At 54.3% G+C, this 49,376-nt stretch carries 47 protein-coding genes and 1 tRNA gene; 23 read left to right on the top strand and 25 right to left on the bottom strand.

The features are described 5' to 3' along the window. Positions 1-367: 367 nt before the first annotated feature. Positions 368-1,099: a SagB/ThcOx family dehydrogenase gene (locus VMW85_04765; GenBank protein ID HUT27339.1), complete on the top strand. Its 732-nt coding sequence runs from the start codon at positions 368-370 to the stop codon at positions 1,097-1,099. A gap of 253 nt (positions 1,100-1,352) precedes the next feature. Next, a complete protein-coding gene (locus tag VMW85_04760) occupies positions 1,353-2,216 on the top strand; it encodes a hypothetical protein (protein ID HUT27338.1) in 864 nt (287 codons plus the stop codon). Positions 2,217-2,218: 2 nt separating this feature from the next. Here the strand turns inward: VMW85_04760 and VMW85_04755 are convergent, their stop codons facing one another. From VMW85_04755 to VMW85_04745, 3 genes are read right to left on the bottom strand one after another with little or no spacing between them, the layout of a single operon-like run. Continuing rightward, positions 2,219-3,034 carry a pyrroline-5-carboxylate reductase dimerization domain-containing protein gene (locus VMW85_04755; protein HUT27337.1) on the bottom strand — a complete coding sequence of 272 codons (816 nt, stop codon included), beginning with the start codon at positions 3,032-3,034 and terminating at the stop codon, positions 2,219-2,221. Positions 3,035-3,088: 54 nt separating this feature from the next. Continuing rightward, the gene (locus VMW85_04750; GenBank protein ID HUT27336.1) at positions 3,089-3,637 is read right to left on the bottom strand and encodes an HD domain-containing protein; all 549 of its coding nucleotides are present in this window, start codon (positions 3,635-3,637) and stop codon (positions 3,089-3,091) included. Between the two features lie 51 nt (positions 3,638-3,688). Beyond that, positions 3,689-4,093: a pyridoxamine 5'-phosphate oxidase family protein gene (locus tag VMW85_04745; protein ID HUT27335.1), complete on the bottom strand. Its 405-nt coding sequence runs from the start codon at positions 4,091-4,093 to the stop codon at positions 3,689-3,691. Positions 4,094-4,210: 117 nt separating this feature from the next. On the opposite strand from VMW85_04745, the gene VMW85_04740 reads away from it, so the two are divergent. Continuing rightward, positions 4,211-4,741: a DUF2148 domain-containing protein gene (locus VMW85_04740; GenBank protein HUT27334.1), complete on the top strand. Its 531-nt coding sequence runs from the start codon at positions 4,211-4,213 to the stop codon at positions 4,739-4,741. Position 4,742: 1 nt separating this feature from the next. Here VMW85_04740 and VMW85_04735 read toward each other — a convergent pair whose 3' ends face one another. Next, complete coding sequence (locus VMW85_04735) at positions 4,743-5,309, bottom strand: flavin reductase family protein (protein ID HUT27333.1); 567 nt, start codon at positions 5,307-5,309, stop codon at positions 4,743-4,745. A gap of 169 nt (positions 5,310-5,478) precedes the next feature. On the opposite strand from VMW85_04735, the gene VMW85_04730 reads away from it, so the two are divergent. Then, positions 5,479-6,138 (top strand): hypothetical protein, encoded by a 660-nt coding sequence (locus VMW85_04730; protein ID HUT27332.1) that lies wholly within the window; start codon positions 5,479-5,481, stop codon positions 6,136-6,138. Between the two features lie 115 nt (positions 6,139-6,253). On the opposite strand, the gene VMW85_04725 is transcribed toward VMW85_04730, so the two are convergent. Beyond that, positions 6,254-7,027, bottom strand: coding sequence for an endonuclease/exonuclease/phosphatase family protein (locus tag VMW85_04725; protein ID HUT27331.1), 774 nt, complete (start codon positions 7,025-7,027; stop codon positions 6,254-6,256). 160 nt (positions 7,028-7,187) lie between these two features. Here VMW85_04725 and VMW85_04720 point away from each other — a divergent pair, with 160 nt between their 5' ends. Then, on the top strand, positions 7,188-8,030 hold the full coding sequence (locus tag VMW85_04720) for an aldo/keto reductase (GenBank protein ID HUT27330.1): 843 nt from the start codon (positions 7,188-7,190) through the stop codon (positions 8,028-8,030). A gap of 49 nt (positions 8,031-8,079) precedes the next feature. After that, positions 8,080-9,267: an NYN domain-containing protein gene (locus tag VMW85_04715; protein HUT27329.1), complete on the top strand. Its 1,188-nt coding sequence runs from the start codon at positions 8,080-8,082 to the stop codon at positions 9,265-9,267. 99 nt (positions 9,268-9,366) lie between these two features. On the opposite strand, the gene VMW85_04710 is transcribed toward VMW85_04715, so the two are convergent. Beyond that, positions 9,367-9,861: a GNAT family N-acetyltransferase gene (locus VMW85_04710; protein HUT27328.1), complete on the bottom strand. Its 495-nt coding sequence runs from the start codon at positions 9,859-9,861 to the stop codon at positions 9,367-9,369. 106 nt (positions 9,862-9,967) lie between these two features. On the opposite strand from VMW85_04710, the gene VMW85_04705 reads away from it, so the two are divergent. Genes VMW85_04705 through hgcB form a run of 3 tightly spaced genes read left to right on the top strand, consistent with a single transcriptional unit; the run spans position 9,968 to position 11,539 of the window. Further along, entirely contained in the window at positions 9,968-10,240 is a 273-nt protein-coding gene (locus VMW85_04705) for an HgcAB-associated protein (GenBank protein HUT27327.1), read from the top strand. A 4-nt stretch (positions 10,241-10,244) separates the two neighbouring features. Next, positions 10,245-11,228, top strand: a complete 984-nt coding sequence (gene hgcA, locus VMW85_04700; GenBank protein ID HUT27326.1) for a mercury methylation corrinoid protein HgcA — start codon at positions 10,245-10,247, stop codon at positions 11,226-11,228. Further along, on the top strand, positions 11,225-11,539 hold the full coding sequence (gene hgcB, locus VMW85_04695; GenBank protein ID HUT27325.1) for a mercury methylation ferredoxin HgcB: 315 nt from the start codon (positions 11,225-11,227) through the stop codon (positions 11,537-11,539). The genes hgcA and hgcB overlap by 4 nt, the downstream gene beginning before the upstream one ends. A gap of 10 nt (positions 11,540-11,549) precedes the next feature. On the opposite strand, the gene VMW85_04690 is transcribed toward hgcB, so the two are convergent. The 3 genes from VMW85_04690 to VMW85_04680 form a co-directional block, all read right to left on the bottom strand. Beyond that, the gene (locus VMW85_04690) at positions 11,550-13,226 is read right to left on the bottom strand and encodes a histidine kinase N-terminal 7TM domain-containing protein (protein ID HUT27324.1); all 1,677 of its coding nucleotides are present in this window, start codon (positions 13,224-13,226) and stop codon (positions 11,550-11,552) included. A 148-nt stretch (positions 13,227-13,374) separates the two neighbouring features. Further along, positions 13,375-14,637 (bottom strand): MFS transporter, encoded by a 1,263-nt coding sequence (locus VMW85_04685; protein HUT27323.1) that lies wholly within the window; start codon positions 14,635-14,637, stop codon positions 13,375-13,377. A 170-nt stretch (positions 14,638-14,807) separates the two neighbouring features. Next, positions 14,808-15,230, bottom strand: a complete 423-nt coding sequence (locus VMW85_04680) for a universal stress protein (GenBank protein HUT27322.1) — start codon at positions 15,228-15,230, stop codon at positions 14,808-14,810. A 93-nt stretch (positions 15,231-15,323) separates the two neighbouring features. On the opposite strand from VMW85_04680, the gene xth reads away from it, so the two are divergent. Genes xth through VMW85_04665 form a run of 3 tightly spaced genes read left to right on the top strand, consistent with a single transcriptional unit; the run spans position 15,324 to position 17,037 of the window. After that, complete coding sequence (xth, locus tag VMW85_04675; GenBank protein HUT27321.1) at positions 15,324-16,115, top strand: exodeoxyribonuclease III; 792 nt, start codon at positions 15,324-15,326, stop codon at positions 16,113-16,115. Next, a complete protein-coding gene (locus tag VMW85_04670; protein ID HUT27320.1) occupies positions 16,099-16,587 on the top strand; it encodes a GNAT family N-acetyltransferase in 489 nt (162 codons plus the stop codon). The genes xth and VMW85_04670 overlap by 17 nt, the downstream gene beginning before the upstream one ends. Before the next feature lie 60 nt (positions 16,588-16,647). Next, positions 16,648-17,037, top strand: a complete 390-nt coding sequence (locus tag VMW85_04665) for a universal stress protein (GenBank protein ID HUT27319.1) — start codon at positions 16,648-16,650, stop codon at positions 17,035-17,037. Position 17,038: 1 nt separating this feature from the next. On the opposite strand, the gene nuoB is transcribed toward VMW85_04665, so the two are convergent. The 6 genes from nuoB to hyfB are packed head-to-tail and all read right to left on the bottom strand — an operon-like array spanning position 17,039 to position 24,423. Continuing rightward, complete coding sequence (nuoB, locus tag VMW85_04660; GenBank protein ID HUT27318.1) at positions 17,039-17,767, bottom strand: NADH-quinone oxidoreductase subunit NuoB; 729 nt, start codon at positions 17,765-17,767, stop codon at positions 17,039-17,041. 11 nt (positions 17,768-17,778) lie between these two features. Then, a complete protein-coding gene (locus VMW85_04655) occupies positions 17,779-19,347 on the bottom strand; it encodes an NADH-quinone oxidoreductase subunit C (GenBank protein HUT27317.1) in 1,569 nt (522 codons plus the stop codon). Then, entirely contained in the window at positions 19,344-20,807 is a 1,464-nt protein-coding gene (locus VMW85_04650) for a hydrogenase 4 subunit F (protein ID HUT27316.1), read from the bottom strand. Before VMW85_04650 ends, VMW85_04655 begins: the two co-directional genes overlap by 4 nt. Then, positions 20,804-21,463, bottom strand: coding sequence for a hydrogenase (locus VMW85_04645; protein ID HUT27315.1), 660 nt, complete (start codon positions 21,461-21,463; stop codon positions 20,804-20,806). The genes VMW85_04650 and VMW85_04645 overlap by 4 nt, the downstream gene beginning before the upstream one ends. Before the next feature lie 10 nt (positions 21,464-21,473). Then, positions 21,474-22,403: an NADH-quinone oxidoreductase subunit H gene (locus tag VMW85_04640; protein HUT27314.1), complete on the bottom strand. Its 930-nt coding sequence runs from the start codon at positions 22,401-22,403 to the stop codon at positions 21,474-21,476. 1 nt (position 22,404) lies between these two features. Next, positions 22,405-24,423: a hydrogenase 4 subunit B gene (hyfB, locus tag VMW85_04635; GenBank protein ID HUT27313.1), complete on the bottom strand. Its 2,019-nt coding sequence runs from the start codon at positions 24,421-24,423 to the stop codon at positions 22,405-22,407. 292 nt (positions 24,424-24,715) lie between these two features. Here hyfB and VMW85_04630 point away from each other — a divergent pair, with 292 nt between their 5' ends. The 4 genes from VMW85_04630 (at position 24,716) to VMW85_04615 (ending at position 31,155) form a co-directional block, all read left to right on the top strand. Next, a complete protein-coding gene (locus VMW85_04630) occupies positions 24,716-25,240 on the top strand; it encodes a ferritin family protein (protein HUT27312.1) in 525 nt (174 codons plus the stop codon). A 196-nt stretch (positions 25,241-25,436) separates the two neighbouring features. Continuing rightward, on the top strand, positions 25,437-26,621 hold the full coding sequence (locus tag VMW85_04625) for a (Fe-S)-binding protein (GenBank protein HUT27311.1): 1,185 nt from the start codon (positions 25,437-25,439) through the stop codon (positions 26,619-26,621). 67 nt (positions 26,622-26,688) lie between these two features. After that, positions 26,689-28,401, top strand: coding sequence for a chloride channel protein (locus VMW85_04620; GenBank protein ID HUT27310.1), 1,713 nt, complete (start codon positions 26,689-26,691; stop codon positions 28,399-28,401). Between the two features lie 12 nt (positions 28,402-28,413). After that, on the top strand, positions 28,414-31,155 hold the full coding sequence (locus VMW85_04615; protein HUT27309.1) for a DEAD/DEAH box helicase: 2,742 nt from the start codon (positions 28,414-28,416) through the stop codon (positions 31,153-31,155). Here the strand turns inward: VMW85_04615 and VMW85_04610 are convergent. From VMW85_04610 to VMW85_04600, 3 genes are read right to left on the bottom strand one after another with little or no spacing between them, the layout of a single operon-like run. Then, complete coding sequence (locus VMW85_04610; GenBank protein HUT27308.1) at positions 31,152-31,778, bottom strand: fumarylacetoacetate hydrolase family protein; 627 nt, start codon at positions 31,776-31,778, stop codon at positions 31,152-31,154. The two genes, VMW85_04615 and VMW85_04610, sit on opposite strands and share 4 nt — an antisense overlap. Positions 31,779-31,787: 9 nt before the next feature. Beyond that, positions 31,788-32,033, bottom strand: a complete 246-nt coding sequence (locus tag VMW85_04605; GenBank protein HUT27307.1) for a hypothetical protein — start codon at positions 32,031-32,033, stop codon at positions 31,788-31,790. 32 nt (positions 32,034-32,065) lie between these two features. After that, positions 32,066-32,689: an RlmE family RNA methyltransferase gene (locus tag VMW85_04600; GenBank protein HUT27306.1), complete on the bottom strand. Its 624-nt coding sequence runs from the start codon at positions 32,687-32,689 to the stop codon at positions 32,066-32,068. 90 nt (positions 32,690-32,779) lie between these two features. Here VMW85_04600 and purM point away from each other — a divergent pair, with 90 nt between their 5' ends. Continuing rightward, a complete protein-coding gene (purM, locus tag VMW85_04595; protein ID HUT27305.1) occupies positions 32,780-33,805 on the top strand; it encodes a phosphoribosylformylglycinamidine cyclo-ligase in 1,026 nt (341 codons plus the stop codon). A gap of 1 nt (position 33,806) precedes the next feature. On the opposite strand, the gene VMW85_04590 is transcribed toward purM, so the two are convergent. From VMW85_04590 to VMW85_04575, 4 genes are read right to left on the bottom strand one after another with little or no spacing between them, the layout of a single operon-like run. Further along, the gene (locus tag VMW85_04590; protein HUT27304.1) at positions 33,807-34,475 is read right to left on the bottom strand and encodes a hypothetical protein; all 669 of its coding nucleotides are present in this window, start codon (positions 34,473-34,475) and stop codon (positions 33,807-33,809) included. A gap of 39 nt (positions 34,476-34,514) precedes the next feature. Next, positions 34,515-35,066 (bottom strand): DUF531 family protein, encoded by a 552-nt coding sequence (locus tag VMW85_04585; GenBank protein ID HUT27303.1) that lies wholly within the window; start codon positions 35,064-35,066, stop codon positions 34,515-34,517. Between the two features lie 6 nt (positions 35,067-35,072). Then, the gene (locus VMW85_04580; protein ID HUT27302.1) at positions 35,073-36,131 is read right to left on the bottom strand and encodes a deoxyhypusine synthase family protein; all 1,059 of its coding nucleotides are present in this window, start codon (positions 36,129-36,131) and stop codon (positions 35,073-35,075) included. A gap of 48 nt (positions 36,132-36,179) precedes the next feature. Further along, entirely contained in the window at positions 36,180-36,350 is a 171-nt protein-coding gene (locus VMW85_04575) for a hypothetical protein (protein HUT27301.1), read from the bottom strand. A gap of 381 nt (positions 36,351-36,731) precedes the next feature. Here VMW85_04575 and VMW85_04570 point away from each other — a divergent pair, with 381 nt between their 5' ends. Then, a complete protein-coding gene (locus VMW85_04570) occupies positions 36,732-38,459 on the top strand; it encodes an ATPase domain-containing protein (protein ID HUT27300.1) in 1,728 nt (575 codons plus the stop codon). On the opposite strand, the gene VMW85_04565 is transcribed toward VMW85_04570, so the two are convergent. Both VMW85_04565 and VMW85_04560 read right to left on the bottom strand, forming a co-directional pair. Beyond that, on the bottom strand, positions 38,456-38,899 hold the full coding sequence (locus VMW85_04565) for a hypothetical protein (protein ID HUT27299.1): 444 nt from the start codon (positions 38,897-38,899) through the stop codon (positions 38,456-38,458). The genes VMW85_04570 and VMW85_04565 overlap by 4 nt on opposite strands. A 52-nt stretch (positions 38,900-38,951) precedes the next feature. Then, positions 38,952-39,057 (bottom strand) — tRNA-Phe (locus tag VMW85_04560). A gap of 215 nt (positions 39,058-39,272) precedes the next feature. Here VMW85_04560 and VMW85_04555 point away from each other — a divergent pair. From VMW85_04555 to VMW85_04535, 5 genes are all read left to right on the top strand, one after another. Then, complete coding sequence (locus VMW85_04555) at positions 39,273-40,238, top strand: hypothetical protein (protein ID HUT27298.1); 966 nt, start codon at positions 39,273-39,275, stop codon at positions 40,236-40,238. Positions 40,239-40,243: 5 nt separating this feature from the next. Then, complete coding sequence (locus tag VMW85_04550) at positions 40,244-41,992, top strand: type II/IV secretion system ATPase subunit (GenBank protein ID HUT27297.1); 1,749 nt, start codon at positions 40,244-40,246, stop codon at positions 41,990-41,992. Then, complete coding sequence (locus VMW85_04545) at positions 41,992-43,032, top strand: type II secretion system F family protein (GenBank protein ID HUT27296.1); 1,041 nt, start codon at positions 41,992-41,994, stop codon at positions 43,030-43,032. Before VMW85_04550 ends, VMW85_04545 begins: the two co-directional genes overlap by 1 nt. Before the next feature lie 99 nt (positions 43,033-43,131). After that, positions 43,132-43,941 (top strand): type II secretion system F family protein, encoded by an 810-nt coding sequence (locus tag VMW85_04540; protein HUT27295.1) that lies wholly within the window; start codon positions 43,132-43,134, stop codon positions 43,939-43,941. Positions 43,942-43,947: 6 nt separating this feature from the next. Continuing rightward, positions 43,948-45,654, top strand: coding sequence for a type II/IV secretion system ATPase subunit (locus VMW85_04535; GenBank protein HUT27294.1), 1,707 nt, complete (start codon positions 43,948-43,950; stop codon positions 45,652-45,654). Positions 45,655-45,737: 83 nt separating this feature from the next. On the opposite strand, the gene VMW85_04530 is transcribed toward VMW85_04535, so the two are convergent. Further along, positions 45,738-49,037, bottom strand: coding sequence for a CARDB domain-containing protein (locus VMW85_04530; protein ID HUT27293.1), 3,300 nt, complete (start codon positions 49,035-49,037; stop codon positions 45,738-45,740). Between the last annotated feature and the right edge of the window lie 339 nt (positions 49,038-49,376).

Below are 49,376 nucleotides of genomic sequence, written 5' to 3'. Positions count from 1 at the left end.
GCCGTGATAAGGTATCCGTAACCTATGGAACTGAACGAGGCGAGAAGGATCAGCCATTTGACCTGCGAGGGCACCTTGAGGCTGGCCGCCTTCTTTTCATTTTTAGTCACTTGCCTGTTCATGATCATTAACCTGTGCCCTTCGATGGTTTGAATTCGCTAAGATGACCTTGTAAATTCAAATGTCAGCTATTTACTGCCTACTGTTTAACATGGAGAGGTCGGTGATGGGGGAGTTCCACATCTGAGCTACATACTGTGTCAGCCATCCTTGAACGCGGGTAATGACCTGCAGCTAAAGTCGAAATCGTCTGTGTACCTTCCCTCGCTCTCAAACTTTATGTCCGGGCGGGTCCAATCATTAACTAATGACCGAGGCAAGCGTTGGGGAGACGTTTCAAAAGGAGACCAAGCATCGCCGGGACCGATTGGTCGGTAGGAGGATGGACTGGGACAAGAGGCCAGATACCTACAAGACCTATCCAGACCGGGCCAGGATTAAACTCCCTGAACGGAGACACCCGATCGCTCCATTGGACCAGACCTTGAGGTCCAGAAAGAGCGTGCGCGACTTTGAGACGGGACCCTTGGCATTGGAGGACCTTTCATATCTTCTCTGGGCCTCCACAGGCATCACCAGGCGTGAACGAGGCTTTGAGTTTCGCACCGCACCGTCCGCTGGTGCGCTATACCCCATCGAGACCTATGTGGCCGTCAATAACGTTCAGGGTGTGTCTCCAGGCATATATCATTACTCCATCACCGAGCATTCCTTGGAACTGGTGAGAAAAGGTGTTCTGGGAAGTGAGGTGGCACGAGCGGCGTTGGACCAGGGCATGTGCGCCAAGGCGCCGGTCGTCTTCATTTGGACGGCGGTCTTTGAGCGCTGCCGTTGGAAGTATGGTGAACGCGCCTATCGCTACGTATATTTGGACGCGGGACACGTGGCCCAGAACCTGGCCCTGGTGGCAGTATCCCTTGAACTTGGAAGCTGCCAGATGGCCGCTGCCTACGACGACGAGGTGAATGAGCTGTTGGGCGTGGATGGGGAGGAGGAGAGCGCGCTCTACATGAGCGTGGTGGGAAGGCCACGGAATTAAATAAAAAGCTGATGGTCGGCATGAACTATCGATCATCACTGGGCGAGAGATCGTAATTCATCTCATGATCAGCCCCAAGTGCAGCTCCCTTCTTTCTGAGAATGATAATATTGGCGTAAACGATTAATCGTCCCTAGGTAATTGTTCGTAGATCATCATGATCTGCCCCACGTGTAAGTCCCGCCCCACTGAGACCGATAATTATTGTATGGAGTGCGGTACGCCGAAGTCTAATTTCTTGATGGGTGCAGCAATGCCCGCGCCCATTGTCCCCTCTCCGCCGGTGCAGCCGGTACAGCAGTCCCAACCTTATTCTCAACCGATACCTCGACCGGGCTATGTCCCACCCCCATCGGCATATCAGCAACCGCACGACCAACCCGCTCCCTGGCTAGCGCAGCCTTTCCCGCAACGAACCTACCCCTCGGTGCAGGCGCCGCAATCTCAACCACCATTACCTTATTCACCTCCTGCTCCGCAGCAGACACCTGCTCAAATGCCACCGACCTATCAGTCCCAGCCGGTATCGGCACTCCCGCGGCCTGTCCCACCGGTCCAACCACCTGTACAGTATTCACCACCTGCTCCGCAGCAGGCGTACCCTTCGGTGCAGACACCGCAATCCCAACCACCTCAGACCTCCCCGGTCATTTCCAATGTTGGACCGTCGAGAGCCCCGCTTGGTCTGCCTGCCTTGTTACCGCAGATCGTCATGGCCACAGCCCTCCGTCCGAACGAGAGACCGATGCAAATATGGAGGGCGGGGCTGGAAATGCCGAACCCCAATTTCAACGACGATCAACGCACCCCCATGATGAACGGATTGCTCCTTGCTACCGATCAACGTCTGGCGTTCGTTGAGGAAAAAGGAATTTTCAGTAAGACCTACATGGTCAGGGAGAACATTGAGTTCGGTCAGATATACCATTGGCAACTGCATCGGTTCATGCGCATGAAAACGTTACAGGTGGACCTAATGGGAGGGCACGGTGGAAGAAAGATCTTCCAGAACATATACGAGGTGGACCCGATGACCATGAGGGCTTTGAACCCCCTGCCCGCGGAACAGGTACAGGGATTGCTTGAGACCCTGATTCGCAACCCGGTTCGTGTGTAAGGTCAATCGTCGAACTGCTCGGCCATGCTCTTCCTGACCATTGAATACTTGGTCAGGGTAGCTTCTATCATCTGGTCGAACACCCCGGGCAATTCCCTTTCCAGGACCTTGAGCCCCTGCTCGGTGATACCGCCCTTGGTGGCCACCTTGCTCTTCAACTCCTCCACGCCGATACCGTTTTGGAGAGCGAGCGCGACTCCGACCAAGGTCTCCAGGACCATGCCCCATGCCTCTTCGGGAACGATCTGCCCATGGCGAACGCCGGCAGATGAGAACTGTCCCATCATCTCGGCGATCAGGGCGGGGCCGCAGCTGGTGAGATCGGCGGCCACATCGAGCTTTTCCTCAGGAACGATCTTGACCATGGACGCCTTGCGCAGCATGTTCTCCAGTATGTCCCTTTGTTCAGATGTGACCCGGGAGCCGTAGCAGACCAGCGAAACCCCGCGGCCGACCTCCATTGTTATCGAGGGTATCAGTTTGCTCACCGCCCCTGGACATATCTTTTCTATCTGATCCAGGGTGAAGCCCCCGTTGGTGATGACCAGATGAGAGCCCTGGCGCTGAGACGAGATCTCTTTCAGCACATCGAGGACCTGGTCCGATCGTACGCTGACGAAAATGATACCACATTGTTCAGCCAGCCGATCGTTCCCTTTCACCACCTCGGCGCCAGGGAACCTCAGGCTGAGATCCTGCGCCTTTCCGGGGGAGCGGTTGGCCAACTTTACCTGCCCGGGCTCCAACCCTCCGTTGCCCAGCAACCCGATCGCTATTGCCGAGCCCATGTTTCCTAGACCGATGAAACCGACATTCAAGTGATGACCTTCGCAGTCGCAGAGGCGCCGCTCTGATTAAAGAGTACCGTTTTATCAGAGGCCGAGCTCGTCAGCAGCATTGACCATGCCGTCCAATGCCACCTGAAAGAACTCGTCCCGAGGGATGCCCAGCTGTTCACAATAGACGATACGACCGCGGTCCACGCCCTTGGCGAAGTCCTTGTTCCCGAACTTCTTGATGATGGACCTGACCTTGACGTCCACCAGCTTTTTAGAGGGGATGACGAGAGTGCAGGCGATGATCAGCCCGGACACGGCATCCGCCGCTATCAGTGCCTGCTTGAGATCGTTATCCACCGGTACCCCGGTGGCCTCGTAGTTGTGGGCAAGAATAGCCTGGATGATCTCCTCGGGCACCTTCCCCGATAGTATATCTTTGGCGATCAGGCCGTGGTCCTCCATTCCGTGGCATTCCTCGAAATCGATGTCGTGCAGTATCCCTGTGATCTCCCAGATATCCTGGTCCTGGCTCAGTCTTTGGGCCGTCTGCCTCATGACCGCCCCTACCGCTATCATGTGCTTCAGATTGCCCTCCTTTGAAACATGCCCTTTGACCAGATCTAGCGCTTCCGCTCCATTCATATGATGATCTCCCTGTGATAACATCCCTGATCGGTCATAGGTCTTTGCAGATCAGACTATCAACTTTCCGGCGGATGGTCCCCACATGGCATCGTAGATCGCCTCGATCTTGACAACCACGGCGGCCTTGGCAGGAAGCTTGGAGTTGACACCGTGTACCCATTTCCTCATCTCGTCGAACTGTGGGCCAGCCTTGTACACCTTGGCTGAGCCCTTCAGCTGATAGGACTTTTTAGTATCCGAATCGTAGCACAGCAAAGATATGCGTGGGTTCTCCGATAGGTTGGCCGCCGTCTTCAAGAAGAAGTTGTCGGCAAGTAATAGAGTCTCATCGTCCAGGATCTTCATCAGGCCGAGGAAGATGACGTTGGGCGTGCCGTCCTTGGTGGCGGTGGCGATCGGAATGGGCTTCTGTTTTGATAATGCTTCTTTGATCTCGGGCGGCATCTTAACCATTTATATCACAACGATAAGAAAGATTTAGTGGCCTATTAAAAGTAAGCTTTGTTTTTTCGCGATCGACCATGAAAGAACAGTGAAAAGGTCATAAAGTCGTCAGCCCATTGATTTCCCATGAGCAATAAAGACACTGTGTTGATGGTGGGGCGGCTCATGGAACTGGCCGCCAGGACCGCACCCAAGGCAACCGGTAAGGACTTCATCGAGACCGTTCTGTTAAGCGACGAGCAGAGGATCAAGCTAGGGGAAGAGATGGTCGATTACGGGAAGAGGCAAAATATATCTCACCATGAGAGGGACGGATACAATGTGCTTGCTTCCGATGCCGTGGTTCTGATAGGGCTACTTCCTCACCCAGGTGTAGGATTGAACTGCGGGGCCTGCGGTCTGAAAAAATGTGCTGAATTGAACACCGTGTCGGTCACCCAGGAATTCAAGGGACCGAGCTGCGCCCTGCGCCTGCTGGACCTGGGCATCGCCCTGGGATCGGCGGCCAAGGTGGCCATGGACATGAACGTGGATAATCGCATAATGTATAACGCCGGCGTGTCGGCCATCAAACTCGGTTATTCCCGAGCCAACATATGCCACGGAATTCCCCTTTCAGCGACCGGCAAGAACATCTTCTTCGATCGTAAGGGATGAATCACAAGGGACTGTGGTCCATCCCCACCTTGAAGGCATCGGCCACCGTCCTCCCTTTTGTGAAGTAGGGACCGCCAGGGCTCAGATACATGAGCATATCCAGCTTCTCCATGTCTGGGCGACCGTCGCTCAGGCAGTCCTCGTTCACATAGACCTCCTCCACCTCACCGACCACCATGTCCGTCCCCTGGAACTCCACGATGTCTTCCAGGATGAGCTCTATGTTCACCGGACACTCCCTCGCCATTGGTGCGGTGAGCGTCTTTCCAAAGAAGACGTCGAAGACCGCTGTCTTGTCCACCCGGTATCCGGAATGGGTGCCGCAGTAGTCGGTGGCTGTGACCGCGCTCACCCCTGGCAGATTGATGCTGAACGTCCCGTTCTCTTTGATCCCGTCCTTGGTCCGGCGTTCCTTACCCATCACCACCGCCATCTTTGGCGGCTCATCATCGATCATGGTGGCCCAGGCCACGGTGCAAAAATTGACCTTGCCTTGGACCTTGGCCCCCACTAGGACCACTGGGAGCCCCATCATTGGTACCTTTTTGCCGAGGGTCGTCTTTGCCATATGGATCATCTGAACTATGTCCCTGTTAGAATATCTATAGGGTCCTAAGAGAATTGGATCGTTCTCTGTATCCGGTTTCATGATGAGGGTCGGGGAAAACGCATAAATACTTTCATGCTATGCTATGACATAGCACGGTAACAGTGTTTATAATTTGGGAGGTAATGAGATGGCCGAAGCGAAGTCTGATATGCTGCCGTTCGCGGCAGACGCCTTGCACACCAACGCTCTGGCAGCGCCGAACGACGCTGCATTGAAAGAGGGTGGGGCGGATTATTACGGACTTCATCAGGTCATTTTGGGAATAGGACGCTCGATCCTTACTCCCGGTTCCCGGGTCTTGGACCTGCATTGCGACCTGCGAACACTGATGCCGCTGGTCATGGAGCACGAGGACCTGTGCAAGTTCGTTGTTCTGTCCCCTACCGAGGAGATGAACTGGACATGCTTCGACCGGCTGCGCACCCGGGTGAAACTGGGATTCGTGGACGCGGCTCATCTTTCCCTTCAGGACGGTTTTCCAGAGATATCCGCCCGGCTGATGCTCTCCTTGAACGCCCTAGGTGATCTGACGATGTCACGGCGTGTCGAGGTACTTGAATCGATGCACCGGCACCTGGAAAGAGGGGGTGCGGCAGTGGTCATGGAGATGGTGGAGACCGACGGAGACCGTGTGCAGAGCCATAGGGCGTTCGGGCACCCAGTGTTCAGGAAGCGCGGCTCCTGGTCGGTGGCGGAGTGGGAATCAGCTCTCATCGCGGCGGGATTCGGCAATGTCACCAAGATATGGTCGGATGAACGCAGAGTGGCCTGGCTGGTAAGGAAATAGATTCAACGGACATGCCAGCGACTCCCACCTCCTCATTAGGAATTGGGTTCCTGCTCCCGATCTTCTTGAACATCCCCATTTAATGGATCGTTCTGAACGGTTCTGAGTTGAGAGCTCAGCCAATGGAGCAACCTCTGTCATCGTCGGTTCGGAACAGGGGGGGACTTCGAGAGCCGGACTCGTTCATGCGGTGCATGATGTCCAATATGAGTATGGAATGGTCCGATAGCCCGTTCTCCCTCTCCCAATGAGAATACTTAGCCCATAAGGGATGCCGGATGTGCGGGGAGGCCAGGACGTGATCGGTCCTCATGCCCTTCCCGGACGAGGAATACCAGGAGTACTCCTTGGCCACCTGGTGATATTCCCGCCATACGTCCCGCCACCCAGTATCGAGCAGGGAGGAAAGGTGCTCCTGGCCCATGAAGCTGAGGCCTTCGGTATCCTGTTCCAGACCGGTGTTCAGGTCGCCGACTATGATCACCCGTCCCTGCTCATCAATGGTCTCCCGGGCGAAATTCAACAATGCCTGCCAATGCTCCAGTTTGATCGCCAGATCTGAGGCTCCGGGAATGTGCAGCGCCAACAATCTAAGGTCGGAACTTTCCAAGGATATCTCCATCCAGCGGTATCTGTGGCTATGAACCCGCTCCCCCGCCTCGGCCCGAATGGGCAACTTGGATGCCACCAATATCCCATTGGTGCGCGGCGGTGGTTGGGAGTTGAGGATATACGAGTAACCAAGCGCGGCCAGGGAAAGGGACACTTCGATCACCTTCTCTGGACGGAACTCCAACAGGACCAATAGGTCCGGGTCGTGTCGGCGAACAGCCTCTATCATACCCGGAAGGCGCTCATGGTCGCCACCGTATTGTAAGTTCCATTCCATTATTCGCATGGCCAGAACATCATCTGTTGCAATCCTATCTTAAATTATCCTTGAGAACGGGAGAACGATGGTCGGACCAAATGACGACCGTGCTTCTACAAGTGAGCACATACTAGTACGATGGGTGGCAAGATATGATTAATTAGGACCCTGTGGAATTATGAAGCTCGTGAACCTGGGCAACGATGTTTCTAGCTACCGCCTCCGACTCAATAACGGAGCGAGCGTCCCAGCCCTGGGCCTGGGCACCTATAAGCTTGTGGGCCGGCAGGTCTATAATCCAGTGAGGTCCGCTTTGGCCGTCGGATACCGTCACATTGATACCGCCTCTTTCTACGAGAACGAGGAGGAGGTGGGAAGGGCGGTCCGCGACAGCGGCGTCGTGCGGGAGGAGGTGTTCATCACCAGCAAGGTCTGGAACACCGATCAGGGTTACAAAGAGACGCTTGCGGCCTTCGACCGTTCCCTGAAAAGGCTGAAAACAGACTACCTGGACCTCTACTTGGTGCATTGGCCGGTCACCGGGAAACGATTGGACACCTACCGGGCCTTGGAAAAGCTGTATCGGGAGGGACTCGTACGGGCCATTGGAGTGAGCAATTTCACCGTCCGTCATCTCCATGAACTGTATGCCGCCTGCCAGGTGATGCCATCGGTGGACCAGGTAGAAATGAGCCCCTTCCTTTACCAGAAGGAGCTGATGCAGCACTGCCAGACGCGTGACGTACTTGTGACCGCCTATTCCCCTTTCGCCCGAGGAAAGGTGCTGGAGAACCCCACCTTGACCGATGTGGGGAGGAAGTACGACAAGAGCCCGGCTCAGGTCATAGTCCGCTGGTGTCTTCAGAAAGGCATGGCGGTCGTTCCCCGTTCCTCGAACGAAGGAAGGATAAGGGAGAACGCCCAGGTATTCGATTTCTCCTTGGACCGAGAGGAGATGTTGCGGTTGGATTTTCTAAACGCCGACCTGCGCACCACCACTGACCCGGACACCTACCAATGATGGAGCGCCGGGAAAGCATTAAGTCATCGCACCGTTGATGGAGTGCTGTATGATAGAGCAGGTGCCGAAGATCGCCATCTACCTGGATTTTGAGAACTTGGCCATTTCGGCCAAGGAGGTTTATCCCTTGACCCCCAGGCCACTGAGGATAGATGATATCCTGGACTACGCCAAGGGATACGGGGATGTGCTGATCAAGAAGGCGTTCGCAGATTGGAACAAACCGCCTTGCAACCAATATGTGGAGGACCTTAGGCTTAGGGCGTTCGACCTGGTGTTCTTGCCGCAGACCTCGCTCTCGGGCAAGAACGGGGCTGACCTACGCATGACCATCGATGCCTTGGAGGACATGTACGACAAGACCCTGCTGGACGTTTTCTTCCTGGGAACGGGGGATACCGACTTCATACATCTCATCCGAAAAATAAAGGAGCGGGGAAAGGAGGTGGTGGTGCTGGGTTTCGAGCACTCCGTTGGCCGCACCATCCGTCTCAATTGCGATCGCTTCGAATCGTTGGAGGACCTGCTGGGCAAGGCGCCTGCGCCCGCGGTCAAGGAGAAGAAGGAAGAGGAGGAGCTTGAGGATGATGCGCGGGAGCTCTTTATCCGGTACATCAAGAACCGCTCCACCGACGAGCCGGCCATTCTCTCACAGATCAAGAACGACCTCATGCGCCTGGACCCTTCGTTCTCGGAGAAGAAGTACGGCTTCAAGCATTTCAAGGACTTCCTTGACTCCTTCAAAGGGGACCTTTTCACCAGCATCAAGATGGATGACAAGGCCGGGCACCACCTGGTGTTCTTCAAATCCTATTCCGAGCTGACCTCGGACATCAACGAGACGCAGGTCAAGGAGTTCATCGAGAAGGACATGCGATATCTGAAGGACCAGGTACTGCGAAAAGCGCTTTACAAAGAGATCGTCAACCTCTTCCACGCCGATGGGGAGACGACCATCAACCAGATGATCGATGATCTGTGGTCCATCTTCGATAAGAAGATACCGAAGGCCACCTTGAAGCGTTTCTTGCGAACTATGGCCGAAGGCCGAATGTTCAAGTTCGCCAGCGTCAAGTACACCGGCAATATCTACACCATGCCCCAGATTCTCAAGGTGGACCTTCCATCGATAGATAAGCTGGATGACATCTACTTGCAGCGCATCATAGATCTGACGCTGAAGAAGTATTCTGGCGTACCGCAGGAAACGGTGACCAAGATCATGGGGCTCAGCTGAGCTCGTGCCTTTGTGAAGCGATGGCGGTCATTGGGTCGGACGTTCCTCTACCTGTCCCATGTTTCCATATCCATTATGACCCCTGGTACCAATTGAAGGTCATTCCTGAACTTGGCCCATAGACCGCGCCATGTTCTCTCGGTCCATGCGAAAGAAGGTCCAATCCAACTTCTGTCCCCCTTGTGCCACATAGAAAGCGATGGCCTTGACGTTCCAGTCGAGAGCGCACCATTCCAAGCGGCCGCAGCCCTTGTCCAGTGCCTCTTGTATGCAATGACGGAAAAGCGCCCGACCCACCCCGGAGCGGCGGTGCGTCTCCTGCACGAAAATGTCCTCAAGGAACAGTGTGGGAGCGGCCAGGAAAGTGGAGTAGGTGAAATAGTATGTGATGTAGCCTACCGGCTCGCCACCCATATTGGCCAGGAAAGAGTGGAACAATGGCGGGGAGGCGGTGATATGCGTAAATAGGCGTTCCCTGGCCTCCGGCGTTGGCGGCTCCAATTTTTCGAACTCGGCCAGCTCCACTATCAATGAAATTAGGGCGCCAGCGTTCTTTGGCGTCACCTGAACTATGGAAATTTCCTCTTCGACCATGCCCATGGCACCGATAATGCGTCACCAACATATTTGATCTCTCGATGCTTTTCATTATTCTGATTTTTCAGAATATTCAAATATGTAAGAGAGAGATACTGCCCATATGTCCCGGAAGAAGGAGAAGCATGAGGCGGACTGCTGTCAGCCGAAGGGGTCTGTGGACAGCAGATACGAGGTCGAGGCCGTGGCCACGGTGGACGAGAGGGGGCAGATGGTCCTGCCCAAGGCCATAAGGGATAAGGCCGGGATCAAGGCGGGGGATAAACTGGCCATTGTGACCTTGGTCCGTGATGGCAAGGTCTGCTGCATACATCTATTCCGGTCAGAGGACCTGGCCAACGGAGCCAGGGACATTTTAGAACCACAAGAGGGATGAGAGCGTGCCCTCAGACTACGCGTCAGATCCAATACCAACGGTAGCCCGACTTGGCAGGGAGGAACGATGGGACCATGCCAAAGCACGTTTGGGCTTCGACCGCATGGGCCACCACGTGAGACCGGGACTCTACACCCTTGGTTCAACGAACAGCGAAAGCAAGGTCCTTGTCACCGCTAACTACACCATGAGCTTCGACGCCCTTAGATCGGCGCTGGAGGGAAGGGATGCCTTCCTATTGGTGCTCGATACGCAGGGCATCAACGTATGGTGTGCCGCGGGTAAAGGCATCTTCGGGACGGATGAGCTGCTTAGGGCCATCGCGGCCACCCGGTTGGCGGAGAGGGTGGAGCACCGTGACCTGATCCTCCCCCAATTAAGCGCACCTGGAGTATCGGCGAAGGCGGTCAAAGAAAGGAGCGGGTTCACAGTGAAGTACGGACCGGTACGGGCCGAGGACCTGCCGGGATACCTGGACACAGGAGAGTGCACAGAGGACATGCGCAGAGTGCGTTTTGACCTGAGAGACCGCCTGGTGTTGGCCCCGGTGGAGCTGCGTAATTATCGATGGGGACTGATCCTGCTGATCCTGGCGGCCGTTCTGGTCCCGTTCTACGGGCTCATGGCGATAATATTGACACTGGGCGGCCTGTTCCTTTTCCCGGCTTTGCTACCCTACCTGCCAGGAAAGGCCCTTTCCTTCAAAGGCATGGTTCTGGGAGCGTTGCTGGTCACTCCTTTCGCCCTGTTTCAAACGTTTCCAACGGCGGACCTGGTGACCGTCATTGCCGTGGTAGCGGAATATCTTCTTCTGGTACCTTGGGTCGGATACCTGGCCTTGAATTTCACTGGCTCTACGCCCTTCGCCTCTCGGACCGGTGTCAAGAAAGAGATCTTCACCTACATTCCGATAATGGCCATCATGTCCGTTTCTGGCGCCTTCCTTTCCGCCTTTGGAGCGTTGGGTGTCGTGGGGGGATGGTTATGATTGAGATAGAAGTGCTTGATCTGGAACAAGGGTCGACGATCAAGCCCATCAATACATTGGTCTTCCATCCGGATCGCTGCGTCAACTGCGGCATATGCCTCCAGGTGTGCCCTCACCGTGTCTTCGCCCCGGGAGAACGCCGGGTCATGATGGTGAACGGCGCCGACTGTATGGAATGCGGCGCCTGCCAGAAGAACTGTCCCGCCAATGCCATCAAGGTCGACAGTGGGGTGGGATGCGCCTCGGCCATGATCATGGCGGCTTTGAAAGGTCGAGATGAGGTCAACTGTGGAGAGGATTGTTGCCGCTGACGTTCCGTTATCACGGCTCAAGCGGGGGCGTCCAGGTATATCTTCCTGATGGAAATTGGATCATGAATTTGGCACCCTTGTCAGGTTCCCCGCCCTCGCTGATGCTACCATCGGTCATCGATAGGATCTCGCAAACGAGGAAAAGGCCCTCTCCGGTATTTTGACCAAAGCCCCTATTGAATATCTTCTCCTTATGTTCGAACGGCACGCCCACCCCGTCATCTTCCCAAATGATCGAGAGACCATCCTTTGTCTCATTCGCGTGGATCGATATCCGCGTTGCTCCGTTCCCGTGGCGAACGGTGTTATCAGCTAGGCAATGGAACACGTTCGAGATCAGGGGATCGGCTTGGATCCGGATCCCTTGGAGGCATGTCTCTATCTCCATATCCCCCAGGCTCATCTTTGATAGTACCCCTTCGATCAGTTCCTGTATGTCATACCAGGCGGTTCCGGCGGACCCTATGGCCTGCTGCTCGTTGGCGAAACTCAGGTGCCCATCAGCGCTTCGAGCCCTATCGACCATTTTTTGTACCAGCTCTTTTTGTCTCGCATTAAGCTCCGTCATCTCCAGAAGCTGCAGGTAACCCCAGAGGGCGGTGAGGTCGTTCCTCATGTCGTGACGAATTATCTGGTTCAGGGTTTTCAAGCCCCGGTTGGCCCTTTGGATGTTCTCCTCCATCATCATACGATTGCTAATGTCGTGGAAGACCAGAACGGCCCCTATTGCTTTACCGTCACGCACGATGTCCGATGAGGATAGGCTGTAGTGTCGGGGAGCGCCATTCTGCTTCAGGGCTATCTCAAATTTTTGGGAACCGCAGGGGATGCTAAATCCTCGGGCCGCGGCCCTTTCCTTCAGGAACTCGATGTTCTCGTCCAGTATCCTCTGCCCGTGCTCGTTTGCGAACGTCGTCCGCATGGAGGAATTGAGTATCAGGATGGCGTCTTCTATTCCGACCATGGCCTCCCGAAACCTGATGATCTCCAGATCGACGAACTCGGACCTGCGCTCGCCTATGAATATCCACACGGCGGTCAAGGTCAGACCGATGGACATGATGTCCACCACGGGGTCGTCCCTTGCGCTGAACACATAGAACACTCCGAACACCATGATGATGATCATCCCCCCCATGAGGGTCCATAGGGCCTTCCTCCGATACAGGGGAGTGTCCACCATGGCCTTTGCCATGAGGGCAGTTGTCGTACCGATCACCACCAGGAAATAGGCCATCCAAAAGAGGAATAGGGGGCCGTAGTCCGCATTTAACAGATAGAAACCGTGGCTATGCACGATGTCCATGGAAACATAGAATAGATTGTGCCATTGATTGGTGCCGTTGAAGATCAGGGTGAGTATGCCAGGAATGCCGAAGATGAGGACGTTCTTGGGGGTCACCCACCTACCCATCCCCACATATTGTATCACGAATATCAACAAGGTCAGCAGGATTATGGACTCCGAGAGGTACTCCAGGAAGACCATCAGGAGGACCGCATCGATGTTGGGGGATAATTTCTCCCCCAGCAGTACCAGCGCGTTAATGCCTATGAAAGCGAAACAGATGGACATGGCAAGCCGGTGCTCGGTGCTCTTGCCGGTGTAGACCTTGTACGCCACCCAGAACGAGACGGCAAAGGCCACCAGACTGGGAATGATGATCAAAGCACTGTAGTAATCCATAGATCGACCCTGGGACGGCCGAACATCAATGCTGCATTTATAAGAAGTGTATCACCTGCTTATCATTCACGATCACTGAGATAGAATTCGGATCAGATCATATCCATATAATGCTCGGGATCGGTCTCGCGCATTTGTATCCTTGTTCTCATCGATCCAGATCAGCGTCCTCGATGGCCCGTCCATCATTGCGGAACCTCTTTTCCATACCCATGACCGAAGGCATGAAGAGGAAGATTACGGAGATAATGGCCATTGGTATTCCTGCAACGATATACCAGGCCTGCACGCCAAAGACATCGGCCAACGGTCCTGCGAGCAATAATCCGGCGGGCATCATTGCCGTAACACCGCTGCTGATCAAGGCGAACACCCGACCCTGCATCGCGAAGGGAACGCTGGCCTGCATCATGGCCATCATGGAACCGTTCAGCATGGACAGGGTGACGCCGATGATCAGAGCGGCAACATAGGCCACCAACAGCATGTCGGCCGAAAGCAGACCCAAGGTGATGATGCCCAGACTGAGGACCACGGTGGATATCAACATGGTGGACACCTTGCGGCGGAACCCTCCCCATATCCCGAGGACGATCCCTCCCATCAGCATGCCGATCCCAGCCAATACCTCCATGGCCGCGTACTCCCCCGCCCCGCCCCCGAAGTGGTTGATCACCAAAAGCGGCAACAGGGAGAAGGCCGGACTGAGCAGCATGTTGCCGATCATGAAAAGCATGATGATGGGCATGGCCCCCCTCCAGCTTTTAAGGAATGACAGCCCCTCCCTCATCTCCTTCATCAACGACGCCTTGATCTCCTTCCTCCTCTCCGGACTGGGCACCGGAATAAAGAGCAACGGTATGATGGCCACGGCCGCGGTCATCAGGTCCACGGAAAGCACTGCCCACATGGGCATCAGAGCGATGAGGACCGCCCCTGCCGGAGCGGCGATGACGTTGGCCAGTCCGTACATGGCCTGGTTGACGCCACCGATCCGAGCAAGGTGCTCTTCGGGCACCATCATTGATGTGGCCGCCTGCATGGCCGGCCAATGGAAACCGGAGAAGGTGGAGCGAGCGAACATGGTCAACAGAACCATCCACACCTGCGCTGAGCCAGCCGCGTAGGCCAGCATAAGGAGGAAAGCGCAGATGGCGACCAGTGAATCGGCCACTATCATGGTGCGTCGGCGGTCCCATCGGTCTACGTAGGCCCCCGCCCATGGGGTGATGAGGATCTGGGGCAGGACCCCCATCAAAGTGCCTAATGCCAGGACCGTGGCGGACCCGGTCTCCACTGTCAACCACCAGACCAGGGCGAACTGCACCAGACTGCTACCTATCAGGGAGAAGGCTTGGCCACCCCAGATTGTGAAGAAATCCCTTTTCCATGAACGACCTGTATCCTTCATTTACACCATGCCTAACTTATGAGTGGACACCGGTCATCAATCAGGTGGACAGATGTGACCGACCTTCCCTGTTCTTCCGGTCATTGAATCTCTTAGGCCAATATAAGGGTTGACGAATAGTTATTAAAAAATAGAAAAATGGCTGGAAGATGCCAGCCGTCACGGAAGTTTCAGGGGACGATGACGACCGGGACCTTGCTCAGCTGCGCCAGCCCGTGGGAGGTACTGCCGATCAGTGCCTCTTTGAACGGGGTGAGACCGCGAGTGCCCACCACCACAAGGTCGTGCCCCTTGGCCACCAGGAGCAGTTGTTCTATCGGATTCCCGAACTCCACTGAGGAGTGGAAGGGTACCTTCTCCATGGTCAGCGATCGTTCCGCGGCCTTCAGACTCTGCCCCCCGACCAAGGTGTCCTCCTCCATGTAGGTGGCCTTCCCACTGATCACGGCATGATCGGAAGGGGGGATGATGTGGACCAACGATATTTCGGATTCGAACTTTTTAGCCAGGACAGCCGCGAACTGCACCGCTCTAAGAGAGTTCTCAGAACCGTCCACTCCTACCAATATACGCTTTATCTGTGTTATGACCATCACCGTTCATTAATAGCATATAGGAACCCTAAAAGACTTCCCCCGTTCCCTTTATCATCGTTGAATCGCCATCATCTGGTGCGAGGAAACTGCATGAGAATGATCTGTTGGAACGTTAACGGCATCCGGGCGCTGTACAAGAAGGGGCTGGTGGACTTTCTATTGAAGGATGGTGCTGACATCATCTGCCTTCAGGAGACCAAGGCCACTGAGGCCCAGCTTCCACCGGAATTGCTGGACCTTCCCGGATATCATTCCTATTTCGTGTCCCCGGAGGAGAAGAAGGGGTACAGCGGGGTGTGCCTGTATTCCAAACAAGAACCGTTCAAGGTCATACCCGGACTGGGCAGACAGCGTTTCGATGCCGAGGGGAGGACGTTGGTAGCTTATTTTCGGGACTTCGTGCTCTTCAACATATACTTCCCCAACGGGAAGGCCTCACCGGAACGCCTGCGATACAAGATGGAGTTCTACGAGGAACTGTTGGAGGTGGCCAAGCGCACCGTGGACGCGGGAAAGAACGTGGTGGTATGCGGTGACGTCAACACCGCCCACCGAGAGATCGACCTGGCCCGACCCAAGGAGAACGAGAAGGTATCGGGATTCCTGCCCGAGGAAAGGCAATGGATCGACCGCTTCCTGGCCAGCGGGTTCGTGGATACCTTTCGACTGTTCGATGGGTCCCCTGACCGATACTCGTGGTGGGACATGAAGACCAGGGCGAGGGAGAGGAACGTCGGCTGGCGTATCGACTATTTCTTCGTCGATCAAGGGCTGAAGGACCGCTGCCGCAACGCCTTCATCATGCCGGAGGTCCCGGGCTCGGACCATTGCCCGGTGGGGTTGGAGCTGGACCTGGAGGAATGGGATGATGGTAATCAATGAGATGGCCCCCTCGGAGGACCCACCGAACAAAGCGGAAGCACCGTTCAGCATTCGACGTATGCGCCCAGAGGACTATGGAACGGTGGCCGCGATCTGGAAGGCGGCAGACCTCCCACATCAGCCGCAAGGTAGGGACTCGGAGATGAGGGTGAGGGAACAGCTCGAAAAGGATATCTCATTGTACCTGGTCGCCGAGTCAGATGGAGAGGTCATCGGATCGTTGCTGGTCACCCACGACTTCCGCAAAGGATGGTTGAACCGTTTGGCGGTAAGACCGGATCGGCAGGGGCGTGGCGTCGCCTCCAGCCTGGTGCGGAGAGCGGAGAAGGACCTGCTTGCTCGGGGTGTTGGGATCTTCGCCGTACAGATACACGGACACAACCTTACGTCCCGCAGACTGTTCAAAAAGCTAGGGTATGATGAGCATGAGGACATCGTATACTGCTCCCGAAGGATAAGCCCGGACGAGTGAGATGGTGGCATTGACAATTTTATATCCTGGCAGGACCTATTCCTGGAAGGAGGGAACAAAATGAGCGTGGTTCTAGCTACCGACGGGAGACCGCACACCTCAAAGGCGGTGGATTATGCCCTGGAGTACGCGAGGTTGCACCGGGAGGCTTTGTACGTAGTGTACGTCATAAGCCCCAGGCACGAGGAGAACCGGGAAGGGGCCTTGAGCGACGCCAAGCACCACATGGAGGAGATCAAGGTGCGAGCTATAGAGCAGGGAGTGGATGTCACCGTTCTGCTAGAATCCGGTCCCCCGGCGGAATCGATCGTTGCCGTGGCAGAGCGGGTCGGGGCCTCGGCTATCATAGTTGGTACGTCCGGCAAGACCGTTCTGGACAGGGTTCTTATCGGTAGCGTCTCGGAGCACGTGGTTCGCAACTCCCCCTATACCGTCATCGTAGTGAAATGATCTAGAGCCGGCCCAGGGCCTCCAAGAGACCCATGATGACCGTCCTAGGATGCGGGGGACAGCCCGGGATATATATGTCCACATGCAGAAATTTGTCCACCCCCGAACCGCAGGCGTAGTTTTCCCCGAACATCCCTCCGGATATGGCGCAGGTGCCCATAGCCGCCACCAGTTTAGGCTCTGGCGTAGCGTTGTACGTTTTCATCAACGCCTCCTCCATGCCCCTGTTGACCGGCCCGGTGATCAACAGCATATCAGCATGACGCGGGGAGGCCACGATCTTGACCCCGAACCTCTCGAAATCGTAATAGGGATTGGAGAGGGAGTTAACCTCGACCTCGCACCCATTGCATGAGCCAGCATCCACCTCTCGTATGGCCAATGATCTTCCTAGGACCCTACGGGCCTCCTCCTTGAGCAGCAGACCTGCCCGCTCAACGCCCCCTGCATCACAGATCAGGTCCCCTCTCGCCCCGACCGCGCGGCAGGTGCCAGTCATGGTGATCGCGTCCCGGGGACAGCTTTGTATGCAATCTCCGCACCAAAGACAGCGCCCGAGGTCCACCGACCATTTATCACCGACGGATATGGCCTGGGCGGTGCAGGAATCGGAGCATATGCCGCAGAGATCGCACAGGACAGCATCGGCTTTCGGGCTGCCGACGTTCTGATCCAGCAGTTCCTGGAGGGGAATGACCCTCTTTTTATTGAGCAGCATACTCCGAACCATTTTTTCAACTCCTAAAGATCGTTCCCCGCATATGATAGACTGAAGCTCTTGTTGATCAGAGGGAAATCAGGGACGATGTTCTCCAATACAGCCAGTTCGATTGCTGGCCAATTGCAGAACGAGGGATCGCGCACCTTGTGGCGCGTGACCCTTCCATCGTGGACGTGCAGTACGTGCATCAGCTCCCCTCGAGGCGCTTCCACCAGACCCACGTACATGCCATCGTCGAGATCGTTGAGCTTGAGAGAAGATTCCCCCATGGGCATTCTGTCCAGAGCCTCCATTACAAGGCTGATCGATTCCTTGACCTCCTCGAACTTGACGTTCATTCTGGCAAGCACGTCCCCGTCCTTTTCCACCGGGACCTTGAAATTGAGCTTGCCATACATTTCGTAAGAATGGTCCCGGCGCACGTCGACGTTCAGTCCGCTGGCCCTGGCCAACGGTCCAACCAGTCTCAGTTCCCTGGCAGCCTTTTCTTTGACAATCCCAGTGGTCTCAACCCGGTCCATGAAGGAAGGGGTGCCAATCATCCTTTGCACGGTCGTGTGGAGCATGTTGCCGACCTCCATCAGGGTGCTTTGCACGTCATTGATGGCCTTTTCGTGGAAAACGTCCCGGGTCCCACCCAATTTTACGGTCCCCCAAAGCAATCGGTGCCCGGTCAATCTCGAGTTCAGACCCAACATCATCTCTCTCAAGGAGTATATCCTGGCTGCCGGCACGGAGAAGGCCGTGTCCAATGCCAGCCCGGCGATGTCTCCCAGATGATCGTATATCCTTTCCAGTTCAGCCAATGCGCACCGGGCGTATCGCGCCCGGACCGGAACCTCGGACCCGAATTCAATGGCCTGGCAGTATGCTAAGGCGTGGGCTACGCCGTTGTCTCCGGATATCCTCTCAACCATCCTAAGGGCTTTGGCCGAGGACGCGTCCTCCAACGACTTTTCCACTCCACGATGCACGTAGCCCAGTCGGATCTCCAGGTTTAGTATCGGCTCCCCAGCGATGGAGAAACGGAAGTGCCCGGGTTCAATGACCCCGGCGTGCACCGGACCGACCGGCACCTCGAACACCCCATCCCCTTCGATCGTCTTGAACTCATACGCGGAAGGCGTTCTAGGTACGTCCGTTCGGAGATCGAAGTCCTTTCGCAGCGGGTGATTTCCTTCCGGCCAACGATCGTATAGGACCAGTGGGCGGGGGTCGGGATGACCTAGGGGCTTGATGCCGTACATGTCCTGGATCTCACGCTCGTACCAATTCGCATAGTATATCGAGGGGGAGAGAGAAGGGAAGGAATCGCGCACCTTGCTCGTCAGGGTCATGAGCTGGCCCTGCCCTTCGAGAGATAGTATGCAATGCAGTGTGAACGTCCCCTGGGAAGCCCGGTCGTCCGTGGCGTGCAGGGAAAGCATGACCGCTCCATGCTTACCGCACATGGCCTTAGCGACATCGGCGAAGCTCTGTCCCTGCACCTCGCAGATGACCCCCCTGTGCCCCGGTGAGATGGAGATCGTGGCGTCCCCGAACTCTTGTTCCCATCCCGCCTTTACCCCAGCAAAACCATCTGTGTTCATACCTGACCCCCGAACAGCGCGACGATATCACGCAGAGCATCGCTCAGACCATCCGGTATGAATATCCCCATGACCAGTATGATGACGACCAATGCTATCATCGGGATCAGTCCTGCCTTGTTGACCTCTCCCTTCTCCATTCCCTCCGGAGGGTCCCCGAAGATCATTCTGACCACGTGACCCATGAATGCGGCGAATATTATCACGATCATACCGGCGTAGAGCAGCGCGGGCAGGATATTACCCTGGTCGATGCCGCCGGTGAGCACCATAATCTCGCTCGTGAATACGCTGAAGGGCGGGGACCCGGTAATAGCTAAGGCGCCCATGAGCAGCAGGATCGAGGTAACTGGCATGGTCCTGCTCAATCCTCTGACCCCGTCGATGCTCTTGGTCTTGTACTTCTGGAGCACGTTTCCAGCACCGAAGAACAGCAGTGCTTTGGTCATGGAGTGGTTGAACATGTGCAACAATGCACCGAAGATGCCCCAGAAGCCTCCGAACCCGAACCCTATGGCTATGATGCCCATGTGTTCGATGCTCGAGTACGCCAGGAGACGCTTGTAGTCCTTCTGGGTGATTATGAACGCGGCGGCTATGCCCAGCGATAATAGGCCGAAGAGCAGGAGCAGGCCACTGCTGAAAGCCCCACCGATCGAGGAATGGGTCATCAATATGTGATACCTTAGGACCGCGTACATGGCACAGTTCAACAGCACCCCCGACAGCAGGGCGCTCACCGGGCTGGGCGCCTGGGAGTGCGCGTCGGGAAGCCAAGTGTGCATGGGGGCCAGTCCGACCTTGGTACCGTAACCTATCAGAACGAGAACGAACCCGATCTTCAGGAAGGCCGGATCGAGCTGCCCGGCCACTGCCATCAACGAGGTCCAGTGCAGATCGCTGTTCTCCCCCAGAACATCGATCGAGGAGGCGTAGACGAATATGGTGCCCAGCAGTGCCAGGGAGATGCCTATCGAACAGATGATGAGATATTTCCAGGCCGCTTCCAGGGATGTGCCTTTGTTATAGAACCCCACCAAAAAGGCCGAGACCAGCGTTGTGCCCTCCACCGCTATCCACACTATGCCGAGGTTGTTGGAGACCACCACCAGCACCATGGTGAATATGAACAGGAATAGGAAGGTGTAGTAAAGACCGAGCATGTTTGAGCTGACTTCCCCACTCTCGTGCTCGTGCCGCATATAGGGAACGGAATAGAGAATGGCCAGGAACCCTATCAGGACGATGATGAGCAGCATGAAGGCGCCCAGTTGGTCCAAGTACCACATGCCCTCATCGATGATCCCTTCCTCAAATACGTGGAGCACCAGGACCGATCCTAGAAGGAGCAGCAGCCCTGCCCCCAGGACGCTGGCCGTCTCAACCAGCTTGGTGTATCGATTGAGCAGCAGGCAGACCAAGGCCACGGCCACTGGTAAAAGAAGGAGCGTGATGATCAATCCTTCAACCCCCTCAAGATGCTGGCGTCAATGGAATCAAATGTGCGGTTGATGCGGAAGGCGAAGAGCCCCATTATGATGACGCCCACCAGCACATCGAAGAACACTCCCAGCTCGACGATCATCGGCATGCTGTAGGTGGTAGATATGGCCGCTAAGAACACTCCGTTCTCGACCACCAACAGGCCGATGACCTCGGTGATGGCCTTCCTTCTGGAGACCATGAGGAACATGCCGATCAGCACAGAGGCGAACGATATCGCCAGACAGTTGCTGGTGATGGCCGTGCCTTGCTGCATCAATGGTTCGGTCACAAAGTACGCCAGCAGGGTTATGGCCGCGCATATCAGGAGGGATCCAGGTATCTTCACTAAAGGCTCCACTTCCCTCTTCACCTGGATCTTGGTCGTCGCGTAATTGATGAACCGGGGGATGATCACGGCCTTCAGCACTATGCTCAGGACGGCCACGATGTAAATGTGCTCCGCCCCGGTCTCGAAGGCCACCACCGCGGCCAAAGCCCCCAGAGCCAGAGATTGAATGGCGAATATACGGGTCAGGGACCTCATCCGGCTACTGGCCACCAGCATGAAATCTGTTAACAATATTATGGCGGCCAGGGTGTTGATGGCGTCGAGGCTAAGTGAGTTTAACATGGGGGGTCCCTCATAGAATATAGAACGACATCACCGCCAGCAATGACAGCGAGAACGATACGGTCAACAGGTTGGGCAGGCGGAACAGGCGCATTTTAGCCATGGACGACTCAATGATCGCTATGGCTAGGCTGAACAGGGTTATCTTCAGGATCACGGCGAAAATGCCGATTATCAGGGCCATGGGCGTTACTTCCGTGGCGATGCCCCATGGCAGGAAGGTGTTGGCCATGATGACCAGGTAGAGCAGCAACTTGGTCATGCTGGACCACTCCATGAGCGCCAGCTGCTTCCCGGAATGCTCCAGTATCATAGCCTCGTGTATCATTGTCAGTTCCAGATGGGTGGCCGGATTGTCCACCGGAACGCGGGCGTTCTCGGCCAAGGTGGATATGAAGAAGGCGGCCAATGCCAGGAACAGAGCGGGAGGGACCAGGTCCAAACCGGTGGTGGCCAAGTTGAAGGATATCTCCCCCAGACGGGTGGTGCCCGAGATCAATGCCATGGTGAATATCGAGAGCAGTATGGTCGGTTCGACCATGGCCGATATGGTCATCTCGCGGCTGCTTCCCATACCGCCGAACGCGGAGCCCGCGTCCAGACCGGCCAGGGCCATGAAGAAGCGCATCATGCCGAAGAGATAGACCACCACGATGATGTCCCCGATGAAATTGATCGAGCTGGTTGTGAAGAAGGGGATCATCAATGCCGCGGTGATTACCGCGGTCATGCAAATGTAGGGCGTCGCCGTGAACAGCCATGAGGCGTCCTTGGAGATCACGGAATCCTTATGGAACAGTTTGGTCAGATCACGATACGGCTGTAATACCGAGGGGCCTTGCCTTCCCTGAAAGAATGCCTTGAACTTGCGGATGAGCCCGGTGAACAGCGGGGCGAGGGCCAATAGGAACAGGGTCTGGATCATGGCAAGCAACATCATTTCACCTCAGGACGACCAGGAGCAGGATCAACACGACAAATATGTACCCCAGATAGGTCTGTATGCTCCCGGTCTGGATCACGCTCACCTTTCTAGCCAGCCATCTTACCCCGACTTCCATAGGCTCATAGAAGTACCTCTCGAACACCGGTTCGATGGTGCTGGTATACCTCATATCGCTCTTGACATATGGGGAGATGTGTGAAGTGGACCTGAATACCCTTAGAGGATGGTACACCCATGAGAACATGCGGTTAATGGGGTTCGAGAAGCCCCTGCCAGAGTATTCAGTGCGGGATGTCAGGGGCGTTCCGCAGTCCCATGTGTCCGCCCTGACCACCTTTCTCCGCCCGCCATAGAGATGGGTGATAGCCAATACCCCCACGAATACCGATGTTAGCAGGACGCCGATCAGCAGGGGTGACATCTGTGAGAACTCACCTACGGTTGGCACGATCAGGAATCCGCTGATAAGATGCTCCCCGATCGACACGCCGACAAGCGGGGAGGTGACATCGTCCATTACGGGAAGGATCATGAAGGACAGGACACCGGCCAGGATGCACAGGGCAGACAGTATGCCCATTCCCACGAGCATGGTCCTAGGCACTTCCTCGGCCCGCTCCGCCTCTTCACTGCGCGGCCTGGCCAAGAACGTGATGCCGTAGGCCTTGAGGAAGGCCGCGGCGGCCAGGGCTCCGGTGATGGCCAATGTGCCCAATGCTACTGGGATCAGTATCTTGACTATCGCATCCGGGATGTTGAACGATTGCAACATGGATTGAAAGATCAACCACTCGCTGACGAACCCGGTCAATGGTGGTATGGCCGCTATAGAGAGCACACCGATGAAGAACATCAGGCTGGTATACGGCATCCGCTTGGCCAGTCCCCCCAACTTCTCCATGTTCCTGGTATGAGCGGCATAGAGCACGCTTCCCGCCCCCATGAACAGTAAGGATTTGAACAGGGCGTGGCTCAGAACATGCATCAGGGCAGCTATGAGCGCCAGCGCGGCCAGTTCCTTCAGCCCATAGGACTGGAATATCATGGCCACCCCCAGCGCCATCAGGATGATGCCGATGTTCTCGACAGTGGAGAACGCCAGCATACGTTTTATATCGCTCTCTATCAGCGCATACATAACTCCGAGCAGGGCAGAGACGCAGGCGACCGCTAGAACGATCACGCCCCACCAGGCGTCCTGGACGCCGAGGAAGCCGAAGTAGCAGCGTATGAGCATGTAGATGGCCGTCTTTACCATCACAGCGGACATCAGGGAGGATATGTTGGAAGGTGCGGCGGGATGGGCCATGGGCAGCCAAGTGTGGAACGGGATTATCCCCGCCTTGGTCCCAAAGCCGACCAACCAAAGAGCGAACACGGATGAACGTAGAAGGTCTGACATCCCGAGGGCCGCTCCGTGGAAGGAGGAGAACTCGAACGATCCAGATTCCGAGTACATCAATATGAAGCCGATCGTGATGGCCGCCGTTCCTATGTGCGTCATGATCAGGTAAAAGAGACCGGAAGCGACCGTTCCCTTCTCCCTGCTTTCGAATATCACCAGAAAATAGGAGGAAAGGGACATCGTCTCCCACATTATCAGGAACAGGATGGCATTGGATGATGAGACGACCATTATCATCGAGACATAGAAGATGTTGAACAGGGACCCCATCAAGCCGACCGGGTATTTGCCGTAATAATGCCTAACGTAGCCGAGCGAATATATGGATACGGCGAAGGTGACCAGCGAGATTATGATAATGAATAGCGCGCTGAGACCGTCAACCGCGAAGGCGAACGTTCCGAACGGGGAGGAGAACGGAAAATCTAATCGCATCGGACCGTTCAAGAGAACGTCCGCACCGATGATGAGCCCCACCAGAGAGGCCATCGCCGAAGCCCCGAATGCCACTGCTGCGCTGATCTTGGGCCTATTGTTCAATGCTGCGGCAAGAGGAGCGCCGAACAACGCCAGTGCGAGAAGGATATAAAATAGATTGTTACTGTCCATAAAGACACCGTTCGATCCTTGAGACAGTGAAGAGCTCTTTCCCCGCACGATGCATAATCGTTACCAAGATCGTTCTAATGACCTGCCTACGGAAGCCCGCAAATCAGATGCACCCTTTAAATATTTCTATGCGACCGAATCAAATTTAAGAACACCAAACAAGGGCTTCGCCCCCTTTCTCGGACTTGTCGTTCATACATCTCTACGGCCTACGCTAGCGGATCACGGAACAACGGACATGATCAGAGATAATTATTATAGCTCAGACCATGCCTAGGATAGAGGGGGTTCAATGAACGGAAAGGGCTTGGAGGGCGAGGACAAGGTCTTGTCGATCTTGGCATCAGCGCTGAGGATAGAGGAGTTCGGGATCGAGTTCTATCGCCAGTTCAGTAAGTGCGCCAGAGAGGAGAAGGGCGCGGCATTGCTTCGCGGGCTTGCTCGAGATGAGGTTCAGCACAAGGAGCGCATCGAAAAGGAGATGAGAAGGATCGCCCCCGGAGCCGACCTGGGGAAGGTACGTCCATCTGGATCGTTACTGGGGATCGTCCCGGAGAAGGCCTTCCCATTCCCCCCGGACCGCTGTATGACCCTGGAGGACGAGATCAAGGCATTGGAGATCGGAATAAAGGTGGAGATCGGGTCGGTCGAAATGTATCGCAGCGCGGCGATCCAGGTGACCGAGCCCGGTGCCCATGACCTTTTGGAGAAATTGGCCCATGTCGAGGAGGGTCACCGAAAGCTCCTGGAAGATAACCTATACCTGCTGCAGAACGAGGGTGCCTGGTACGGTTACTCTCCGATCTTGGAAGGTTAGATATGAAGGGAGATCGACCTGTGGCCCACCTTCTTACATGATAATTATTTTAAATATATTTTTGTTTCTTATATGATTTAGCCATTACGATTGATGAGCTGAAAAAACTTTAATACAGGTTGGACATGCATACTGCACACTCTAAACAGGGTTGGTGTTCTGCCAATCTTCCTCATTTGGGCTCAGAGGTATCATAATGGTAAAATTACCGAACATAGAAAGGGAAATTCAAGCTTGCCTTCAATGCGGTTACTGCATTCGCACTTGTGAGACGTGGAACCAAACACCCTGGGAATCGGTCACACCCCGCGGGAAGGTCTATTACATCTCCCAACTGGGCAAGAGGACCGCTTTGGATAAATTATTGGGCCGTAAGGTCGTCATCGACGATGAGTTCGTAGATGCATTGTTCAGATGCACCACCTGTGCCGCTTGCTCCACTGTCTGCCATGTAGGTATTGACTTCGCTGAGTTCTGGGAGAAGGTTCGGGAATGGTGCGTCGAGAACGGTTACGGCCCCATGCCAGCCCATAAGAAGATCAAGGAACGCCTGGAGGAGGTCTGCAACCCCTACGGTGAGCCGAAAGATAAGAGAGGCGCCTGGTATCCGGCCGTGCCAAAGACGGACAACCCCGATGTGGTCTTCTTTGCCGGATGCACCGCATCCTACCGCATGCAGAACCTGGCGAAGACCAGCATTCTCTTCCTAAACCGCTGCGGGGTCTCCACCAACATATTGGAAGGGGATGAATGGTGTTGTACATCTCCCGCGCTCAGAACGGGACAGACCGGTCTGACGTACCGCTTCGCCGAGCACACCATCAATGCCGTCGACCATATGGGGGCCCAGGCCATGGTAACTGCCTGCGCGGGTTGCTATAAGACCACTATCCACGACTATGGAAAGTACTACTCCCACCCAACCTTCGAGGTGTTCCACTTCGCCCAGTTCGCCAGCAAGCTGATCAAGGAGAAGAAGGTCAAGTTCACCAAGGAGATCAATGCCAAGGTCACCTACCACGACCCGTGCCATCTAGGGCGTCACGCCAAGGTCTACGATGAGCCGCGAGAGGCTATAAAGGCCATTCCGGGAGTGGAGTTCGTGGAGATGAAGAACATCCGGGAGAGGTCCCGGTGCTGCGGTGCCGGTGGCGGTTACAAGAGCCAGTATAACGATCTGGCGATCAACATCGCCGTTGAGAGGGTAAAGGAGGCCGTGGAGACCGGAGCGGACATCCTGGCCACAACCTGCCCCTTCTGTGTGCTCAATCTGCAGCAGGCAGCCAAGAAGATCGGCGCTAAGATCAAGGTCATGGACGTGTGTGAGATGTTGGCTTTGGCAACTGAACCATTGGATGTTGCCGAGCCGGCCACGCAGTAAACTCCTTAATTAAATCCCTTTCCGATTTTTCATTTTTCGGTATGTGAGCCAACGGTCCCCATGCCACATGACCAATGATGATCCCAATCAGTCACGGACAGCGCATTTCCTTCGACGCGGGTATCAAGGCATAGTCACCGCGGATTTCAAGGACTACCTACGTAAGTGGATCCCCCTTAGCATTTTGATCGGAGTAGGCGCTGGATTTGGAGCTCTGGCCTTCCAGTGGCTCCTGCTCGCCATCTGGCATTTATCCTATGACGCGACAGAGATACCCTGGTACCTGCGGTTGTTCCTACCAGCCATAGGAGGGCTCATCGCCGGGATCGTGATCTCTCGGTTCTCACCTGAAGCGGCCGGGGGAGGGACCGGTTATGTGATAGAGGCCATCCACCACCACGGAGGGAGAGTTCGGCCCCGCTCCGGGCTCGTCAAGATATTGGCCTCCGCGGTCACCATCGGTACTGGGGGCAGTGCCGGAAGGGAAGGCCCCATCATGCACATCGGGGCGGCCATTTCCTCGTTCTTCGGCGACCGTCTGAAGTTGAAGAAGGGAGATATGCGCACCTTCGCCATCGCTGGGGCGGCGGCCGGTCTATCGGCGGTGTTCCGGGCGCCCCTGGGAGCGGCCATATACGCCATCGAGGTACCGTACAAGAACGATCTGGAGCCAGGGGCGGTCATCCCATCCATGATCGCCAGCGTGGTGTCATACCTGGTCTTCGTCCCTTTCAATGGATACGAGCCGTTGTTCGAGGCCCTCGATATTCATCTGGAGATGGACCTGGTCATCGCCGTAGGGATCATATTACTGGGCATACTGATAGGATTGGCGGGCAGGTTGTTCATTTCCAGCATGCAACTGACCGAGCGGCTGATCAAACGCAGCTCCCTGCCCCTGCCCTCCAAGATCATGTACGGAGGACTGGTGGTAGGATGCATCGGCCTGTTCGTCCCTCAGGTGCTGGGGTTGGCCGAGAACGAGATAGGGATGCTGATAAAGGGGTCCATCACCTCGATCGGGTTCCTACTGACCCTTTTCGTCATGAAAATGGTAGCTACCAGTGTCACCGTGGGCAGCGGAGGGAGCGGGGGGGTGTTCTTTCCCTCCCTTATGATGGGCGGGGCGTTAGGGTCCGCCTTCGCCCTGGTCTTGGGTCTGACGCCTATACCGCTCTTCGCCATCGCCGGGATGGGGGCCATGATGGCCGGGGTCTCCAAAACGCCCATAGCCGCGTCGGTTTTCATGGCCGAGGTGATAGGGGGTTATACCGTGCTTATTCCGGTCATGTTGGCATCCGTCGTCTCCTATATCGTCACCGGTGATCAGACCCTGTTCCGCAATCAGGTGGCCAGACGACCCTTCATCTACGACCCGGGAGTCTTGGACGATGTGCCTGTGGAATTGATCATGCGAAGGAACCCTATCGCTTTGACCCCGGAGATGAGCGTGGAGGAGGCCCGGAGGGGCACGGCCGAGGAACCGCATTACCTTTACCCGGTGGTGAACGTCGGTGGAATGGTGGTGGGAGTGATGCTCAGAGAGGTTCTGGATGAATATTCCGATCCATCCGCCAGGATAGGATATATTATGTCCAGGCATTACGAGAAGGTCAGGGCGGGAACCTCGACGTTCAAGGCCTTCGAGGACATGAACATCAAACAGATATCCCGGATGCTTGTTGTGGGGCAAGACAACGGCATTCTCCTGGGAATGCTTACCCGCATCGACATTATGGAATACCTCGAGCATAGTGATGAGGTACATCATCTCTATTGAAAGGAAGAGGACATGGTATTCGAGCTGCTGGACCCCCGCATCCGCAAGGTGCTGGAGGAAATGGACATCAGAGAGCCGACCGGGGCTCAGAACGAAGCGATACCGTCGGTGCTGGACGGAGACAATGTTCTTTTGGTTGCCCCGACCGGCATCGGTAAGACCGAGGCGGCCATGCTGCCCCTGCTGCACCATCTCATCAAAACCCCTGGAAAAGGGGTGCGGTTACTGTACATCACTCCTCTGAGAGCGCTGAACCGGGACATGCTCAAACGGCTGGAAGAGTTCGGGGAGGCTTTGGACCTGAGGGTGGCGGTGCGCCACGGCGACACCTCGCAGAGCGAGCGGACAAGGCAGTCGAAATACGCCCCGGACATCCTCATCACCACGCCGGAGACCCTGCAGGTCATGTTCACCGGCAAGAACCTCCGGGTCCACCTGGCCAATGTGAAGTACGTGGTAGTGGACGAGATACATGAACTGGCCAACGACGAGCGCGGAGCGCAACTGTCGGTCGCCTTGGAAAGGTTGGTAGAGCTAGCGGGGGAATTCCAGCGAGTCGGACTTTCGGCCACCGTCGGTTCACACCAGGAGGTGGCAAATTATCTTGGCGGCTCAGGACGCATGGTACGAATAATCCGGGCCAGAGTGATAAAGGAGATCGATATCGGAGTGCAGTGCCCGGAGGTGAAGGACGAGGACAAAGATCTTGCCGGCACCCTGCAGAGCGATCCTCAGCTCATCGCCTGCATGCGCCTGGCAAAGAAGCTGATAGAGTCGCATAACTCCACTCTGCTGTTCGTCAACACCCGTGACACGGCCGAGGCCCTGGCCGCCCGCTTTCACCTGTGGGATGAGGAGTTCAGGGTGGGAGTGCATCACGGTTCGCTCAGCAAGGAGACCCGGGTGGAGATGGAGGACGACTTCAAGAACGAGCGGTTGCAGGGTTTGATCTGCACCTCCTCGCTGGAGCTTGGTATCGATATCGGTTCCTCGGACTTCGCCATCCAGTACAACTCTCCTCGCCAGGTCTCTCGTCTGGTCCAGAGGATGGGACGAGCCGGTCACAAGATCGGCCGTAAGACGGAGGGGGCCATCGTCGCCTCCTCACCGGACGAGATCGCCGAAAGCCTGGTGGTGACCAGGATGGCCTTGGCCGAGGAGTACGAGACCATGCTGGTGAGGAAGGAGCCGCTGACCGTGCTGGCCAACCAGTTGGTCTCAATGACCGTGGCCGGCCCGGTGTCAATAGAGAGAGCGTTCCGGGTAGTGCGACGGTCCTATCCCTTCCGCGACCTGGAACGTAGCAAGTTCGATACGGTGTTGAATCAGCTGGCCGAGATAGGCCTGGTCTTCTTGAACGAGGACAAGTACAAGAGATCGGCCCGGGGTCGCAAGTACTTCTACGACAACATCTCCATGATCCCTGATGAGCGCACCTACAAGATCAGGGACATAGGGACGCGAAAGATCGTAGGCACCCTGGACGAGAGCTTCGTGATCTCTTTCGCCGAGCCGTATGCTACGTTCATCACCCGCGGGCGTTCCTGGCGCATCGTGGAGATCATGGACGATGAACTACTGGTGGAACAGGTCAAGGAGATCGGCTCCATTCCCTCATGGGTGGGCGAGGACCTGCCGGTACCGTTCGAGGTGGCCCAAGAGGTGGGTCGCATGCGTGAGGGATACGATACAGGTCTGTATCAGGGGGACGCGGTGGCCTACCAGATCCTGGACGATTACCTGAAGGAGCATCGGGACGGCTTTCCCATGCCCACCGACCGGCGTATCACACTAGAGATCGGGAATAAGCTGGCCATATTGAACATGTGCTTCGGCAGCAAGGTCAATGAGACCATATCCAAGATGATCTCGGTGCTTTTGTCCGCTCGTCTCGGAGAAAGCGTGGCAGTGACGACGGACCCTTACAGAGTAATCATAGACCTGCCGAGGGACGTGCGCCCAGCATTGATCGTGGAGACCCTTCGCTCCATCGATGCAGCCACGGTCGAAAGCCTCATCCGTCTGGTCATGAAGAACTCCAGCCACATGCGCTGGCGCTTCGTGTTCGTGGCCAAGAAGTTCGGGGCGGTGGACCGGGACGCCGATTACAAGAACGTCAGCTTCGGGCGTTTGGTGGAGGCATATGAGAACTCATCGCTGATGAAGGAGGCGGTGGACAAGGTATTGTGGGAGGACTTCGACGTCGATCGTACGGTCCAGGTCATAAAGGACATTGGGTCGGGGGCCATCGATATCGCCATATGCGGCCTTTCACCCATAGGCAAGGCCGGCCTCTCCCATTCCAAGGAACTGATCACCCCCCAGCGTGCCGATCATTCCATACTCATGGCCTTGAAGAAAAGGCTGGAGGAGGAGAGCCTGCATATGTCCTGCCTGAACTGCGGTACGCAGTGGAGGCTCAAGACCAAGGAGGCCCCCCACCACATATTGTGTCAAAAATGCGGGGGACAGATGATCGCCGCCCTCAACGGCTACAACCGCGAAAACATCCGTCTGCTCAGGAAGAAGGACCTGAAGGAAGATGAGGAGAAAGAACTGCGCCGTCTCTTCAAGAACGCCTCCCTGGTACAGAGAGACGGCAGAAAGGCCATGCTGGCATTGAGCGGGCGCGGTGTGGGTGCGGATACGGCCGCCCGTATCTTGGGCAGTTTTTTAGAGAACGAAGACGATTTTCTGCGCGAAATATTGAGCGCGGAGATCAACTACGCCCGCACCAAGCGTTTCTGGGATTAGCCGTTCCGAACCTTGTTGGTCAGGCTTCCCACCCCAGGTATGGAGGCGTATACCTCATCACCGTGCTTGATCGGTCCGACCCCGCTGGGTGTCCCGGTGGCGATTATGTCACCCCGCTCCAGGGTCATGAACCTCGATATGTAGGAGATCAGCTCCTCCGGGGCGAATATCATCTGAGCGGTGTTGCCCTTCTGCCGCAGCTCCCCGTTGACCTTCAGCTCAAGGTCCAAGGAGCGCAGGTCCCCGATCTCACGCAGGGGCATCGGATCGCTTATGGGAGCGAAGGTGTCCATGCCCTTGCAAAGGGACCATGGCAACCCTGCCTTGCGGGCAACGGACTGCATATCTCGGGCGGTCACGTCATTGAACACCGCCACAGATCGCACATACTGCAACCCTTTGTCCGCGGAGATGTTCCTTCCTGAACGACCGATGATGAGGGCGAGCTCGATCTCGTGGTGCACCGTTCCGATGTCCGGAGGGATGATTATGGTCCTTCCGTCACCGATCAAAGCGGTTGACGGCTTCAAGAACAATACTGGCTCGACCGGTTCATCCGAGCTCATCTCCTTTATGTGGGCCCGGTAGTTCTGCCCTACGCAGACGATCTTGCCACACCTCATATTGCCAGCTCAATCACAGGGGTCGTCGTTCTCACCCACGGTCTCCAATTTGAACATGGCACCGGTACCTTTCAGGGTGAGATACACCCGGTCTGCCATGTATATAGCATCGTCCAGTGTGGCCTTCTTGTCCCACTTGAACACACCATCGTAATTGCCAGTGGTGGGCTGGAAGCCCATATTGTTCAGAGCGTCAAAGACCTCCGAGGGACGGCGGCCTTCGGTATTGAACATGATCGTTATGTAGGTCAACATCGGTGGCTAAATGAGCATCGATGGATAAAAGCTTAGCTGCTCTGGCCATCCTTGCCCTTACCGAACCCCTTGGCCACGATATATATCTCTGAGCTGCTAGAGCGGGAGGCCTTTGGGGAATGTCGCTTGACCGAACCGAAGTAGCGTTCCACCTGAGTAAAGAATTCCTTGCTCATGTTGCCATCGAACATTTTTATGATCAATTTACCGCCAGGGGACAATGTCTGAACGGCGAAGTCCAAGGCCATCTCGCACAGTTCTATGGAGCGGGCGTGGTCCATTGAATAATTACCCGAAATGTTAGGCGACATATCGGACATGACCAGATCGACCTTCCCATCGGTCAATTCCAGCAGTTGCTCGCGTACCTCCGCATGGCGGATATCCCCCTTTATGGTCTGCACCCCTGGCAATGGAACGATGGACTGCAGGTCCACGCCAACCACCTTGCCTTTGGGTCCGACGCGTTCCGCGGCCACCTGGAGCCAACCCCCCGGGGCGGCTCCCAGGTCCACTACGGTCATGCCCCCTTTGATCATTTCAAAACGATCGTTGATCTGAATAAGCTTGAATGAGGCACGGCTACGATAGTCCAGCTGCTTCGCTTTACGATAGTAGAAATCGCTTCGCCGTTCCTTTATCCAGTTCTTGGACATGCTGAACTGCCCAAGTCCTCGCAGGATAAAAAACCATTGCACGACCGATTATTTTTAATCGGCAGGGGTGATTCGGCATTGGGTGAGGCAATGAAGGAAAGCGAATGGACTTATGCCAAGGCGGGAGTGGACATCGACCGAAAATCGTTGGCCATATCCGCGCTGGTAGGCCATCTGAAATACCGGCGCCAGGGTGATGTCCGTATGGTGGAACTTCCCGGCCAGTTCACCGGACTGGTAGAGATGGGAGACCACATATTGACCATGGCCACCGATGGAGTGGGAACCAAGCTGCTGATCGCCGAGGCGCTGAACAAGTGGGACACTGTGGGCATAGATTGCATGGCCATGAACGTCAACGACACCATTTGCGTAGGGGCGGAGCCGCTCGCTTTCGTCGATTATATTGCCATAGACCACCCAGACGAAAAGATCACCGACCAGCTAGGTATCGGTTTGAACAAGGCCGCGGAGCTGGCCAACGTCGACATCATAGGAGGGGAGATCGCCGTCCTGCCAGAGCTCGTCAGGGGGGTCGATCTGTCCGGAACGGCATTGGGATTGGTGCGCAAGGTTGATATGGTAACCGGGGGTGATGTGCGAGAGGGAGACGCCATCATCGGACTGCGCTCTTCGGGCGTTCATTCCAACGGCATGACCCTGGCACGAAAGGTGCTGGAGTCGGCAGATGTTTCATTGGATGATCACGTCGATGGATTGGACAGGAGCATCGGCCTGGAACTGTTGACGCCTACCGATATCTACGTACGCGATGTGCTTAGACTGACCAGGGAGGTAAAGGTCACCGGAATGGTGGACGTCACCGGGGGCGGGCTGAAGAACTTCGTGCGCCTGAAGAAGGGGTTGCAGTACCAGATCACAGACCCCATCGATCCCCATCCAATTTTCAAGGTAATCCAGAGCATGGGCGGGGTCACGGACCTCGAGATGTATAAGACGTTCAACATGGGGATGGGGTACGGCATAATATTGCCTGAAGAGAACGTGGAAGAGGCGCTGTCGATCCTGGGAGAAAAGGCGAAAAAAGTAGGGCGAGTGATCAAGGGTGCCGGTTGCGGCATTCCATCGTTGAACGTGCACTACGATACCTATTGATCTATTGCATGAGATAGGGCAGGCCTATCATCAGCAGCGGGAGAGCTAAGAAACTGGTCAGGAAAACCACTCCTGGCGCCTGTGGTCCGAACCTTTTCTTATTGTTATTCCATGCTTGGAGACGATGGTCGTATGCCAGCCCCCATGTCAATGCCCCGGCCAATGATGTGGCCATGACCCCTTGCAGGAACCAGAAGTACTGGTACGATAATATCAGGCCGATCAGCACCGTTGCCACCAACGCCACCCCGTAGGTCCACCAGTTCCGTCGCAGAGGGTCCATCTTTAGGGTGGCCGTCCAGGTCAGTGCGGTCAATGCCAGGGACGCGAAGGAAATAGCTGGGACCAGTCCGTTCCCGCCCCCCCAATTCAGACCGGATATCTCCCGTATCGGTAGCAGGAGGGCGCAGACCTCGGCCCCCGCCAACGCCGCCAATGATATCGGCAGGGAAATGTCGGTTCGTGCCCCTGACAATGTCATAAGGAGCCAAAGACAGGAACAGGAAGCTATCAGACCAGGGAGCCAGAGCAGAGTTCCCAGCCCCAAGCGTTGACCGTCGACATCGATGTAGAGTCCACCCTGGAAGGTCATGATGAGGGAGATCGTTAACAGGGAGAAAGAAAGGATCGACCACCCCTTGACCCGGAACTTGAGAGCTCTGTCTTCCACGATTTTCAAACGTCCCTGAGATACCATTAAACTTCACTCCTAACGAGCCCGCAACCTGTGGGCCAGGGCGGCGGCCACCGCTCCCAGCGCCGTGCATGTCTCTAGAGAATGACCGTTGAACGTTATGTCCAGATGATGTCTGGCCAATTCGTGCACTTCCTTCGGTACGCCCTTGGGTCCAGCGCCGAATATCAGACATACGCTCTGTCCACCGAGCAACATCGAGGCTATGTCCTCTAGTTCAAGACGCTTTCGCGGGTCGGGATCGCAGGTGGTCAGCACTGGTATGCCCAACTGCGGCGGTATGCCCCGTGCGGGATAGGGGAAGTTTTGGAAGCGACCCTTGACGGCCAGTTCCCTCAAGTAAGAACCATCTTCGCCAATTGATGTGGACGCTGCCACCCATTCGGCGAGTTCCAAAGGAAGATGAAGATCGTCCGGGAAGGGGAAGCCGAAAGTAGCCAGATTAAGATCGTAGGCCAGGGCCAACGGACCCGCGCGGGCCAGGATGCGCCTGTGCGCCTCACGGAACACCCGGGGATCGTAGGAGTTATGAATAGCTATGGTAGCTCGGCCGGATCGGCGTTCCATTCGCCCTCAGAGCCCCAGAGGCACCTGTTCCGTCTTGGTCAACATATCGCCGTCCCAAGTGTACTTAAGGCGCTTGCGGTCCTTCCAAACCCCGGATTGCAATATATAGCCGACCATGAGCGAGAGGCCAATGGACGCTTCCACGTAAGCCACCGATTTGTTCGCATCGCGGTTTATCTTACCCCATGACTGCGCCTCTTCAAAGGTGCACCCGCTCAGTCCGCCCCACTGAGGGGTGTCCTGGGTGATCTGCACGGCATAGTGATGACCACCTCTGTCGTAACCGAGGGTCTCACAGATGACCTCGGTCTGCTGGATATAGTTCTTTGGCACTCCGCCACCGATGTATATCACAGCGGTCTTCTCCGATTGTATCTTGATCTGGGTTATCTCCCAGTTGTCACGGATGGGATCTAATCGCATGAACGGCTCGTTGGCCATCCTTCTCTTATAGTACAGCCCGGTGAGCCCGATGCCAATGGAAGAATCGTTCAAGGCCGGAACGATGATCGGCACCCCATATTTGACGGCGTTATAGAGTATGGATCCCTCGTCATCGATGCTGGAACCGAGTATCTCCATGAACTCCCGGCTGCTGTAGCCTTTAGGTTCCAGCTCCCCGGCGATGTCACCGATGACCTCATCGGTCTCCCTGAACTTGTCCTCATCTACCAGGGTGTCGTATATTCTATCTACGAACAGCTCCCTCAGAGCGAGGTCATCGCAGCGGGGTGAGCATTTATAATGACTGTAACCCCGGGCCTGATAGAAGTCCTGGTAGGGTATGGCACCGATGGTCACTATGGCGTCCACAAGACCGAACTTGATCATGTCGGCGATGACCTTTCTCAGACCGGCGGCCACCAGAGGTCCGGCCAATCCCAGGATGATCGTGGGACGGGCCGGGTCCTTCAGGGCCTTCTCCAAAACGATTGCGCATGTGGCCAGGGCCCGGCTCTGCACCGAGGAGTCCTTGTAGGCATCCATCAGGTCCTTCACGGTCACTATCTTATCGAAGTCGATCGGTTTGACCTTCTCCTTCAGCACGTCTTCCTTCTCTAACAATTCTAACCCTCGCATCTGTTAATTGAAACCGCTAGAACGGTATGAGCCTTAAACCCTGCCCTTGACCTTCCTTGGCCGGCTGCATATGGCATAATCATCCCCGTCGAAGAATACATCCAGCTCTGGATTTTCCGCTTGGATCTCCTCGATCTTTTTCAAGACCTCGCGTAGCGTGAAGTCGCTATTGCGATCGATCTTGATATGCACCCTCTTCTCCATTTGCAGACCCCTGGCCCAAATCTAAGTTCTTTCTTAATTGTAACGTTGCATATATATGTTTTTGTTACGTAATACTCCCCGAGAGCTTGCTGGCCAGCAAGGTTGCTGAACGGTAAAACCCGATGATTAGTATCTAAATATGCAACGCATCTGTCATTTTTAAGTTCGATGATTCGGGATTAAAAGGTTATATTAAATTTATATTATTATATTTATCTAAATATAACATCGTTCGCAAAATATTTTTTCTGACCGGTATCGACATCACGGATTCGATATCAAAAAATGAGAGTGGTCCTAAAACATTAAATATCCACCCAAAGAGTCCTCTTCCATTAATTTAATGGATATACTGGTTCATCCGAGGATGCGATTGAAGGAATGACCAAGGAAGACGATCGGGACGACCTACGGACGGTAGGAGAGCGTAGAGAGAAGGATAGTGGAGCTTCCGATTCGGCCGAAACGGAACGCCTGAGCAAATGGTTAGACGGGGAAGGACAAGGTTCTGCGCTGCTCAGCTGGTTAGGAGAAGAGGGGGAAATGGTCCCCGAGGACGAGCTGGCTGAACTAAAGGAGCGCGTGGAACGATACGAAACGGAGTTGGCGGCGGTCCGAACATTATTAGCTGGCGAGACAACGGCCAATCAGGACGAGGGAATCGCCAACCGCCTGCAGGCCTTGATCGAAGAGCGAAATCTAATTCGAGGGCGCGAGACCAAAACCCCAATATTGAACGAGGGCAACGGGCTCATGGAGAGCCAGGAGTCTGAACTGAGGGAGAGGTTCCACGCCGAGCTTAAGGAAAAGGAGGGGCAGTGGCGTCATCAGGAGGCCGAGTTCAACGAACGGAGCGTTAACCTGGAGACCGAACTAGCTAAGATCAAGATCGAACTGAAGCTAAAAGATGATGAACTTGCTGTCCTCAGAAGCAATGGTAGTACAGTAAGTGGCGACCTGATCGGAAAACTGGAGTCGCTGCAGTCCAAAGAGAGGGAGTTCCTCACCCTCAAGCAAGAGGCCGACGCGCTTCGTGTGCGCCTGAAAGACAAGGAAGAGGAACTTGACCGGATCCGAGAAGCTATCACCTACAAGGAAGACGAGCTGATCCGCCGAGAAGAGGACCTGATGTACAGGGAGAAGATCTACACCGGGGAAAGGCACAAGCTCGAGGAGATGAAGCGGGAGACCGGTGGACTGGAAGAGGCCGAGCTCATGAAGAAGCTGGAGTCCTTGAAGGCCGAGGTCGCTTCCAAGGAGGAGCAGCTGAGGGCCAAGGAGCGCTACGTCCTGGCTAAGCAGGAGGAGCTGCGCCTCCGGGAACAGGGACTCATAGAGGATGAGATCACCTATCGGGAGCAGGAGAGGGCACTGGAGATCCAGGAAAGAAAGGTCAAGACCGGAATTCCGCGTTTCGACGACCTTTTGCTCGGCGGATTGCCGATCGGAACCAACATTATGCTACATGGACCACCGTTCGTGGGGAAGGAGGTCATGGCGGACACCTTCGTCGTGGAGGGTCTACGAAAAGGGGTCCCATCAATAATCGTTCTCACCGATAAAACGGCCAAGGACGTCCGGGCGGAGATGCTTTTCATCATGTCCGGGTACGAGGAGTACGAAAAACTGGGCCTGGTGAAGTATGTTGATAACTACAGTCGGGCCATGGGGGACGACGCCGAGGACCCTTACACCACCTATGTCGATGAGCCGAACGATCACGCGAAACTGAGCGAGGTTGTGGAGGAGATAGCCCGGGAATTCAAGACCAAGCATGAGTACTATCGTCTGATATTCCGTTCCGTTTCCACGCTTATTGCGTATTCCGATCCGAACTCGGCCTTCCGATTCCTGAGCCCGTTATGCGGCAGGCGCAAGAAGGACCAGGCGGTATGCCTGTTCGTTGTGGAGAAGGGCATGCACAGCGAACCGGAGATCCAGATGCTTGGCTCAATCATGGATGGCATGGTGGACTTCAAGGTTGACCAGCTGAAGACCTTCTTCGCCATCAAAGGTATAAGTGACGTTCAGTCCCGAGCCTACATACGTTACACGGCTACCAAGAGCGCCCTGACAATAGGATCATTCGCCCTGGACCACATTCGTTAGGCTACTTCCACGCCGTCGCTAGGGCGTATTTCCGGCTTTTTCTGCATGTTGATACGCGGCATGGGCATCGGGGCGGGAAGCTTGATCTCCCTAGAAATAAGCAGTGCAGATAGCATGCTGTTGCCTACCACGGCATTGTGCACCGCGTTGGCGTCGTCCACCGGGAGGTTGTTTGTTCTCCTCCAGTCGTCCATGGTCTTTTCGCTTAGTTCAGAAACGGTGATCCGCCCTTCGATCTTGATGTAGCCTAGCCCAGTATAATTGGCGGTGAAGCGGAAATCGATGTGCGATAGGTCGTCCTCACCCTTTGATATCTGAGTGATGGCGCTGTTGTTTTCGATCTTGATATTGGCCATTCTCTCACCGGCCTTGGAAAATCTCTTGGCCTCAATGGTGGTGGTTTCGAAGGACTTGATTTGCATGGGCTTCGTGAACCGCATCAACTTTTTCCTTTTAGAACATTACCATTCAATTCGTTGATGAGAAAAAGGATGGTGCCGCAGGCCGGGCTCGAACCAGCGACTTCAAGATTTCGATCCTCCAGGCTTTCACCGTGAGGGACTTCAGTCTTGCACTCTCCCAACTGAGTTACTGCGGCTTAGGCACCCGATAATTGAGGACGATTAAATAATTTGCTCCTTGGCCTTCGATTCGGTTCGAGACAGAAAACTATGAAAAATCAGTTCTTTTCGATGATTTTAGCACTAAATTCACTTATAAGCCAGTCCTCAGTTTTTTTATTTTCATTTTTTCTCGACATATTTATATAGTCCGAATTACGTAAAACATCCAGGCGATTTTGAGGTTACCAGCATGGGGGAACGTTCCGGAAACCGAATACAATTCAGTGCGTCTAGTCGTTCCAAGTTCATCAAGAAGGATAAGGAAGGTGTTGCCTCCGTAATTGGCACAATTATGGCTCTACTTGTCTTCCTGACGTTCCTTACCATGTTCACCAATACCTACATACCAATATGGATGAAAGAGAATGAGAAGAGCCATATGGATGAGGTACTTAACCAGTTCGGGGACATTAAAGGGAAGATCGATAGCCTGGTGGTCAACGCCCAGGTCACAGGCCAATCGACCATCAACATGTATCAGCCGTTCACCTTGGGATCTGACGGCGTACCAGTTTTTGCCTCGGCCACTGCGGGGTACCTCTTTTTAAAACCCACTGGTTCTATTGATTCAGGGGTGAGAGAGAACTTCCACTATTCCATCGAAGGTGGTAGCCCTACCCTTTTTAATGAGAATGGTGGAGGGTGTATGGAGTTCTACGGTCCTAATCGCTATTATGTTCAGCAGTGGTACACCTACGAGAATGGAGCGCTCATGATCTATCAGCAGGATGGCATGGCTATGCGGGCCGGGCCCTCCCTGGACTTCATACTGAATGGTGACGGGACCGTAAATGCCCAATTTGACCAGGTGGACCTCATCGGTAAGAACAGCTCCGTGAGCGGTCTGGGAAATGCCGGAGCGGCCATTGACCTGATCTATCATGATTCCCAGACCTATTACCTATGCCAATCCAACGGTGATGATAACGGTGATCTGACAATGGTCTTCACGACCAGATATAATACCACCTGGATGAGCTTCATCAGGGAGACCGCGATGGAGGCTGGCTTGAATGAGACCGATGGTGACTATACGCTCAACGAGACTGTTACGATAGATGCGTATCGTTCAGTATATGAGATTACATTGACGATACATAACGTAGACCAGTTCACCCATAACCGTGGCTACGTCTTTATTGAACTGGAGTACTAGGTGGAATGATGGTGAATGCTTCCAAGGAACCAGAACCGGGGAACAAGAACTTCCCCGCACCCCAAGAGGACCAGGATCAGAAGGAATGGGCCACCATCAGCACCTCAGAACGCATGCGCAATTCCTATCTGAAATTACTGCGCAGGATGGCTCCCAACCGGGCCAGTCGGGTAATGGTTCCATCACGGGAACTGGCCGTATCGGTTCGCCCCGGCTCGGCAGTGACTGTGATCCCGGATATTACAGACCCGGCCATAGAGGTGCTGGACCAGTATACAGTGATTGCCGATTATGCGTTCGTGCGTATCACTTACAATAATAATCTGAGCGAATACCTGTATGAGGTCATCGAACCAGCGCTCACCTACGAGGAGCAGGAACTGCTGGACCTGATAAAGGATACTCTTCACCGAACTATGGGTTACGAGTGGGAGAAGCTTACCCAGCTTGATAAAGAGGAGTATCTACGCGAAAGCGTGGAAAGTTTCATCCGCACCAGGGGGGTGAAGGTGGAGAATATCACAAAAAAGCGCATTGGATATTACATAACCCGCGATTTCGTCGGTCATGGCGTGATCGATGTCATGATGCGCGACGATATGGTGGAAGATATATCCTGCGATGGTTTCAATGTCCCTCTCTTTATATTCCACGGCAAGTGGGAGAGCACGCGCAGCAACATTATCTTTACCAATGAGGATCTTCTGAACTCGTTCGTTGTTACTCTGGCTCAAAGGAGTGGCAAGCAGATATCGGTCGCCATGCCGATCTTGGACGGGACAACTGTCGAAGGTCACCGTGTCCAGGCCACCTATTCCCGCGAGGTCACTACAAGGGGTTCTACCTTCACTATCCGACGTTTCAAGAACAGACCCTTTACACCTACGGACCTCATGAGACACAAAACGGTCAGCCCAGAAATGATGGCCTACCTGTGGATCGGAGTGGAGAACGGCGAGTCCATGATATTGGTCGGCGGAACTGCGAGTGGCAAGACCAGCTCCCTCAATTCTCTGGCCATATTCATCCCACCGGGAGCAAAGATCGTTACGATAGAGGATACGCGTGAGATCAATCTCCCGCACGAGAATTGGATCCCAGGGGCTACCAGGACCGGCGTGGGGGAGAAGGATAAGGACGGCCGTACTGCAGGGGAGATCGATATGTATGATCTTGTCCGCGCGGCACTGCGTCAAAGACCCAATTATATAATCGTGGGCGAGGTCCGTGGAAAAGAGACGTACATCATGTTCCAGGCCATGGCCACTGGTCATAGTACCTATTCAACTATGCATGCCGACTCCGTGAAAAGCATGGTCAATAGGCTGGAAAATCCACCGATCAACTGCCCCAGGATACTGTTGACCGCGTTACGCAACGTGCTCATTCAGTCCCAGGTGAAAGTGGGCAACGATTTCGTTCGCCGAATGAAACAGATAGTGGAGATCGTGGGCTTTGAGCCGGAAACGAACGAGCTGATCACCAACACCGTCTATGAGTGGGACCCCGCCACCGACCGTTTCATTTTTAAGGGACATTCGTTCCTTTTTGACAAGATCATGGAGATGAGGTCCCTGACACACGACGAGATGATGGCCGAATTCGATCGCCGCAAAGAGGTCCTTAATTACATGTTAAAGAAGGACATACGTAATCACCAGGAGATCTGGAACCTGGTAAATTCGTACTACAAGGATCATGAAAAGACCCTAAATCGCATACATAAGGACCTTGAAGCAATGGAGGTGAACTGATGACTGGTGAAGGAGATCTTTTCACTCGTATTGATTCTACAAATAAATCGTATCTGCGTACCAAGAGCCTCGTGCCCCAGCACAATGTCGAATTGGGGCCGCGCATCATCAAATTGCCTGAAGGAGTGGTACCCGATTACGTAAAGCTCACCTCATATCAGGAATTTTGCTGGCGAACCATAGGAAAGATGGTCACGAGCCGCATGAAGCTCAACCCCAAATTGGAACTTTCCCTACTACAAGCACATATGAGGTTACGCCAGGAGGAATACGTTGCGTACATTTGGATGACGACCTTGATCGTTGGCATCCTTTCCGTCACGGCCTCGCTATTTTTCGGCGGGATACTTATTTCCTTCATCGGCATTGAAACCGGAATGGTGCTGATATTCTCCGTGATGATCGTGGTGCTGCCCCCCGTCCTTACATATGTGGTCTTAAGCTCGATTCCTAGTTCACGATCAAAAACTAGGATGAGGGATATAAATAAGCGCCTAGGCGCCGCCATGAGCTTCATTTCGGCTATGGCCAGCGCTGATGTCAACGTTGATATCATCTTCAAAGAGCTGGCTCGACAGCCCATATATGGCGAGATCAAGAACGAAGCGGAATGGATCACTAGGGACACAGATCTGCTGGGAACCGATATCCTGACCGCGATAAACCGGGCGGCCCAGCGTACACCGTCCACTCGTTTTCAGGAATTTTTACAGGGAGTGGTCACGACCTCCACGTCTGGAGGTCAGCTAAAACCGTATTTCCTACAGAAGGCCGAGCAGTTCGAGAAGGAATATAGACTGGAGATAAAATCGCAATTGGAGACGCTGGGATTGATGGCCGAGTCGTTCGTCACAGTGGTGGTGGCCTTCCCCCTTTTCCTCATCGTCATCATGGCCATCATGGCCATAGTGCCAGGAGCGGGCGGGAACACGGACACCACGATCCTATTGCTTTATCTGGTGGTCGGATTGATGGTTCCGTTCTCCCAGTTCGGGTTCATATTCTTCATCTGGAATATTACCAAGGAGTCCACGATGTGAGGTGAGGAAATGACTGAAAAAGAACTATTAGACATACGTCAACTGACCCTCAAGAAGAGGGACTATAGCAGGAGCCTACTCATTATCGGTGGGGTATTTATGGCTTTATTCTTCTTCATTGGCTTTCTGGACGCCATTGGGGGACTGGAGACCGGATTGGACTGGATAGATTGGGTGGCCATAGGTCTGATGGCTGTCTGCGGCCCTTATGGTTTCTATTCCACTAATCAGTTCAAGAAGACAAGGCAGATCGAGTCCAGATTACCCGATTTCCTACGTGATGTTTCAGAGGGCGGGCGCTTCGGCATGACCCTGGCCGAATCCATCAAGGTCTCATCTCATGGTCGTTACGGTAGCCTGACCCCAGAGATCCAAAGGATGGCCGCACAGATAGATTGGGGAGTTCCAGCCACGGATGCCATCAAACTGTTCATTGACCGTGTAGATACTCCGTTGGTACGGAGGATGACCTCCATAGTCATAAAGGCTAACGACGCTGGCGGGAACGTTGCCGACGTATTGGACATGGTGGCGCACGACGCTCGCGAGACATTGCTCAACCGAAACGAAAGAAGCATCGCCATGTCGACCTACACCGTGGTCATCTATGTGGCTTTCGCCGTTTTCCTAGCCACCATCTTCATACTTAATTCCACGTTCTTGCCCCGAATGGTAGAGGCCGGGACGCAGATCAGTGAGGACGCCCCGGATATTGGAGGCATACCAGTGCAGGTGCAGGCGGATGTGGTGCCTCAGGTGCAGCTGATATTCATCATCTCAGTGGTCATACATGCCTTCGGCGATGGAATACTAGCCGGAGTGCTGCAGGACGGCAGGTTATCGAACGGGTTCCGTCACTCCTTCATCATGCTTGTATTGGGACTGATCGGCACCAGGGTATTGGGGTGATGAAGAATGTCCATGATCGGAAAGGAGCCACTGAAGGACCTAGAGATACTTATTGAGAAAGGTGACCTGCGGTTCGAACGGTCCAAGAAACCGACCTTTAAAGACCATTATTTAGAGATGGTGCATCGCATTTCAAAAAAGCCAGTACGGGTAATGATGCCTACCCTGAACGATGACAAGAATCGATTCAATGGTCTGATAACCGAGATCCCCAAGATCACCGAGAGCTACATAGACGAAGTGGAGATCGCCCCGGTACTGGAACCCTATTCATACGTACGTATCAAGTTTGACAACATCGCCTCCGAATATCTATACGAGGTAATCGAACCGTTACTGTCCGAGGACGAGGCCATACTCCTGGAGATGCTGAAGAACAGCATCGTGTTGACCATCAACCAGGCCGATTACGCCGCTATTCGTGAGAAGGAGGCCATTCTACGAGAGGTGACGGATGACCTGCTCAACACCATGGAGGTAAATCTGAACATGGATTCCAGAGAACGGATCCATTACTACCTTCGTAGGGACTTCATCGGTTATGGGGCCATCGATGCCATGATGACCGACCCCAACGTGGAAGATTGTTCCTGTGATGGGGTGAACATCCCGTTATACATATTCCATCGCAAGTATGGTTCCATCAAGTCCAACGTGAAATTCGAGACAGATGAGGAAGATGATTCGTTCGTAGTCTGGCTGGCTCAAAAGTGCGGAAAGCACATTTCGGTGGCCGAACCGTTGCTGGATGCCACGATACCAGACGGATCGAGATTGAACGCCACCTTGGGGAAGCACGTGACCAAACGTGGTTCCTCATTTACTATCAGGCGATTTAAGGAGAACCCGTTCACACCGGTGGATCTACTACGATTCAAGACGATGAGCACGGAAATGATGGCCTATCTGTGGATATCCACAGAGTTCGGAAGTTCCATGCTGGTTTGCGGAGGTACTGCCAGCGGTAAGACCACCACCCTGAACGCCGTGTTGCTCTTCATACCCCCGCAAATGAAGATCATCAGCATCGAAGACACCAGGGAGTTGAATCTGCCACATGAGAACTGGATACCAGGGCTTACAAGAGAGTCATTCGGTGGACGAAAGAGCACCACCTCCGGTTCCGTGGACATGTACGATCTTCTGACGGCGGCGCTCAGGCAGCGGCCGCAATACCTGATGGTCGGAGAGGTGCGTGGTCAGGAAGCGTATGTGGTCTTCCAGGCCATGGCTACAGGCACGATTTCATTTTCTACATTCCACGCAGAGGACGTACAGGCCATGGTGCACAGGATGGAGAACGACCCGATCAATCTGCCTCGGGCTCTAATTACAGCCCTGGACGTTGTGATGCTGCAGGCACAGGTCAAGGTCGGCACCAAGATGACCAGACGTGTGAAGTCCTTGACCGAGATTGTGGGCATGGACCCGGAAACTGGAGAGCTCATCACAAACTCGGCCTTCACCTGGAATCCCGCGGATGATTCGTTCAACTATAGTGGACATTCCTACATCTTCGAGAAGGTAAGGACCATCAAGAGCTGGTCCCCAAGGGAGATGGAGAGGGAATGGAGACGTAGAACGGAAATCCTGGAATATATGAAGAAGACCGGGGTGGACAACTACCGTCAAGTGGCCAAGATCATTTCCACTTATTACAAAAACCCTGACAAAGTCATGAAGGAAGTGCGCGAGGTCATGAGCCAGGACTAAACGTCCTGTAATTTTTTTAAACTCCATTTTTTGTTATGTCATCTGCGTGATGAATATAAAAAATTAAAAAAAAAGAAAGAGGTTTATTCGGTCTTGTTCTCGCCCTCTTCCTCTTTGGTCGACTGTTCTGTCATTGATTCGACCGATTCCTCCTTGGGCTGTTTTTTAGTCTCTCCAGACCTCCTGACTATCCGCCTGAAGGGACTCTTCTTCTCCTCGATCGGAGCCTCCTCAGCAGCCTTCTGTTCGAATACAGTGCCGCAACGGTTGCATATCTTGGAGTCGCGCGGGTTTAGAGTGCCGCACGAAGGGCAGGGGAAGACGCCGGACCTCCGGTTCATCTCCTCCTTTCGCAGCCACTCCTCGAAGGGCAGATAGTTGGGTTCGGTCCGAAGCCACTCCATGAACTTCTCTTCGGAGTACTTGTTGCCTAGGGCGGCCTTGGCCTGCTCGCGGAAGCCATCTATGTACTCATCATACTGCTTCCTCATGGCCTCGATGTAACCAGGAGCTTGACCGACCTCGATTGGTTCGGTCATGAACTTGGCGCCGCATTCGGGACAGCTTTCCGATTTTGATGATATCCAAGCTCCGCACTCACTACACTTTGCTGTGTCAACCTCGAATTCCACCCCGCACTTCGGGCAGTGCTTTGACGCATCGGGGATCAAAGCGCCACAGTTACCGCACTCCACCATCCTACCCAGTCCGACCCGGTAGAGATACAGAGAGAAGATAACGATGACCGATATGACAATAGCGATTATCAGAAGGTATACCCAGGTAGGAATGGTCTCAGGAGCGAAGGGGGCGATAATATCGATGTTCGTCTCCTGAGAGAACTCGCCCTCGATGGTCTCTACTGTCACATGTAACGTCTGTTGTCCTTCCTTCCCAGTGGGAACTGGGATGTGGATGGCGAACTGGCCATTGTCATTGGTTGTAGTACTAACCTCATTGATCAAGGTGAAACCGTTTGAATCAATAATTTTTACCTTGACCACCTGGCCAATCAGTGGAGCGTTGTTCCCGGTCTGTAATACCGTTCCTTGAACGAAGATGCTGCTCCCAGGAGCGTAATCTGTCTTCCCACCTAGATTGATGGTGATAATAGGATTGGGAACGGCTATGGTGAAATCCAGGTCTATCAGATTATTATCTGATTCCGATTCATCTCCGGCATCGACCATTATCACCAAAGAGTAATTTCCAGAGGTGGCATTGATTACCCAGTTTGTGCTATATTGAAGAATCTCGCCAACCTCGAAATTTCTCACCTGGCTATACAATAGAATATCCAGGGTTTCGTTCCTTAGATAGACTTCGACTTTCACATTGGTGGCATCGATAATGCCGACATTTTCCACATCGAACAAGATGGTGATTTTCTCGCCGATCACACCCGATGTGACGTTCGCACCGACAGATTGGATCAAGACATTTTTGAGGGCCATATCGGGGCGATTATCGATAACTTGTAGCACCTGAGATGCCCTGTTGTTATCGTTAACATCATCATCCATTTCGTTCATGTGATCGAACATGGAGTCGGTCGGTGGGTTGACAATGACAGTGATCGTATTATTCTGATAAATGCCCTGACCACTCACTATCTCGGCCACCCAGACCATGCTAATCGTTTTGGAAGCGCCAACGGATAGAGTATCAACCCTCACTACCCCAATGATCTCTGCATCATTGAGCCAGAACGCCACATCAAATTGTTCAGCTACCGATTCGCCCACGTTGAATATTGTGGCCTTTAAGGTAACCTCCTCCCCAATGTACGCGCTGTTGGTGGCCAACCCACCGACCATGAAGCTGACGCTTGACGCCACGAGATCCGGATAATCTAGAACATTAACGGACTTAGTGGCGACGTTGTTGTTCTCATTGCTCTCATTGACCTCATGATCCCCATCGACCTCCACTGTGATGGTGTGGATACCAGGGGTGTTTGGTAACCAATCCCCTAATGCGGTGTTCATCTGGCCAGCGGGCAGGTTGCTGATGTTGAAGCGATCGAACTCGACCCCATTATCCTTGAATATGACCCAGAATTCCGTAGTGGCATTGTCGCCAATATTCCTGATGTTCGCGGATATGGATGCGGACTTGTTTCTTACTGGTGATGATGGGTCTATTGTGATGTCGGTCGAGTTGATTGCTAGATCTGGGACTCCGATCACTGTGACATCGGTCGAATTGTAATTGTTGTCCTCATTGAGCTCGGGAATTTCGTTCAGGGGATCGACAGTGACACTTAGCGTGTGGTTCCCGAGAGGATAGCTGGCGGTCCACGTGACCGACACGGTGACGTTGGATTCCGGAGCCAATTCGTCGATCACACGGTCGGCGATCAGGATCTTACCACCAGTACTGTTGTCCTCAAACCTCACAAGAATATCGTAGGCCGTTACAACTCCAATGTTATTGATGACCGCGGTTAGGGTCACCTGTTCCCCGCGCGAGGGGGACTGGTCGGACACTGTGAACGGTAAATCGATATCAGGTTTTGCGTCTGGGATATCGAGCCTTACCTCGACATCGTCTCCATCCAGCGCCCCGTTCAAGTCAGGATAAGGAACTTGAGTTAGAACAATGGTAGACTCGTAATTTGTGGGACCGTACCAATATGTGGCGTTCAGCCCATATCCTAAGTTAGGGATGAAACCAGCAGATGTAACGATGGCACTGAGGACCCTGACCCTTAAGGTCCCATTGTCATCGGTGATACCGCTGCTTACCAGGTTTCCGTAATTGCCATCAGTATTTATCTTACGAACTTCCACAATGGTCTCGGGGATGGTATGCTCACCAGTGCCATCGTAGACAGATACCAGCAACCAGCGATATACCGTCACGACTGCGCCTTCCATCGGGGAGATGGGCGGATTTCCGATGATCGTAACCCCGGTCAACTCGGCCTGTGCATCGCCCCCGAAATATGACCAGGCGCTGTAGAATGTTGTGTTCAGGGCCACAAGGGTACCCTCAGAACTCGATGGGGCCCTTATATCGCCCATTACACTCGTCTCTTCTGCATAGATCATGGATGAGTCGTCCATGATGACCGTTACATCCGAGCCTAGTGTGGAGTCATTGAGATATAGACGGCCGTTATCGAACAGATACACGATAAGTTGGAGATTCGATGTTAGAGTTCCCTCATCGAAGACCAGTGTACCGTTATCTCGGACTGTTATGCTTGTCGTCTGGTTGGGGTCCTGCCTCATGTTCAATTGTGTGCCAACTAATGCCAGGTAACCTTCATCCTCGACGATTATGTTTCCCTGGATTGTCATTACCTTATCGACCAACTCTAGGACGGAGGTCCCCATCACTTTCAGGTCGTTTACGCTGGTCGGGAGGTTGATAGACATGTATACGATTTGATCGTCCAGATTTGGATAGGAATCGAACCCTGGAACATCTGCTAATACGTTATACCAAGCAGAGCTCGCATCTATATACTCCACTGAAACAGAGTAACCCTCCACCGAGTAAGAGTTGGGTTCCCAATCAGGGTTGATCAGGTCTGTCCTAAGGGGTATGATTACCTGTCCGAAATTATCAGTGATCTTGAAATTACTAGCATCCCGGCCTAGATAATCTAGCACGCCTTGAGGTGGAGTTTGGCTTACTGATCCATCATAGTAGTATGTCGCAGGTTGTCCAGAATACTCGGTTATATTGACATGCGCCCCGCTGATTGGCAGATT

This window comes from Methanomassiliicoccales archaeon (genome assembly GCA_035527755.1).
GTDB lineage: Archaea > Thermoplasmatota > Thermoplasmata > Methanomassiliicoccales > UBA472 > UBA472.
Note: the sequence above shows the minus strand (reverse complement) of the source record. Positions and strands in the feature narration are given on the sequence as shown.

Excerpts from the sequence above, each read along its gene's own strand:
- VMW85_04765 (HUT27339.1), top strand. The coding sequence starts at position 368 with ATGACCGAGGCAAGCGTTGGGGAGACGTTTCAAAAGGAGACCAAGCAT.
- VMW85_04760 (HUT27338.1), top strand. The coding sequence starts at position 1,353 with ATGCCCGCGCCCATTGTCCCCTCTCCGCCGGTGCAGCCGGTACAGCAG.
- VMW85_04750 (HUT27336.1), bottom strand. The coding sequence starts at position 3,637 with ATGAATGGAGCGGAAGCGCTAGATCTGGTCAAAGGGCATGTTTCAAAG.
- VMW85_04745 (HUT27335.1), bottom strand. The coding sequence starts at position 4,093 with ATGGTTAAGATGCCGCCCGAGATCAAAGAAGCATTATCAAAACAGAAG.
- VMW85_04740 (HUT27334.1), top strand. The coding sequence starts at position 4,211 with ATGAGCAATAAAGACACTGTGTTGATGGTGGGGCGGCTCATGGAACTG.
- VMW85_04735 (HUT27333.1), bottom strand. The coding sequence starts at position 5,309 with ATGGCAAAGACGACCCTCGGCAAAAAGGTACCAATGATGGGGCTCCCA.
- VMW85_04730 (HUT27332.1), top strand. The coding sequence starts at position 5,479 with ATGGCCGAAGCGAAGTCTGATATGCTGCCGTTCGCGGCAGACGCCTTG.
- VMW85_04725 (HUT27331.1), bottom strand. The coding sequence starts at position 7,027 with ATGGAATGGAACTTACAATACGGTGGCGACCATGAGCGCCTTCCGGGT.
- VMW85_04720 (HUT27330.1), top strand. The coding sequence starts at position 7,188 with ATGAAGCTCGTGAACCTGGGCAACGATGTTTCTAGCTACCGCCTCCGA.
- VMW85_04715 (HUT27329.1), top strand. The coding sequence starts at position 8,080 with ATGATAGAGCAGGTGCCGAAGATCGCCATCTACCTGGATTTTGAGAAC.
- VMW85_04710 (HUT27328.1), bottom strand. The coding sequence starts at position 9,861 with ATGGTCGAAGAGGAAATTTCCATAGTTCAGGTGACGCCAAAGAACGCT.
- VMW85_04705 (HUT27327.1), top strand. The coding sequence starts at position 9,968 with ATGTCCCGGAAGAAGGAGAAGCATGAGGCGGACTGCTGTCAGCCGAAG.
- hgcB (HUT27325.1), top strand. The coding sequence starts at position 11,225 with ATGATTGAGATAGAAGTGCTTGATCTGGAACAAGGGTCGACGATCAAG.
- VMW85_04690 (HUT27324.1), bottom strand. The coding sequence starts at position 13,226 with ATGGATTACTACAGTGCTTTGATCATCATTCCCAGTCTGGTGGCCTTT.
- VMW85_04685 (HUT27323.1), bottom strand. The coding sequence starts at position 14,637 with ATGAAGGATACAGGTCGTTCATGGAAAAGGGATTTCTTCACAATCTGG.
- VMW85_04680 (HUT27322.1), bottom strand. The coding sequence starts at position 15,230 with ATGGTCATAACACAGATAAAGCGTATATTGGTAGGAGTGGACGGTTCT.
- xth (HUT27321.1), top strand. The coding sequence starts at position 15,324 with ATGAGAATGATCTGTTGGAACGTTAACGGCATCCGGGCGCTGTACAAG.
- VMW85_04670 (HUT27320.1), top strand. The coding sequence starts at position 16,099 with ATGATGGTAATCAATGAGATGGCCCCCTCGGAGGACCCACCGAACAAA.
- VMW85_04665 (HUT27319.1), top strand. The coding sequence starts at position 16,648 with ATGAGCGTGGTTCTAGCTACCGACGGGAGACCGCACACCTCAAAGGCG.
- nuoB (HUT27318.1), bottom strand. The coding sequence starts at position 17,767 with ATGGTTCGGAGTATGCTGCTCAATAAAAAGAGGGTCATTCCCCTCCAG.
- VMW85_04655 (HUT27317.1), bottom strand. The coding sequence starts at position 19,347 with ATGAACACAGATGGTTTTGCTGGGGTAAAGGCGGGATGGGAACAAGAG.
- VMW85_04645 (HUT27315.1), bottom strand. The coding sequence starts at position 21,463 with ATGTTAAACTCACTTAGCCTCGACGCCATCAACACCCTGGCCGCCATA.
- VMW85_04640 (HUT27314.1), bottom strand. The coding sequence starts at position 22,403 with ATGATGTTGCTTGCCATGATCCAGACCCTGTTCCTATTGGCCCTCGCC.
- hyfB (HUT27313.1), bottom strand. The coding sequence starts at position 24,423 with ATGGACAGTAACAATCTATTTTATATCCTTCTCGCACTGGCGTTGTTC.
- VMW85_04630 (HUT27312.1), top strand. The coding sequence starts at position 24,716 with ATGAACGGAAAGGGCTTGGAGGGCGAGGACAAGGTCTTGTCGATCTTG.
- VMW85_04625 (HUT27311.1), top strand. The coding sequence starts at position 25,437 with ATGGTAAAATTACCGAACATAGAAAGGGAAATTCAAGCTTGCCTTCAA.
- VMW85_04620 (HUT27310.1), top strand. The coding sequence starts at position 26,689 with ATGACCAATGATGATCCCAATCAGTCACGGACAGCGCATTTCCTTCGA.
- VMW85_04615 (HUT27309.1), top strand. The coding sequence starts at position 28,414 with ATGGTATTCGAGCTGCTGGACCCCCGCATCCGCAAGGTGCTGGAGGAA.
- VMW85_04610 (HUT27308.1), bottom strand. The coding sequence starts at position 31,778 with ATGAGGTGTGGCAAGATCGTCTGCGTAGGGCAGAACTACCGGGCCCAC.
- VMW85_04605 (HUT27307.1), bottom strand. The coding sequence starts at position 32,033 with ATGTTGACCTACATAACGATCATGTTCAATACCGAAGGCCGCCGTCCC.
- VMW85_04600 (HUT27306.1), bottom strand. The coding sequence starts at position 32,689 with ATGTCCAAGAACTGGATAAAGGAACGGCGAAGCGATTTCTACTATCGT.
- purM (HUT27305.1), top strand. The coding sequence starts at position 32,780 with ATGAAGGAAAGCGAATGGACTTATGCCAAGGCGGGAGTGGACATCGAC.
- VMW85_04585 (HUT27303.1), bottom strand. The coding sequence starts at position 35,066 with ATGGAACGCCGATCCGGCCGAGCTACCATAGCTATTCATAACTCCTAC.
- VMW85_04575 (HUT27301.1), bottom strand. The coding sequence starts at position 36,350 with ATGGAGAAGAGGGTGCATATCAAGATCGATCGCAATAGCGACTTCACG.
- VMW85_04570 (HUT27300.1), top strand. The coding sequence starts at position 36,732 with ATGACCAAGGAAGACGATCGGGACGACCTACGGACGGTAGGAGAGCGT.
- VMW85_04565 (HUT27299.1), bottom strand. The coding sequence starts at position 38,899 with ATGCGGTTCACGAAGCCCATGCAAATCAAGTCCTTCGAAACCACCACC.
- VMW85_04555 (HUT27298.1), top strand. The coding sequence starts at position 39,273 with ATGGGGGAACGTTCCGGAAACCGAATACAATTCAGTGCGTCTAGTCGT.
- VMW85_04550 (HUT27297.1), top strand. The coding sequence starts at position 40,244 with ATGATGGTGAATGCTTCCAAGGAACCAGAACCGGGGAACAAGAACTTC.
- VMW85_04545 (HUT27296.1), top strand. The coding sequence starts at position 41,992 with ATGACTGGTGAAGGAGATCTTTTCACTCGTATTGATTCTACAAATAAA.
- VMW85_04540 (HUT27295.1), top strand. The coding sequence starts at position 43,132 with ATGGCTTTATTCTTCTTCATTGGCTTTCTGGACGCCATTGGGGGACTG.
- VMW85_04535 (HUT27294.1), top strand. The coding sequence starts at position 43,948 with ATGTCCATGATCGGAAAGGAGCCACTGAAGGACCTAGAGATACTTATT.
- VMW85_04530 (HUT27293.1), bottom strand. The coding sequence starts at position 49,037 with ATGTCTATCAACCTCCCGACCAGCGTAAACGACCTGAAAGTGATGGGG.